At 44.2% G+C, this 55,734-nt stretch carries 64 protein-coding genes and 1 pseudogene (1 of these 65 cut by a window edge); 41 read left to right on the forward strand and 24 right to left on the reverse strand.

Annotated elements, in window-relative coordinates; translation table 11 throughout:
* Positions 1-557, reverse strand: partial view of a pyruvate, water dikinase regulatory protein gene (locus tag A9236_RS02835; protein ID WP_071467768.1) — the 5' portion only. It extends 271 nt beyond the left edge of the window; 557 of the gene's 828 nt are visible here — the first part of the coding sequence; it begins with the start codon at positions 555-557; its stop codon lies off the left edge, out of view.
* Positions 558-663: 106 nt separating this feature from the next.
* Here A9236_RS02835 and ppsA point away from each other — a divergent pair.
* The 4 genes and pseudogenes from ppsA (at position 664) to A9236_RS02855 (ending at position 5,756) form a co-directional block, all read left to right on the forward strand.
* Positions 664-3,061, forward strand: a pseudogene (gene ppsA / locus A9236_RS02840) (phosphoenolpyruvate synthase).
* A 127-nt stretch (positions 3,062-3,188) separates the two neighbouring features.
* Complete coding sequence (locus A9236_RS02845; RefSeq protein WP_071467769.1) at positions 3,189-4,382, forward strand: CaiB/BaiF CoA-transferase family protein; 1,194 nt, start codon at positions 3,189-3,191, stop codon at positions 4,380-4,382.
* Between the two features lie 26 nt (positions 4,383-4,408).
* A complete protein-coding gene (locus A9236_RS02850; protein WP_071467770.1) occupies positions 4,409-5,335 on the forward strand; it encodes a hydroxymethylglutaryl-CoA lyase in 927 nt (308 codons plus the stop codon).
* Between the two features lie 22 nt (positions 5,336-5,357).
* Complete coding sequence (locus tag A9236_RS02855) at positions 5,358-5,756, forward strand: VOC family protein (RefSeq protein WP_071467771.1); 399 nt, start codon at positions 5,358-5,360, stop codon at positions 5,754-5,756.
* Positions 5,757-5,758: 2 nt separating this feature from the next.
* Here the strand turns inward: A9236_RS02855 and A9236_RS02860 are convergent, their stop codons facing one another.
* From A9236_RS02860 to smpB, 5 genes are all read right to left on the reverse strand, one after another.
* On the reverse strand, positions 5,759-6,664 hold the full coding sequence (locus A9236_RS02860; RefSeq protein ID WP_071467772.1) for a proteasome-type protease: 906 nt from the start codon (positions 6,662-6,664) through the stop codon (positions 5,759-5,761).
* 47 nt (positions 6,665-6,711) lie between these two features.
* Complete coding sequence (locus tag A9236_RS02865) at positions 6,712-7,509, reverse strand: transglutaminase family protein (RefSeq protein WP_071467773.1); 798 nt, start codon at positions 7,507-7,509, stop codon at positions 6,712-6,714.
* A gap of 17 nt (positions 7,510-7,526) precedes the next feature.
* Positions 7,527-8,504 carry an alpha-E domain-containing protein gene (locus A9236_RS02870; RefSeq protein WP_071467774.1) on the reverse strand — a complete coding sequence of 326 codons (978 nt, stop codon included), beginning with the start codon at positions 8,502-8,504 and terminating at the stop codon, positions 7,527-7,529.
* Positions 8,505-8,522: 18 nt separating this feature from the next.
* Positions 8,523-9,935, reverse strand: coding sequence for a circularly permuted type 2 ATP-grasp protein (locus A9236_RS02875; RefSeq protein ID WP_071465906.1), 1,413 nt, complete (start codon positions 9,933-9,935; stop codon positions 8,523-8,525).
* Between the two features lie 132 nt (positions 9,936-10,067).
* A complete protein-coding gene (gene smpB / locus A9236_RS02880; protein ID WP_071465370.1) occupies positions 10,068-10,520 on the reverse strand; it encodes an SsrA-binding protein SmpB in 453 nt (150 codons plus the stop codon).
* Between the two features lie 25 nt (positions 10,521-10,545).
* Here smpB and A9236_RS02885 point away from each other — a divergent pair, with 25 nt between their 5' ends.
* The 5 genes from A9236_RS02885 (at position 10,546) to A9236_RS02905 (ending at position 15,867) form a co-directional block, all read left to right on the forward strand.
* Complete coding sequence (locus tag A9236_RS02885) at positions 10,546-10,977, forward strand: type II toxin-antitoxin system RatA family toxin (RefSeq protein ID WP_071465371.1); 432 nt, start codon at positions 10,546-10,548, stop codon at positions 10,975-10,977.
* A complete protein-coding gene (locus tag A9236_RS02890) occupies positions 10,970-11,320 on the forward strand; it encodes an RnfH family protein (protein ID WP_071465372.1) in 351 nt (116 codons plus the stop codon). The genes A9236_RS02885 and A9236_RS02890 overlap by 8 nt, the downstream gene beginning before the upstream one ends.
* A gap of 26 nt (positions 11,321-11,346) precedes the next feature.
* Positions 11,347-12,810: an IMP dehydrogenase gene (gene guaB, locus A9236_RS02895; RefSeq protein ID WP_071465373.1), complete on the forward strand. Its 1,464-nt coding sequence runs from the start codon at positions 11,347-11,349 to the stop codon at positions 12,808-12,810.
* 13 nt (positions 12,811-12,823) lie between these two features.
* On the forward strand, positions 12,824-14,431 hold the full coding sequence (guaA, locus tag A9236_RS02900) for a glutamine-hydrolyzing GMP synthase (protein WP_071465907.1): 1,608 nt from the start codon (positions 12,824-12,826) through the stop codon (positions 14,429-14,431).
* Between the two features lie 161 nt (positions 14,432-14,592).
* A complete protein-coding gene (locus A9236_RS02905) occupies positions 14,593-15,867 on the forward strand; it encodes a tyrosine-type recombinase/integrase (protein WP_071467775.1) in 1,275 nt (424 codons plus the stop codon).
* A 174-nt stretch (positions 15,868-16,041) separates the two neighbouring features.
* Here the strand turns inward: A9236_RS02905 and A9236_RS02910 are convergent, their stop codons facing one another.
* The 3 genes from A9236_RS02910 to A9236_RS02915 all read right to left on the reverse strand — a co-directional run bounded on the left by A9236_RS02910 (position 16,042) and on the right by A9236_RS02915 (position 17,133).
* On the reverse strand, positions 16,042-16,389 hold the full coding sequence (locus A9236_RS02910; protein ID WP_071467776.1) for a hypothetical protein: 348 nt from the start codon (positions 16,387-16,389) through the stop codon (positions 16,042-16,044).
* A 52-nt stretch (positions 16,390-16,441) separates the two neighbouring features.
* Positions 16,442-16,591, reverse strand: coding sequence for a hypothetical protein (locus tag A9236_RS11045; protein WP_161485599.1), 150 nt, complete (start codon positions 16,589-16,591; stop codon positions 16,442-16,444).
* A gap of 65 nt (positions 16,592-16,656) precedes the next feature.
* Positions 16,657-17,133, reverse strand: coding sequence for a DUF6641 family protein (locus A9236_RS02915; protein ID WP_369821195.1), 477 nt, complete (start codon positions 17,131-17,133; stop codon positions 16,657-16,659).
* Positions 17,134-17,890: 757 nt separating this feature from the next.
* Between A9236_RS02915 and A9236_RS02920 the strand changes: the two genes are divergently transcribed.
* Positions 17,891-18,217 (forward strand): hypothetical protein, encoded by a 327-nt coding sequence (locus A9236_RS02920; protein WP_071467778.1) that lies wholly within the window; start codon positions 17,891-17,893, stop codon positions 18,215-18,217.
* A gap of 48 nt (positions 18,218-18,265) precedes the next feature.
* On the opposite strand, the gene A9236_RS02925 is transcribed toward A9236_RS02920, so the two are convergent.
* Together A9236_RS02925 and A9236_RS02930 are read right to left on the reverse strand one after the other, a co-directional pair.
* A complete protein-coding gene (locus A9236_RS02925) occupies positions 18,266-18,784 on the reverse strand; it encodes an outer membrane protein (RefSeq protein ID WP_071467779.1) in 519 nt (172 codons plus the stop codon).
* 8 nt (positions 18,785-18,792) lie between these two features.
* Positions 18,793-19,005 carry a hypothetical protein gene (locus A9236_RS02930; protein WP_071467780.1) on the reverse strand — a complete coding sequence of 71 codons (213 nt, stop codon included), beginning with the start codon at positions 19,003-19,005 and terminating at the stop codon, positions 18,793-18,795.
* A 141-nt stretch (positions 19,006-19,146) separates the two neighbouring features.
* On the opposite strand from A9236_RS02930, the gene A9236_RS10960 reads away from it, so the two are divergent.
* A complete protein-coding gene (locus tag A9236_RS10960; protein ID WP_143070573.1) occupies positions 19,147-19,497 on the forward strand; it encodes a hypothetical protein in 351 nt (116 codons plus the stop codon).
* Positions 19,498-19,678: 181 nt separating this feature from the next.
* Positions 19,679-20,380, forward strand: a complete 702-nt coding sequence (locus A9236_RS02935) for a site-specific integrase (protein WP_236638673.1) — start codon at positions 19,679-19,681, stop codon at positions 20,378-20,380.
* A 30-nt stretch (positions 20,381-20,410) separates the two neighbouring features.
* Here A9236_RS02935 and A9236_RS02940 read toward each other — a convergent pair whose 3' ends face one another.
* The 3 genes from A9236_RS02940 to A9236_RS02950 are packed head-to-tail and all read right to left on the reverse strand — an operon-like array spanning position 20,411 to position 21,458.
* Positions 20,411-20,761, reverse strand: coding sequence for a hypothetical protein (locus tag A9236_RS02940; RefSeq protein WP_071467781.1), 351 nt, complete (start codon positions 20,759-20,761; stop codon positions 20,411-20,413).
* Positions 20,762-20,803: 42 nt separating this feature from the next.
* Positions 20,804-21,172 carry a hypothetical protein gene (locus tag A9236_RS02945; protein WP_071467782.1) on the reverse strand — a complete coding sequence of 123 codons (369 nt, stop codon included), beginning with the start codon at positions 21,170-21,172 and terminating at the stop codon, positions 20,804-20,806.
* A gap of 1 nt (position 21,173) precedes the next feature.
* The gene (locus A9236_RS02950) at positions 21,174-21,458 is read right to left on the reverse strand and encodes a hypothetical protein (protein WP_071467783.1); all 285 of its coding nucleotides are present in this window, start codon (positions 21,456-21,458) and stop codon (positions 21,174-21,176) included.
* Positions 21,459-21,587: 129 nt separating this feature from the next.
* On the opposite strand from A9236_RS02950, the gene A9236_RS02955 reads away from it, so the two are divergent.
* From A9236_RS02955 to A9236_RS03010, 12 genes are all read left to right on the forward strand, one after another.
* Positions 21,588-24,398: a DNA methyltransferase gene (locus A9236_RS02955; RefSeq protein ID WP_071467784.1), complete on the forward strand. Its 2,811-nt coding sequence runs from the start codon at positions 21,588-21,590 to the stop codon at positions 24,396-24,398.
* 8 nt (positions 24,399-24,406) lie between these two features.
* On the forward strand, positions 24,407-24,724 hold the full coding sequence (locus A9236_RS02960; protein ID WP_071467785.1) for a hypothetical protein: 318 nt from the start codon (positions 24,407-24,409) through the stop codon (positions 24,722-24,724).
* Positions 24,725-24,732: 8 nt separating this feature from the next.
* The gene (locus tag A9236_RS02965; RefSeq protein WP_071467786.1) at positions 24,733-25,080 is read left to right on the forward strand and encodes a DUF4236 domain-containing protein; all 348 of its coding nucleotides are present in this window, start codon (positions 24,733-24,735) and stop codon (positions 25,078-25,080) included.
* Between the two features lie 40 nt (positions 25,081-25,120).
* Positions 25,121-25,300: a hypothetical protein gene (locus tag A9236_RS02970; protein ID WP_071467787.1), complete on the forward strand. Its 180-nt coding sequence runs from the start codon at positions 25,121-25,123 to the stop codon at positions 25,298-25,300.
* Positions 25,301-25,519: 219 nt separating this feature from the next.
* Entirely contained in the window at positions 25,520-26,317 is a 798-nt protein-coding gene (locus tag A9236_RS02975) for a ferritin-like domain-containing protein (RefSeq protein WP_071465374.1), read from the forward strand.
* 26 nt (positions 26,318-26,343) lie between these two features.
* Positions 26,344-27,042 carry a hypothetical protein gene (locus tag A9236_RS02980; RefSeq protein ID WP_071465375.1) on the forward strand — a complete coding sequence of 233 codons (699 nt, stop codon included), beginning with the start codon at positions 26,344-26,346 and terminating at the stop codon, positions 27,040-27,042.
* A complete protein-coding gene (locus A9236_RS02985) occupies positions 27,018-27,746 on the forward strand; it encodes a hypothetical protein (RefSeq protein ID WP_071465376.1) in 729 nt (242 codons plus the stop codon). Before A9236_RS02980 ends, A9236_RS02985 begins: the two co-directional genes overlap by 25 nt.
* A 28-nt stretch (positions 27,747-27,774) precedes the next feature.
* Positions 27,775-28,428 (forward strand): 7-carboxy-7-deazaguanine synthase, encoded by a 654-nt coding sequence (gene queE / locus A9236_RS02990; protein WP_071465377.1) that lies wholly within the window; start codon positions 27,775-27,777, stop codon positions 28,426-28,428.
* 38 nt (positions 28,429-28,466) lie between these two features.
* Positions 28,467-28,931: a 6-carboxytetrahydropterin synthase QueD gene (queD, locus tag A9236_RS02995; RefSeq protein ID WP_071465378.1), complete on the forward strand. Its 465-nt coding sequence runs from the start codon at positions 28,467-28,469 to the stop codon at positions 28,929-28,931.
* Positions 28,932-29,390, forward strand: coding sequence for a tRNA adenosine(34) deaminase TadA (gene tadA / locus A9236_RS03000; protein WP_071465379.1), 459 nt, complete (start codon positions 28,932-28,934; stop codon positions 29,388-29,390). It abuts the gene before it with no gap.
* The gene (locus A9236_RS03005) at positions 29,387-30,331 is read left to right on the forward strand and encodes an LD-carboxypeptidase (RefSeq protein WP_071465380.1); all 945 of its coding nucleotides are present in this window, start codon (positions 29,387-29,389) and stop codon (positions 30,329-30,331) included. Before tadA ends, A9236_RS03005 begins: the two co-directional genes overlap by 4 nt.
* Entirely contained in the window at positions 30,328-30,966 is a 639-nt protein-coding gene (locus tag A9236_RS03010) for a heme-binding protein (RefSeq protein ID WP_236638674.1), read from the forward strand. The genes A9236_RS03005 and A9236_RS03010 overlap by 4 nt, the downstream gene beginning before the upstream one ends.
* A 13-nt stretch (positions 30,967-30,979) precedes the next feature.
* Here the strand turns inward: A9236_RS03010 and A9236_RS03015 are convergent, their stop codons facing one another.
* The 6 genes from A9236_RS03015 to A9236_RS03035 are packed head-to-tail and all read right to left on the reverse strand — an operon-like array spanning position 30,980 to position 36,527.
* The gene (locus A9236_RS03015) at positions 30,980-31,855 is read right to left on the reverse strand and encodes a 23S rRNA (adenine(2030)-N(6))-methyltransferase RlmJ (RefSeq protein ID WP_071465382.1); all 876 of its coding nucleotides are present in this window, start codon (positions 31,853-31,855) and stop codon (positions 30,980-30,982) included.
* A gap of 6 nt (positions 31,856-31,861) precedes the next feature.
* A complete protein-coding gene (locus A9236_RS03020; protein WP_071465383.1) occupies positions 31,862-32,653 on the reverse strand; it encodes a phosphatase PAP2 family protein in 792 nt (263 codons plus the stop codon).
* Positions 32,654-32,658: 5 nt separating this feature from the next.
* Positions 32,659-33,564, reverse strand: a complete 906-nt coding sequence (locus A9236_RS03025) for a glycosyltransferase family 9 protein (protein ID WP_236638675.1) — start codon at positions 33,562-33,564, stop codon at positions 32,659-32,661.
* On the reverse strand, positions 33,542-33,919 hold the full coding sequence (locus tag A9236_RS11250; protein WP_236638676.1) for a hypothetical protein: 378 nt from the start codon (positions 33,917-33,919) through the stop codon (positions 33,542-33,544). The genes A9236_RS03025 and A9236_RS11250 overlap by 23 nt, the downstream gene beginning before the upstream one ends.
* A gap of 18 nt (positions 33,920-33,937) precedes the next feature.
* Positions 33,938-34,981 (reverse strand): lysylphosphatidylglycerol synthase transmembrane domain-containing protein, encoded by a 1,044-nt coding sequence (locus A9236_RS03030; protein ID WP_071465384.1) that lies wholly within the window; start codon positions 34,979-34,981, stop codon positions 33,938-33,940.
* A gap of 49 nt (positions 34,982-35,030) precedes the next feature.
* Complete coding sequence (locus A9236_RS03035; protein ID WP_071465385.1) at positions 35,031-36,527, reverse strand: glycosyltransferase family 39 protein; 1,497 nt, start codon at positions 36,525-36,527, stop codon at positions 35,031-35,033.
* Positions 36,528-36,583: 56 nt separating this feature from the next.
* On the opposite strand from A9236_RS03035, the gene A9236_RS03040 reads away from it, so the two are divergent.
* Entirely contained in the window at positions 36,584-37,384 is an 801-nt protein-coding gene (locus A9236_RS03040) for a DUF3047 domain-containing protein (RefSeq protein ID WP_236638677.1), read from the forward strand.
* 26 nt (positions 37,385-37,410) lie between these two features.
* Here A9236_RS03040 and A9236_RS03045 read toward each other — a convergent pair whose 3' ends face one another.
* Complete coding sequence (locus tag A9236_RS03045) at positions 37,411-39,687, reverse strand: cation-translocating P-type ATPase (RefSeq protein ID WP_071465386.1); 2,277 nt, start codon at positions 39,685-39,687, stop codon at positions 37,411-37,413.
* On the opposite strand from A9236_RS03045, the gene A9236_RS03050 reads away from it, so the two are divergent.
* From A9236_RS03050 to A9236_RS03105, 12 genes are all read left to right on the forward strand, one after another.
* The gene (locus A9236_RS03050) at positions 39,688-39,933 is read left to right on the forward strand and encodes a heavy-metal-associated domain-containing protein (protein WP_236638678.1); all 246 of its coding nucleotides are present in this window, start codon (positions 39,688-39,690) and stop codon (positions 39,931-39,933) included. It begins immediately after the preceding gene.
* Between the two features lie 121 nt (positions 39,934-40,054).
* Positions 40,055-41,143: an iron-sulfur cluster carrier protein ApbC gene (apbC, locus tag A9236_RS03055; RefSeq protein ID WP_071465387.1), complete on the forward strand. Its 1,089-nt coding sequence runs from the start codon at positions 40,055-40,057 to the stop codon at positions 41,141-41,143.
* Positions 41,144-41,175: 32 nt separating this feature from the next.
* The gene (locus tag A9236_RS03060; RefSeq protein WP_236638679.1) at positions 41,176-41,691 is read left to right on the forward strand and encodes a DUF3305 domain-containing protein; all 516 of its coding nucleotides are present in this window, start codon (positions 41,176-41,178) and stop codon (positions 41,689-41,691) included.
* Positions 41,691-42,218: a DUF3306 domain-containing protein gene (locus tag A9236_RS03065; protein ID WP_236638680.1), complete on the forward strand. Its 528-nt coding sequence runs from the start codon at positions 41,691-41,693 to the stop codon at positions 42,216-42,218. Before A9236_RS03060 ends, A9236_RS03065 begins: the two co-directional genes overlap by 1 nt.
* A gap of 10 nt (positions 42,219-42,228) precedes the next feature.
* Complete coding sequence (locus A9236_RS03070; RefSeq protein WP_071465390.1) at positions 42,229-44,319, forward strand: 4Fe-4S binding protein; 2,091 nt, start codon at positions 42,229-42,231, stop codon at positions 44,317-44,319.
* A complete protein-coding gene (locus A9236_RS03075; RefSeq protein ID WP_071465391.1) occupies positions 44,316-44,948 on the forward strand; it encodes a molecular chaperone in 633 nt (210 codons plus the stop codon). Before A9236_RS03070 ends, A9236_RS03075 begins: the two co-directional genes overlap by 4 nt.
* Positions 44,949-45,063: 115 nt before the next feature.
* Complete coding sequence (locus A9236_RS03080) at positions 45,064-45,285, forward strand: hypothetical protein (RefSeq protein ID WP_071465392.1); 222 nt, start codon at positions 45,064-45,066, stop codon at positions 45,283-45,285.
* A 67-nt stretch (positions 45,286-45,352) separates the two neighbouring features.
* The gene (locus tag A9236_RS03085) at positions 45,353-48,331 is read left to right on the forward strand and encodes a formate dehydrogenase subunit alpha (RefSeq protein ID WP_071465393.1); all 2,979 of its coding nucleotides are present in this window, start codon (positions 45,353-45,355) and stop codon (positions 48,329-48,331) included.
* Positions 48,332-48,358: 27 nt separating this feature from the next.
* Positions 48,359-49,015, forward strand: a complete 657-nt coding sequence (gene fdh3B, locus A9236_RS03090) for a formate dehydrogenase FDH3 subunit beta (RefSeq protein ID WP_071465394.1) — start codon at positions 48,359-48,361, stop codon at positions 49,013-49,015.
* Entirely contained in the window at positions 49,015-49,251 is a 237-nt protein-coding gene (locus A9236_RS03095; RefSeq protein WP_071465395.1) for a hypothetical protein, read from the forward strand. The genes fdh3B and A9236_RS03095 overlap by 1 nt, the downstream gene beginning before the upstream one ends.
* A 47-nt stretch (positions 49,252-49,298) precedes the next feature.
* Positions 49,299-50,354 (forward strand): formate dehydrogenase subunit gamma, encoded by a 1,056-nt coding sequence (locus A9236_RS03100; RefSeq protein WP_071465396.1) that lies wholly within the window; start codon positions 49,299-49,301, stop codon positions 50,352-50,354.
* 10 nt (positions 50,355-50,364) lie between these two features.
* Positions 50,365-50,628, forward strand: a complete 264-nt coding sequence (locus A9236_RS03105) for a hypothetical protein (RefSeq protein ID WP_071465911.1) — start codon at positions 50,365-50,367, stop codon at positions 50,626-50,628.
* Between the two features lie 7 nt (positions 50,629-50,635).
* On the opposite strand, the gene A9236_RS03110 is transcribed toward A9236_RS03105, so the two are convergent.
* Together A9236_RS03110 and A9236_RS03115 are read right to left on the reverse strand one after the other, a co-directional pair.
* Positions 50,636-51,355 (reverse strand): ATP-binding cassette domain-containing protein, encoded by a 720-nt coding sequence (locus A9236_RS03110; RefSeq protein ID WP_071465397.1) that lies wholly within the window; start codon positions 51,353-51,355, stop codon positions 50,636-50,638.
* A complete protein-coding gene (locus tag A9236_RS03115; protein WP_071465398.1) occupies positions 51,348-52,043 on the reverse strand; it encodes an ABC transporter permease in 696 nt (231 codons plus the stop codon). Before A9236_RS03115 ends, A9236_RS03110 begins: the two co-directional genes overlap by 8 nt.
* A gap of 67 nt (positions 52,044-52,110) precedes the next feature.
* Between A9236_RS03115 and A9236_RS10965 the strand changes: the two genes are divergently transcribed.
* From A9236_RS10965 to cls, 4 genes are read left to right on the forward strand one after another with little or no spacing between them, the layout of a single operon-like run.
* Positions 52,111-52,311, forward strand: a complete 201-nt coding sequence (locus tag A9236_RS10965) for a hypothetical protein (protein ID WP_071465399.1) — start codon at positions 52,111-52,113, stop codon at positions 52,309-52,311.
* Entirely contained in the window at positions 52,311-53,063 is a 753-nt protein-coding gene (locus A9236_RS03120) for an endonuclease/exonuclease/phosphatase family protein (protein ID WP_083393476.1), read from the forward strand. The genes A9236_RS10965 and A9236_RS03120 overlap by 1 nt, the downstream gene beginning before the upstream one ends.
* Positions 53,060-53,491, forward strand: a complete 432-nt coding sequence (locus A9236_RS11255) for a hypothetical protein (protein ID WP_236638681.1) — start codon at positions 53,060-53,062, stop codon at positions 53,489-53,491. The genes A9236_RS03120 and A9236_RS11255 overlap by 4 nt, the downstream gene beginning before the upstream one ends.
* 25 nt (positions 53,492-53,516) lie before the next feature.
* Complete coding sequence (cls, locus tag A9236_RS03125; protein WP_236638682.1) at positions 53,517-54,539, forward strand: cardiolipin synthase; 1,023 nt, start codon at positions 53,517-53,519, stop codon at positions 54,537-54,539.
* Here cls and A9236_RS03130 read toward each other — a convergent pair.
* Entirely contained in the window at positions 54,536-55,720 is a 1,185-nt protein-coding gene (locus A9236_RS03130) for a CaiB/BaiF CoA-transferase family protein (protein WP_071465401.1), read from the reverse strand. The two genes, cls and A9236_RS03130, sit on opposite strands and share 4 nt — an antisense overlap.
* Positions 55,721-55,734: the final 14 nt, after the last annotated feature.

Genomic DNA, 55,734 nt, shown 5'->3' on the forward strand with positions numbered 1-55,734 from the left:
TCAAAATCTTCGGGAATGAGTGGATAGTTAGCTGCCTTCAAGCCATATTGCATTGCCAAGTAAAGGCTAGTCGGCGTTTTACCAACCCGAGATATGCCCACCAAGATGACATCTGCCTCAGCTAAGTTTTGATTCGACTGCCCATCATCGTGGGCTAGCGAGTAGTTAATGGCCTCAATTCGGTTTTTGTAGGCCTCGGTATCTGCATTGTGGTGAAGGCGGTTCATGGCATGGGTGGATTTCATGCCCAGGGCAGCCTCTAAGGGGGCCACGAAAGTCTGAAACATATCCAAAATTAAACCATTGGCTTTGGCCACAATGGCATTCAGCTCTGAATTGACCAAAGTAGTGAAAACAATGGGCTGAACACCATATTTGCTGGCTGCCTGATTGATGCTGCTGACCGCATCATGAGCCTTGTCTACGCTATCTACAAAAGGAACGCGGATGTGCTTAAAAGTGGCCTCAAATTGGGCCAAAATTGACTGGCTAAAGTTCTCGGCAGTGATGCCGGTGCCGTCAGAGACGATGAAAACAATGCGGGATTCGTTAGACATCAATTTGGCCTAAAAGTGGGGGTCAGCACTACAATAGAATGATATTAAAGTATGCCCCATTTTAGGTGGCCGCTAGACCAGTTTCCTTATCTTTTGAGAGTATTTTATGTCCAACCAACAGCACCAAAATAGTAGTGTGGCAGATGCCTATGTTTTGCCTTTTGAGCAACTCCGAATGACTGACGTTGAGTCAGTCGGTGGTAAGAATGCTTCCTTAGGTGAGATGATTTCTCAGTTAGCCTCAACCGGTGTTCGTGTACCTACTGGTTTTGCAACAACTGCACTCGCCTTCCGTGACTTTCTAAAACATAACAATCTGACTGAGCGCATTCAGCAGCGTTTAGAAGGTCTCAATATTGACGATGTACGTGCTTTAGCTCAGGCAGGCGCAGAGATTCGTCAATGGATTGAAACTGCTCCTTTTCAACCTAAGCTTGACGAAGAGATTCGTAAGGCATTTGCAACACTTGATGATTCTGGTAACGGATCTTTTGCTGTACGTTCTTCTGCTACTGCGGAAGACTTGCCAGACGCCTCTTTTGCTGGCCAGCAAGAAACTTTCTTGAATGTGGAGGGTATCGAGGATGTTCTCAAGAAGATTCGCGAAGTATTTGCCTCCTTATATAACGACCGCGCCATCTCCTACCGTGTTCACAAGGGCTTTGCTCATGCTGAAGTAGCCTTATCTGCCGGTATTCAGCGTATGGTGCGCTCAGACCTTGGTGCAGCTGGTGTGATGTTTACTTTGGACACCGAGTCTGGTTTTGAAGATGTCGTATTTATTACCTCCAGCTATGGCCTTGGCGAAACAGTAGTCCAGGGCGCAGTGAATCCAGACGAGTTTTATGTATTTAAGACTACTTTGGCTCAAGGTAAAAAAGCAATCATTCGTCGTGCACTGGGATCCAAACTCATTCAGATGCAATTTGCACCAAAGGGCTCTGCTGAAAAAGTGCAAACAGTCGATGTCACGCCAGAAAAACGCAATCGTTTTTCTTTAGAGGATGCTGATATTTCAGAATTAGCCAAGTATGCTGTCATTATTGAAAAGCACTACGGTCGTCCAATGGACATTGAGTGGGGTAAAGATGGTCAAGATGGCCGTATCTACATTCTGCAAGCCCGCCCTGAGACTGTGAAGAGTCAGGCAGCCGGTCAAGTTGAGATGCGTTACAAACTCAAGGGTAGCTCTAAGGTGCTGGCTAAGGGTCGTGCAATTGGTCAAAAAATTGGCGCTGGTCCTGTCCGTATTATTCGTGATCCGAGCGAAATGGACCGTGTTCAACCTGGGGATGTATTAGTTGCTGATATGACTGATCCAAACTGGGAGCCAGTGATGAAGCGTGCTTCTGCGATTGTGACCAATCGCGGTGGGCGGACTTGCCATGCAGCCATTATTGCCCGTGAATTAGGTGTTCCTGCGGTAGTGGGTTGCGGAGATGCCACTGAGCATCTGCAAGATGGCATGGTAGTTACTGTGTCGTGTGCAGAGGGTGATGAAGGTCATATCTACGATGGCCTGATCGAAACTGAGGTAACTGAAGTTTCTCGTGGTGTATTGCCAGAGATTCCAGTGAAGATCACCATGAATATTGGCAATCCTCAGCTGGCATTTGATTTCTGTCAAATTCCAAATGCAGGTGTTGGTTTAGCTCGCCTCGAGTTCATTATCAATAACTATATTGGTGTGCACCCACGCGCAGTATTAGAGTATCCAAATATTGATCCCGATCTTAAGCGCGCAGTAGAGAGTGTTGCTCGTGGTTATGCAAGCCCACGTCAATTCTATGAAGATAAGCTGGTTGAAGGTGTTGCAACTATCGCGGCAGCTTTCTATCCAAAACCAGTCATTGTTCGCCTCTCTGACTTTAAGTCCAATGAGTACAAGAAGTTAATTGGTGGTTCACGTTACGAGCCTGATGAAGAAAATCCAATGCTTGGTTTCCGTGGCGCATCACGCTATGTATCTGAAGACTTTGGTGAGGCCTTTGCTCTTGAGTGCGCAGCAATGAAGCGTGTACGTGAAGATATGGGCTTGGACAATGTGGAGATCATGGTTCCATTTGTTCGCACCATTAAACAAGCTGAACGCGTTATTAATATGATGGAGAAATTAGGTCTCAAGCGGGGCGTTAATGGTTTGCGTCTCATCATGATGTGCGAGATTCCATCAAATGCAATTCTTGCCGATCAATTCCTAGAGTACTTTGACGGTTTCTCAATCGGTTCAAATGATATGACCCAGCTTACTTTGGGTCTAGATCGCGATTCTGGTATGGAGTTGTTAGCGATTGATTTCGATGAACGCGACCCAGCGGTGGAGTTCATGATTGCGCGTTCAATCGAGGCTTGCCGTAAGCAAAATAAATACGTCGGTATTTGTGGTCAAGGCCCTTCAGATCATCCTGATTTTGTCCCGTTGGTTGGTGGAGAAGGGCATTACCTCTATCTCACTCAATCCAGATAGCGTAGTTGCTACTTGGGAGATGCTAGGCAAGAAGTAATCACTAGAGGTTTGAAATCCCAAATAGGGCGCATTAATATGTGCCCTATTTTTTTGTCGGCGCTATGTGAGATGATTGCAAAAAAGCGTAAATTAACAATATTTCGTAAGTGTTTGAAGGAATCTTTATGGAGCCATTGTCTGGGTTAAAAGTCATTGAAATGGGGCAGTTAATTGCTGGTCCATTTGCTGCCAAAACATTGGCTGATTTTGGAGCGGATGTTGTCAAGATTGAGCCCCCTAAAGTTGGTGACGCTCTTCGTAAATGGCGTTTGCTAAAAGACGGCACTTCCATTTGGTGGCAAGTCCAATCTCGTAATAAGCGATCTCTTTCTTTGGACCTGCGACAAGTCGAAGCTCAAGAAATTGTGAGAACTCTGGCTAGTGAAGCCGACATCCTAATTGAAAATTTTCGCCCAGGTACTTTAGAGGGTTGGGGACTTGATCCTAATGATCTATTAAAAATCAATCCACGTTTAATTGTTTTAAGAATTAGCGGGTATGGACAAACTGGTCCGTATCGAGATAAGCCAGGTTTTGGTGTGGTTGCTGAAGCGATGGGAGGTTTGCGTCACCTTACAGCTGAGCCAGGGAGAGTTCCAGTGCGCGTAGGCATCAGCATTGGAGATACCCTTGCGTCTTTGCATGGCGTCATTGGAATTTTGCTGGCATTACAAGAGCGTCATCAGAGCGGCAAGGGTCAAGTCATTGATGTTGCTTTGTATGAGGCAGTCTTTAACTGCATGGAAAGTCTGCTGCCAGAGTACAGTGCATTTGGAGAGATAAGGCAGGCAGCTGGAAGTGCCTTGCCAGGGATTGCGCCAACAAATGCCTATCTTTGCGCAGATGGTGGCTATGTATTAGTAGCTGGTAATGGCGATAGCATCTTCAAACGCCTGATGAAATTAATTGGTAGAGATGATTTGGGTGCTGATCCAGAGTTAGAAAATAATGATGGAAGAGTCAAGCGTGTAGTTGAGCTTGATCAAGCAATCGGTCAGTGGGCCAATCGTCTAAGCACGGATGAGGCCTTAGAGGCATTAGATTCTGCGGCTGTTCCTGCTGGCAGAATATATACCGTGGCCGATATCGCCAAAGATCCTCATTACAAAGCCCGAGGAAATATCGAAACTATTCAAATGGCGGACGGTAGTAAGGTAGATGTTCCTGGTGTATTTCCAAAACTATCCCGAACACCTGGCTCCATCAAGACATTGGCTCCCGATATTGGTCAGAATACCGATGAGATATTACGTAGCATTGGGTTAAATGATGCGCAGGTTGCCTCCCTCAAAGAGCGCGGCATTGCTTTTACTAAATAAACAAATCAGTTAACAAAGATCCAATAATGACCAGAATTTACTTCAATGATGTAGTGACTAGAGATGGCTTTCAGATCGAGCCGAATTTTATTCCCACCGAAGATAAGATTCGTCTTATCAACGAACTGAGCCTATGTGGTTTTGCCAAGATTGAAGTGACATCATTCACATCTCCTAAAGCGATTCCGATGCTGAGGGATGCAGAAGAGGTAATGGGTAAGATCAAGCGACTGCCAGGAGTTGAATACACCGTTTTGGTTCCGAATTTAAGAGGTGCTGAACGCGCCCTAGAGTCACGCGCCGATGAGTTTAATTTAGTGATGTCTACTTCTGAAACGCATAACCTGGCCAACCTTCGCATGACGCGAGAAAAAAGTTTCGCTGGATTGGCTGAGGTCATTCAATATGTTGACGGCAGAACACCTATCAATGTTTCTTTATCCACTGCTTTTGGCTGCCCTATGGAGGGTGAGGTACCTCAAGAGGTGGTTGAAGGGTTTGTTAAGCGATTTTCGGATTTGGGTGTGCGTGGCTTAACCATTTGCGATACCACTGGCATGGCAAATCCTGCTCAAGTGACCAAAATGTCTGAGTCCCTGCAACGCTTATTTCCTAAGCTTCAGCTAACAATGCATTTTCACAATACAAGAGGTATGGGGTTGGCTAATGTGCTGGCCGCAGTTCAAGCTGGGATCATTCGATTTGATGGTTCACTTGGAGGATTAGGGGGCTGCCCATATGCGCCAGGAGCAAGCGGGAATATTTCTAGTGAAGATGCCATTCATATGCTTGATGCAATGGGTTATGACACGGGCATCGATATTTCAAGGCTGCTGGTTTTAGCGCGCGAGTTGCCGGCTATTGTTGGACATGCAGTGCCAGGTCAGGTTGCCAAAGCAGGTCGCACTTGCGATTTGCATCCAGCGCCCGATTTTATTTCTGATTTGCGTTAATAAGCATATTGGGGAGGGGTAAATGATTCATCGCTTAGACCATTTGGTGCTGACAACTGCAAATGAAGCTGCTTGTGTTGACTTCTATACCCGAGTCTTAGGCATGTCCTTGGATTCTTTTATAGGTGGGACACCGCCAGTTGAGCGCAAGGCATTCAAGTTTGGTAATCAGAAAATCAATTTGCATATTCAGGATAAAGAATTTGAGCCCAAAGCAAATATCCCCACTCCAGGAGCATTGGATCTCTGCTTTATTGCAGATTGCCCCTTAACTGAAGTCATCAGCAGGCTAGAGGGGGCGGATTGGCCCATTATTGAGGGGCCAGTGATTCGAACTGGCGCTACTGCAAAAATAAACTCTGTATATGTACGAGATCCTGATCTCAATTTAATTGAGATCAGTGAGATTTATAAGGCGTAAGACTAAACCTTCTTTGCAGTCTTTTTACTAGCGCTAGGTCTTGCTTTCGTGCTTCCAGTTGATTTGACTTTAGAGGCAGTTTTAGCAGATGGCTTGGCGACTCTTGACCTTGGAGGTTGGTGATGAATGGCTACTGGCCCCATCTTCTTGGCTGGCGCAGAGATTGCGCTGGATTTGTGCGCGCCACTCCAACTAGGTTCAGCAATCGAATTAAAGGCTGAGCGTAATTTTTCACCCCACAGTTGATGAATCATTTGAAAGTATGGATTGGATTCATCTAGCGTTACTAGCTTATCCGCCTTGAGAGAATTCTTCTCATAAACCAATAAATCGAGCGGCAAGCCTACGGAGATATTGCTGTTTAGTGTAGAGTCCATAGAGATCAATGCGCACTTAGTGGCCAGATTGAGTGGAGTAGCAAAGTTCAGAACGCGATCTAAGATCGGTTTTCCATACTTAGATTCACCAATTTGGAAATAGCAGGTCTCTGGAGTCGCCTCAATAAAATTACCGGCAGAGTAGATATTGAAGAGACGAGGTCTCTCACCTTTGATCTGTCCGCCAAAAATCAGATTACAGTTGAAATCAATTCCGGCCTTTTCAAGGGCTTCATGGTCACGTTCATAGACTTGTTTGATTGCATCCCCAACAACAACTGCGGCATCGTGAGCATTAGCAACCGTCCATAGATTGCTACCATTGAGAAGCTGGCCTTGCAGAAGAATTTCTTTGACGGCTTGGGTAATGGCGAGATTACCAGCACTCATCAAAGTAAAGAAACGATCTCCGTTCTTTTGGAACAAAGTCATTTTTCGGAAGGTGCCGATTTGGTCTACGCCTGCATTAGTACGGGTATCCGATAGAAAAACAAGACCATCCTTTAGGCACAGCCCTACGCAATACGTCATACCCTACCTCTTTAAATAATTTTTTAGAATTATCGCTGAATTCAGGTTCAGGGTAAGCGTTGGATGGAGATTGTGGCGCTAAGCTCTTCGCCACCACCTCCAGACTGGACCCCTTTAACTGGGGCGGCGGAATAATAATCTCTTCCAATGGCTAAACGAATGTGACGTGAATCGGTCAAGCAGGCATGGGTGATATCAACGCTCGTCCAGATTCCTTTATCTATATCGCTACAAAAGTCGATCCAAGCATGGCTGGCAAGATTTGGAGACTCTTCTGCAAAGAAATAGCCGCTGACATAACGGGCGGGGATGCTAGAGGCCCGACAGAGTCCCAGCATGATGTGCGCATGATCTTGGCAAACGCCTAATTTCATGGCAAAACATTGGGCAGCAGTTGTAGCAAAGTTGGTCTCGCCTGGAGAGTATTGAATCAGACCCTGAATAGCCTCTGCGAGTTTAAGTATTTGATCAACCGAGTTTTTATTGGGAAGAGCGTATGAGAAATATTCCAGCATTTCTTCAGTAGGCTCAGTCAGATTAGTTTGCTGCAAAAGGTAATACGGTGAAACTGACTTGGCATCATCAATGAACTCGAAGGCATCTTGAGTATGAATCTCACCCTCAGCCTCAATCATCATGGATGTGTATGGGCTTTCTTGTACGAAGACGCTACAGGCATTACCAAACGTATCAATTGAGTTGGATGCTTTAATGGGTGTGCTAATTTTCCATTTATCCACTCGCTGTCCAGCGACTGAGGGTGGCGTAAGACGTAACTCCTGAATGGAGTAACGTACTGGCGTTTCATACCGGTATTCAGTACGGTGACGTATCTTTAAGTGCATATAGTCTTTATGAGGTCTTAGGCGACCGCTAACGGGATCAAGTAGGCACTACTGAATTCATCTGCAATATGGTTGATGCGCTCCAAGAATGCCTCAATAAATTCTTCCAGTCCTTGTGAAAACACCTCGTCAATATCGGAATAATCCAAACTTGCTTTGAGTTTTCCGAGCAGGCGTTCAATTTCTTTGGACTGCTGGTTTTTCACTTCAGAAATCAAGGGAATGAGTTCATTAACGCAGCACACTAATGAGCGTGGCATTTGCTTATTGAAAATGAGTAATTGAGCTACTTGTTTTGGGCTAACTTGATCGGAATAGATCTGGCGATAAATTTCAAATGCTGAGACTGAGCGGAGTAGGGCTGCCCAGTGATAAAAATCAAAGAATTCACCGTGAGTTCCATCTTCAGAGGAATTATCGGAGCGCAGAACCTTGAGTGCTGCTTGATCCCCATACTTGGTTTCCAAAATGCGAGCTGTATTATCGGCGCGCTCTAACAGCGTCCCTACGTTAATAAAGTAGAAGGCCTCATTCTTGAGCATGGTGCCATGCATCACACCCCTAAAGAGGTGGCAGCGATGCTTTACCCATTCTAATAGTCTGCTTGGATCCGCCTGATGTCTTGCCTCGAGAATGCGCTGCAATTCAAGCCAGGTAGTGTTTTGCGTTTCCCATACCTCAGAAGTTATCTTGCCACGAATTACACGTGCATTTTCACGGGCGGCATAGAGGCAGGAAACAATACTAGATGGATTACTGGTTTCATAAATCATGAAATCAAGAACATTCTCACGATTCACAACATCATATTTGCTTAAGAAAGCATCTTCTAATTTGGAAATCGTGAGTAGCTTCTTCCAGCTTTGCTCTAAAAACTCAGCAGGCTGTGGGAGCAATGAGGTCTGATGATTTACATCCAGCATACGGGCAGTATTTTCTGCGCGCTCGGTGTAACGGGCCATCCAGTAAAGACAATCAGCTGTACGACTTAACATGTTATTTTCTTGTTCCTCTTACTCTTCCAATACCCAAGTATCTTTAGTGCCACCACCCTGGGAGGAATTCACCACCAAGGAACCTTCTTTAAGGGCAACCCTGGTTAAGCCGCCAGGCACCATCTTGATAGTTTTTCCAGAGAGGACAAAGGGGCGCAAATCAATGTGTCGAGGAGCAACACCTGACTCTACAAATGTAGGGCAAGTTGATAGCGCCAAGGTGGGTTGGGCAATATATTTATCGGGGTTAGCTACTAAATAGGTTCTAAATTCTTCAATCTCGGCTTTGGTAGATGCGGGGCCCACTAACATTCCATAACCACCAGCGCCATGCGTCAACTTCACAACTAACTTTTCTAGATTGGCTAAGGTATAGGCCAAATCATCAGGCTTACGACATTGGAAGGTTGGTACATTATTCAGAATTGGTTTCTCACCCAAATAAAACTCAATCATCTCTGGAACATAAGGGTAAATAGACTTGTCGTCAGCAATGCCAGTGCCGATTGCATTGGCTAAGGTTACATTGCCAGCGCGATGAGCTGACAATAAGCCTGCCACGCCTAGTGTTGAGTCTGAACGAAATGCAAGTGGATCCAAGAAATCATCATCGACGCGGCGATAGATCACATCTACTCGCTCAGGTCCTTGAGTTGTCCGCATGAAGACCTGTTCATTTTTCACAAATAAGTCTTTTCCTTCCACTAACTCAACACCCATTTGTTGTGCAAGATAGCTATGCTCAAAATAAGCGGAGTTATACATACCGGGCGTCAATACCACTACATTTGGCTTCTTGACATCATCTGGCTTAACGGACTTTAAACATTCCAACAAGAGATCTGGGTAGTGCTCAACGGGAGCAATGCGATATTTTTGAAAGAGGTCTGGGAACAGACGCATCATCATCTTGCGGTCTTCTACCATGTAAGACACGCCGGAAGGAACGCGTAAGTTATCCTCTAAAACATAAAATTCGCCTTCGCCCGCACGCACAATATCGATACCTGCGATTTGCGCATAGATGTCTCGTGGCACGCTAACGTTACGCATCTCTGGACGATATTGCGCATTGTTATAGATTTGTTCAGCAGGAACAATGCCAGCCTTAATAATTTCTTCATCGTGATACACGTCATAAATAAAGCGATTTAGTGCTTTAACGCGTTGACGCAAACCTGCTTCCAGTTGCTCCCATTCTTTTGCCGTGAAGATCCGAGGGACCTGATCAAACGGAATAGTTCGCTCTGAGCCTAAGTCATCACCATAGACGGCAAAGGTAATACCCACTCGTCTGAAGATGAGGTCAGCTTCAGCGCGCTTCAAACCCATCAGGGTATCGCTCTGTTGCTTTAACCAATTGTGAAAAATTTGGTAGTGGGGACGCGCTTTGCCTGCGGCGTCAAGCATTTCATCAAAAGGCAATTTCATAGTTACAAAACTAATGCCTTTATAAAAGCTTGAATGAATTATGTGAAGCAGCTTGGTGCTATTATGCACCATAATAGTGCATAAATCCTCAGATGCTTTAGCTCAGGGCAGTCTACCTGAGTTTTTAGCAGATTAAGCGTTTAAATCGCCTCTGGCAATGCGCCCCTTTTGGACTTCCCATTCACGCTCTTTAGTGGCTGCGCGCTTGTCATGCTGTTTTTTACCCCTAGCAAGACCAATCTCACATTTCACATTGCCTTTGGAAAAATGCAAATTGAGTGGCACAAGCGTGTAGCCCTTTTGCTCTACCTTGCCAATCAGTTTGCGAATTTCGATGGCATTGAGAAGGAGTTTTCTGGTGCGAGTGCTATCGGGGACGATATGGGTAGAGGCTGATAACAAGGGGGTGATATGGCAACCAATCAGGAAAAGCTCCGCCTTGCGAATGACGACATACGCTTCTTTGACGTGCACGCGACCAGCGCGGATAGCCTTCACTTCCCAGCCTTCCAGCACTAGCCCTGCCTCAAAGCGCTCCTCGATAAAATAATCAAAGAAGGCTTTTTTGTTATCGACGATACTCATATTTATTTAGCTTCCAAGATCGATTATGGCAGACGTCTATAAGACCGTTTTAATTGGCCAATCAGCCGACCGCATGTATGGCCTAGTCACTGATGTAGCGCGTTATCCCGAGTTTTTACCTTGGTGTGGTGGTGTGGAAATTTTTGAGCAGACTGAGACGGTTCTAGATGCCAAAATCAACATCAGCTTTAAGGGTGTTAATCAGTTTTTTCATACCCGAAATATCAACCATCGCCCTGAGACCATTGATATGGTTTTTGTAGATGGCCCATTTAAGCATTTTTCGGGCCAATGGAACTTCATTCCCTTGCGTGAAGACGCTTGTAAGGTGGAGTTCAAGTTGCATTGGGAGTTTAAAAGCATCATTCTCGATAAGATTATTGGCCCCGTCTTTGGCCATATTGCCGGGACCTTTGTGGACTGCTTTGTCAAACGTGCAGAAGCGCTATATGGATAAGCAAATTCTTGATATCTGGATTTGCGATGCTAGGGAGGGTGACCCAATACCGACCCCATTTCAGTTGTTGGTTGATCACAATGAGTCCCCGACAGTAGGTTTGGCCCTTGCTAAGGCAGGAATAGCAAATAGCCCGACAGATCCTGCTTTGGCTAGAAAGGGGTGCTTTGGTGTCTTTGGTAAACGCAAGGATTGGGATGGCCCGATCTATGCCGGAGATCGTTTAGAGCTCTATTCTCCGCTGTTGATCGACCCTAAAGCCGTCAGACGTAAAAAGGCAAACCAGAACCAGGACGCCAAATTCCAGGCTGCCGCAGCCAAAAGGAAGGCTAGGAGGCTATAATCTGTTTTTGCGACTAGGGGTTTTGCATGCGACTCATTCAAAAAGCACTCACTTTTGACGATGTGCTCCTCGTACCGGCCTATTCTTCGGTACTCCCTCGAGATGCCAGCTTGGCAAGTAAGTTAACTCGAGATATTTCACTCAATACACCATTGGTGTCTGCTGCGATGGATACCGTCACAGAAGGTCGATTGGCGATTGCCATGGCTAGTGAGGGCGGTATTGGCATCATTCATAAAAACCTAAAGCCTGCTGAACAAGCTCGTGAAGTGGCCAAGGTAAAGCGTTATGAATCTGGTGTGTTGCGCGATCCCATCACTATTAGTCCTGATGTCACATTGCGACAAGTGATTCAGCTTTCTCGTGAGCATGGCTTCTCTGGATTTCCAGTTCTGACTGGTAAAGAAGTGGTTGGCATTATTACTAACCGCGACTTACGTTTTGAAGAGGACTTAGATGCACCTGTCAAAACAAAAATGACCCCACGTGAGCGCTTGATCACTGTGAAAGAGGGCTGCTCCTTGGAAGAAGCTAAACGCTTGATGAGTCAGCATCGTCTTGAGCGCGTGTTAGTAGTCAATGACAAATTTGAATTGCGCGGTTTAATTACCGTCAAAGATATCCTAAAGGCCACAGAGCATCCCAATGCTTGTAAAGATGGTGAAGGTAAGTTGCGCGTTGGCGCAGCAGTCGGCGTAGGCCCAGATAATGATGAGCGCATTGAACTTTTGGTGCGCGCAGGTGTTGATGTGATTGTGGTAGATACAGCCCATGGCCATAGCCAGGGTGTATTAGATCGTGTTAAATGGGTTAAGAAAAACTATCCGCACGTACAAGTTATTGGCGGCAATATTGCTACTGGTGATGCAGCTAAAGCGTTGGCTGATCACGGTGCTGATGGGGTCAAAGTAGGTATTGGTCCAGGCTCTATTTGTACGACTCGTATTGTTGCTGGCGTTGGCGTTCCACAAATCACTGCGATCGTGAATGTGGCTACCGCACTAAAAGGTACTGGCATTCCATTGATTGCTGATGGTGGTGTACGTTACTCTGGTGATGTTGCCAAAGCATTAGCGGCTGGCGCAAGTTCAGTCATGATGGGTGGGATGTTTGCAGGAACTGAAGAGGCTCCTGGTGAAGTGTTCTTGTATCAAGGGCGTTCATACAAGAGTTATCGCGGTATGGGATCTTTGGGCGCGATGGCTGATGGTTCAGCTGATCGTTATTTCCAGAGCGATATTGTTGCCAATGCTGAAAAGCTTGTTCCAGAGGGCATTGAAGGACAAGTCCCTTATAAGGGTAGTGTGCTTGCAATCCTCCATCAACTCACCGGTGGCATTCGTTCCTCCATGGGTTATCTTGGCTGCAAGACAATTGCTGAGTTGCATGAAAAAGCCAATTTTGTGGAAATCACTTCTGCGGGCGTGCGCGAGTCACACGTTCATGATGTGAAGATCACCAAGGAAGCACCGAATTACCATATTGATTAAGACTGTTTCTGACGTGCACGACAAAATACTGATTCTCGACTTTGGTTCACAAGTAACTCAACTAATTGCTAGGCGTGTGCGTGATGCTCGAGTCTACTCAGAGATCCATCCCTACGATTGCGATCCTGAGTTCATCCGTAAATTTATTCAAGAACAGGGCGGTAAAGGAATCATTCTTTCTGGAGGCCCAAGTTCAGTAACGGAAGAGGGCAGTCCGCGTGCGCCACAAATCGTATTTGAACTAGGTGTTCCCGTTTTAGGTATCTGTTATGGCATGCAAACCATGGCAACTCAATTGGGTGGTGCGGTAGCTTCGGCGGAAGCCTTGGGTAAGGCTCGCGAGTTTGGCTACTCTGAAGTGCGCGCTCATGGCCACACTAATCTGCTTAAAGGGATCCAAGACTTCTCGACCAGCGAAGGTCATGGCATTCTGAAGGTGTGGATGAGTCATGGTGATTCTGTGACTACAATGCCGCCGTCTTTTAAATTGATGGCATCCACTGAATCTTGCCCAATCGCAGGCATGGCTGATGAAGATCGTCGCTTCTACGCCTTCCAATTTCATCCTGAAGTAACCCATACTATTCAAGGAACTGCAATCCTTGAGCGTTTTGTGCATGAAATTTGCAAGTGCAAACCGGATTGGGTAATGGGCGACTATATTGCTGAGGCTGTCGACAATATTCGCAAGCAAGTTGGTGATGAAGAAGTTATTTTGGGCTTATCGGGTGGTGTTGACTCAAGTGTTGCCGCAGCCTTAATTCATCGCGCTATTGGTGATCAGCTTACTTGTGTATTTGTTGATCATGGCCTACTTCGCTTGAATGAAGGCGATATGGTTATGGAGATGTTTGCACGTAACCTTGGTGTTAAGGTCATTCGGGTTGATGCCAAAGAAACCTTTATGGGTGAGTTGGCTGGTGTAGCTGATCCAGAAGCCAAGCGCAAAATTATTGGCAAAGAGTTCGTTGAAATATTCCAAACCGAGTCTGGCAAGATTCAGAATGCAAAGTGGCTTGCTCAGGGAACTATCTATCCGGATGTTATTGAGTCTGCAGGTAAAGGTAAAAAGGGTGCACATACCATTAAGAGTCACCATAATGTTGGTGGCCTGCCAGAGGATATGCACCTCAAGTTACTCGAGCCGCTACGTGAATTATTCAAAGATGAAGTGCGTGAGCTTGGTGTTGCATTAGGCTTGCCGCGCGAGATGGTGTATCGCCATCCATTCCCAGGTCCAGGATTGGGTGTTCGCATCTTGGGTGAAGTAAAGGCAGAATTTGCCAGCCTATTACAACGAGCAGATGCTATCTTCATTGAAGAATTACGTAATACGATTGACGAGGCTAGCCAAAAATCTTGGTATGACCTCACCAGCCAAGCATTCGCTGTGTTCTTGCCAGTGAAATCAGTTGGCGTGATGGGTGATGGTAGAACGTATGAGTATGTTGTTGCTCTGAGAGCAGTGCAGACACAAGATTTTATGACAGCACATTGGGCGCATTTGCCACATGAGTTGCTTGGTAAGGTTTCGAATCGCATCATCAATGAAGTGCGCGGGATTAACCGTGTGGTCTACGATATCAGTGGCAAACCGCCAGCAACAATTGAGTGGGAGTAGGATTTAAAACCTAAGTTATTGTTCTATATAGGTTTTTTACTTACACAAAAGTTTCACAAAAATCATTAAGCCATTGTTTATCTTAGCTTATTAATTTACAGTTACACATAAAGCTACACAAAAATATAGCTATTCAAAACTGTAGTTACTCAAAGCTAGCAATGCCAACTAAAAAAATTAAATTTAATGAAAACGAAATAGCGATATTTGAAGACGCTGTTATCTATAAGCGTGGTGAATATTGGCAGTTTCGTATTTGGCTTACTAAAGAACGCAAGTACGCACGCTTTTCACTTAAAACAACTAGCAAGAGTACGGCATTAGACTTAGCTAAGAGGCATTATCACGAGCTAATGGCAAATCAATTAGCTGGGAAAAGTTATTACTCAATTACAGCTAAAGCAGGTGTTGAGTTGTATTTAGAGTGGAAGAAAAAGCAAATTGGTAACAAGATAAAAGAGGGTAGGTTTGGCACAATTAACACGCATTTAGAGCATTGGCTTAACTATATTGGTAGAAATACTAAGCTAAAAGAGTATGCAATTACAGATGGTGACGAATACTATTACGAGCGTACAAAATCACGAGAAAAAGGTGCTAGCCAAACTACTATTGAGAATGAGCAAAGCACTATTAATGCTATGGTTAAGTGGCTACATAGCAGAGATTTAACTAATATTCGTAGCATTGAATTTCCTAAACTTAGAGGGATAGATAAGGGTAAGGAAAGTAATAGAAGAAGTCTATTTGAAGATAAAGAAATATTAGCTATTGATAAGGTATTAATTGAATATATTAAAGAAGCAGAGGAAAACTTAAGCCAGCCAGCAAACTTAACTAAAGCATTGTGTGGTTACTTTTTAGGCATAGCAATGATTACGGGTTTAAGACGCGGTGAACAGCTACAGTTAACTTGGAATGATGTTTATGAAATGGAAGTTAAGGAAAGCAGAGAGAGAAGAATAGACTTAGTAAAGATAACTGTGCGTGGCGAAACTAGTAAGGTAGGCAATACTAGGAAGTTTGTAGTTAAAGATTATGGTTATTTCAATGCGTTATTAGCATTACAAGCTAGAAAATTAGAGGGTAAAGTAAAAGAGAGTGAGAGGCGAGATTTATTGTTAAATGAATTGCTGTTTACTGCTAATGGCAAAACAGCAATAACTCCGCGAGCAATACTATTTCACTTTGAGAAAGTATTGTTAAGGGCTGGCATTAAAAATGTTAAATCAAGAAACATTGTTCCTTACAGCTTTAGGCATACATTCATTACCAAGCGTGTAAATAGTGGCTTGCCAATAGCTAGCGTAGCGGAAATGTGCGGTACAAGTATTACGCAGATTGAAAAGACTTATTACCATACAACTGAAGCTAAAATGATAAGCAATGCGCTAGCTGACTATGAATATAAAGATGGCATATTAGTTCCAAAGTAATCATTAAAGCTATGTCTGTCAGTCATTTAATCCGTACTTTTGTATATCTATTAATAAGTTGTTAAACCTAGCTATTGATTCAAAATCGCGTTTTGCTAACTTTGGTGGGGTATAGAGTAAAAATCACCAGCCCAAAACGATAAGTACTTCACCAAAATAATTGGTAACAGAAAATTATTGGGCTGTAACACCAATTTGGGCGGGAGTGCGTTTAGCTAATTCTTCACGTTCTGTTGGTGTTAATTGTGAATTAGCTGGCTTAATTGGACTTGCTTGTATGGGCTTAGCTTGAATAGGTTTGGCTTGTGTTAGTGGCTTATTTGCTGGATTTGGATTGGGTTTAGCTACTGCTTGTAGTTTAGGCGCTGGAATGCGTATAGCTTTTGGCTTTGGTATCTTACTAACTACTTTTTTCTTAGCCTCTGCCTCTGCTTCTTGCCTAATAGCCGTCCAAGTGTTGTCCATAATTAAGCGTAATAAATCTAGCTTATCTTGTGCGTTAGTAACTTCAAAAATATTCATAACTATCTCCTATTCTTATATTTATTAAGGAGATAGTTAGAGATACGTAGTTTTAAACTTCGCTAGGTAAGTGAACTAAGTTATCAGCACCATATTGCCCCTGTAGCAAGAATATAGCTTGTTGAATACCATCGGCTAATACTTGAGTTTTAACTACTACATTTGCTGGCATTACACGTACATATGCTTGGTAAGTTTTCATTTAATCCTCCGTAATTTCAATTAACATTAGGACTAACGCTATAGCAAGTATTAGTCCTATATTGCTCATTTATTAAAGCTAGCGCGAGTAGCGGTGCTTACTTCTGTAATGGCATCATCAAGTTCGCCATTAGCAATTAATTGCTTTAATGACTTAAGTGTTGCTATTAGCTCATCTCCATTAACTAATTCAATAGCGTTAGCACCTTTTTTATTAAGAGGAAGAGTTTTAGCTCCATACTTAACTGCTAAATTAATCCTGCCGTTATCACTTATCCAAAACCATTCCTTAACTCGCTTTACTACTTCAGTAGTCATACGCTCACCAGTTTGCTTGTTTACGTAGGTTTTTAAGCGTTTTGGCGCATAGATATTTCCAGCTTGTTGTGCTTCGCATAACTCAAGTTGTTGGTGAACTTTAGCAATTAGTTTATTTCTACGATGAACAATAGGGCTTACAGTTTGGTGCTTTTTACTTGTTACTAGTTTTAGGCTTGTTAATCCAGTCATTTTCAACTCCTTATTTGTTAGTGGAAATAACAAGTTAAATTCAGTTTGTCTAAATTCCTACCAAAATCAGTTAATTTAGGTGGTGTAACCATATGTAATATATGGATAAATTATTAATTAATTGGTTTTATTTGGTTTAGCTAAATATCTTTACAAATGAGACTTAAAAGTTGGCACGCTGAAGGTAATAGTGCTGTGAAACCCGTTCTGACGTGTGACGGTACACAATTGAATTGCTCATTATTCGCTTTGTCGCACTAGCCAACTATATGTTGGAAGCTATAAATGTCACACCTTTTGTGTAGAACCATTTGCGACAACGTACTAGTTGGTAACGCAGTAATGCGTGAATATAGGCAAATACATATGTATAGGCTGAAAGTGAATGGGAAGCCGCGAATTTCCCCATAAGCACTCCATAAAGCTACTGATATAAGCTGTGGAAGTGTTGCGTTAGGCAAGCACATAAAAGGCGATAGCAAAACCTACCTTATCTTGTAAATTCAAGTTGTGTGTATATCAGTTGTTAATCCTCAGTAAAAGGTGATTAGCTATAGCTACGCCCTTTAACAGGGCGTGGCTTGTGCTTCCTAGTAAAAAGGATTAACAACAAAATTCAGTAAATCAATAAGAAAGAAAAATGCGGAGAGCGTAAGCGGTACGCAGGCGAAACTTAGTTTCGCCATTAATGACTGTTAATCGCATTGAATTTATTGACATAAGAAATTGAAATATAAATTAGATGGGTATACGGTACGAAAATTACAAAAAATAGGATTAATAGAGACAAATGGACAAATACTTTAGGTATTTGGCTGTATTAGATAAAAGTAATAAGAAATTTAATTTAAGTAATGACGAAAGATTGATACTGGATGTAGTTGCTACAGCAATACATAATGGCAAAGTCATATATGTAAAAGACATAATTAAGCTGAATCACATAGCATCTCAAGCTACATTACATAAAGCCCTATCAAATCTAATTGATAAGAATTTACTTGCTTACAAAGCCGATAAAGCGGATGGCAGACTTAAGGAAGTACATTTAACTAAGTTGGCTGAAAAGCGTTACGAAGAATTGAGCGAAGCTATTGAAAACGCTGTAAAAAAGTAATAAAAAAGCCACCCATTAAGAGTGGCTTTGAAAGAAGACTTAAAACTATTAGAACTTGTAACCAACACCAACCAATGCCTGATATGAGCTTAAGCTAGGGTTAGTTGAGAATGTATAGTCACTGCCAGCTTTTTGGTTAACTGAGTTAAATGATGTCTTGCTGTAGCTCATATAGTTAGCTTCTGCAAAGCCATAAAAGCCACCTGTAATGATTTGCTTGTAACCCAAACCAAGTACGTAACCGCTTAATGTATTGCTTGGGTTAGAGAAATTTATGCCACCAGTGCAATTTGAGCTAGGGTTACAGCCTGTAATGCCTGTAGTTTTTAAGCTAACAGAGCTATAGCCAGCTTTTAAATATACCAGCTTATCTTTATCAATTGCGTAGCCTGGAGTTACAAAAATATTAAATCTGTTTGATGTTTGGAGTTGATTGCCAGTAACTGAGCCACCCGCATTTACACCTGTGCCAACCATATTATAAGTAGAGCTTTTAAGGCTAAGTGCAGAATAATCAGCGCCAATACCAACTAACCATTGTGGGGCTACTGAAAAGTTATAACCCAAGCCTAAAACTAATGGTGCATTGCCAAAACTTTGATTGGATGTATTCCAGTTCTCATTAGGGGGTTGCCCTGAGAAATACCTGTTGCGTTCAAGCTAGACACTTGATTATTTTCATAGCCAGTAGCAATTTGTCCATAAAAGCCTTCAAAGGCGCTCTGGGCGTAGGTGTGGGGCGCTACAAATGCAGTTGCAACTGCCGCAGCCATCAAAACTTTTTTCATTATTTAATTCCTAAACGTTATAAGAATTAATATTTTTTAGGTTTTGAGTTAATTGCACAATCTAAAGCTACTACGAACTTCGTAGCTTGTTTTCATAGTAATTTTCAAATTGTGAAAGTACAGTGCAAAGACATTACGTATATGTCACTGCATAGCAATAATCAACCTTCTACTACAAAAATGTTTGTTGAATTTCGAAAACAAACAAGCGCACACCTACCTATTGGACATTCCTTTATCCCATTTGATATATTGCTGACTGTTGTAAATTCACACGAGATAGACAGTCAATTAACGGTTAAGGGACTATTTACAGAGTTGCCGTATAGCGATATGGGACTTAGATACCACTTTACGAAATTGATTGATTCTGGCTGGATTGAATTGGAAGCAGTTTCAACAGATGCGAGATTAAAGAAAGTAAAGCCGACTACCAAACTCCTCAAGCAATTTGGATTAGTTGCAAGCTCTTTAGCTTGCTATTTAAAGTAGCTATTCAAATCCGCCTTATAAACGCATAACGCACTCAGTTGAATAGCAGTAAAGCAGAGACGTGCTCAAACAGCTTGTAGGGCTTGTACGCAAGTCAGTATATTCCGTAGTCAATAAGCAACAGCTTCAATAAATACAAGAATGTAGGAATTTACATAATTTCTTACATTTTCGGTAGCGAATGACGCAACCAACTGTATCAATTGAGGATTTTGAATTAATGACAAAACAGCAAGCTGGGCTAGGAATTACAAACAAAAGAAAACAAACTAATGACATAGAAAAACTTACTTTAAGGAATGAAACTATGTCAAAGCAAGCTAAAACACTTAACGCTACAGAATTACGCAGAGTGCTGGACTACACAGCTACACGCAAGCACAGCGCACGAAATAGGGCTCTTGTAGCGTTTTCGTTTTCCACGGGATGTAGGGTTGGGGAAATAGCCAGCCTACGCTACTGCGACGTAATTGATGCTGAGGGTAGAGTAGTTAACGAAATTAGACTTAAAGCTGAAAACACTAAGACTAAGGAATCTAGGACTGTATTTGTTAGCGATAAGCTACAAAAGGAGTTAGTGCAGTACGCTAACGTCTATAAGCCAGCAAGCACTAATGCTAAGTTCTTTTATAGCCAAAAAAATGCGAGTGACGGCTTTAGTGCTAATACGCTTACACAATTCTTCCATTACTTGTACAAGCGTGCTGGTTTACAAAATTGTTCCAGTCACTCAGGCAGGAGAACTTTTGCAACCCAAATTAGTAGTTGTGGTGTCAGCATTCGGGTATTACAAAAACTTTTGGGACACAAGCAAATTCAAACTACAGCCATCTATATAGACGCTAGCGATGATATGCTACGTAAGGCTGTTAATTTGGTTTAAGTTAACAACGTGAATCTTTCCCCCGCCCATTTATTGCTCTTCCTCATCTTCCATAGTCATAGATACAAAATTGTCATAAACTAACTTGATATCTTCTTTGCTTTTAATTGGGTATTCAATAGTTTGATAAGAGCTAAAGACGTTATCTCTGTCACACCTTAATTCAATTTTTCCATCAAAAATAAACAAGTAGCAATCGTTATCATAAATGTAGTGAAACTTATCATTTCTATCAAAGCGTAGACTGTGATTTTGAGAAATTGAAAATGGAACTTGAGTAGTAAGTATCTTTAGCTCATCTTCAATCTTTTTGCTATTCCAGTTATGCCCGTTCTTAATTACATTAAATAAGTCTTCTTTCTTGATATTTTTATCACTCATATCGCTACTTTAGTTGCCTTATGTTAGTTATCAAATTCCAATTTAAACTTGTTTAGGCTTTTTCTTAGCTACAAGTTTTCTTAATTTGCGTGTTTCATACTCAATCCATAAATCTTCGTACTTACCAATTTCTTTATTAACGCTTACTACTACAGCATTAGTTTTAGCTCCCCCGTGTCCTGGAAGTCTTAAGCCCATATGCTTAATTACAGCACGTAGCCAAGCGTCAATAGATTGATTCTTAGCAGGAATAGAGCGATTTGAACTATCGAAGCAATACTTATATAAGGGGTCATATTCTGGCATTGTTTCAAAATATAACTGTGTCTTATATTGCTCATCTAATTCAACTAACTTTAATTTAGCTTCAAATATTTGCTCATCTACTGACTTGCTTGGCTTACGTGGCATATTATTTTGCTCTTGGTTTACGTTTGACGGGTTCACTTTGAGTTACAACTAAACGCTTAATTCCAACAATTTCACCAATAGTCTCAAGTATTGCTATATCGCTAACACCCTTAGCGCCCTCTTTAATTTTTTGAAACTCTGCTGGAATGCTAGATTTTTTAATTGCTTCCGTAATTTCACTAGCAAATGCCTTACGTTCTAGTGCTTTAATAGCCTCTTTAGCTTCAGCCAATTTCTTTTTTAAATCTTCTGCTGTTAGTGATTTGCGTGGTGCTCTTGTAGCCATTTTCAATTCTCCAAGTAGTTATGTTTAACAGAATAGTAATATAACCTATTGTTAAACACTTTATAAAGCTATATTCTTAACCTTGTCAATACTTTTATTCCAAATCTAATAGCGGTTAATATGTAATTTATGGCAGATATAACAATTAACGAAGTTCGCAGACGCTTACAGCTATTTGCGAAAGAGCACGAGAGCGACAGGGAAGAGAAACAGTACGCACAGCAATTTATGCGTGATTTCTATGCTTGCTTTGGATTAAGCAAGAGTTCTGCGTCAATGTTCGAAAAGAAGGTTATCAAGTTTGGCAATGCACGGGGTTATATAGATAGCTTTATACCTGGGGTGTTATTGGTTGAGCAAAAGACAACTGGCGAGGATTTGTATAAGGCATACGAACAGGCAACTGATTATGCAATGGCGATTACAAATGAGTTTGAAAAGCCTCAGTACATATTAATTTGTGATTTCCAAACATTTCACCTATATAACCTACACAGCTTAGATAAAGAGCCACTTATATGTAGCTTAAGTGAGATTAGTAAGAAGGCTGATTGGTTTATGTTTTTGGTTGATAAGCGAGTTATTGCTTACAGCGAGGAATTACCAGTTAATCGTAAAGCAGTAGAGCAAATTGCCAAGCTACACGATGCATTGCTTAGAGCTAACTACACAGGTAGGGATTTAGAGAGCTTCTTAACTAGATTGCTGTTTTGCTTGTTTGCGGACGATACAGGGATATTTGGTGAGGATGGACAGTTTAAGAAGCTGGTAGCTAAGACTAAGGAGGATGGCAGCGACTTAGGAATGGCTATTGCTATGCTATTTCAAGTGCTTAATACAGCACACGATAAACGGCAAACTAACTTAGATGAAGCACTTAAGGCTTTTGAGTACGTTAATGGTGGGTTATTTGCAGAGCAAATTGCAATCCCTAGCTTTGACTTTGACTTAAGAACAATACTAGTTAAGTGTTCGGAGTTGGATTGGAGTGGTATTAGTCCAGCTATTTTCGGTGCAATGTTCCAAAGCGTATTAGAGTCAGGTGCTACTGATACAGCACATCGCAAAGAGAGTCGAAGAGAGTTAGGCGCACACTACACAAGCGAACGCAACATACTTAAAGTAATACAGCCATTATTTTTAGATGAATTGCATCAGGAATTTGAGCAAGCAATTACTAAACCTAAATTACAAGCACTTTACGATAAGTTACATACACTTAAGTTCTTTGACCCAGCTTCCGGTTGCGGTAACTTCCTAGTTATTGCTTACAGGGAGTTAAGACGCATTGAGAATGATGTTATTGCTAAGCTGTATTTTAAAGGCGAACAAGGTGGCTTGTTAGACGTTAAAGAGTATTGCAAAGTAAGCATTGAACAGTTTTATGGAATTGAGATTGATGAGGCGGCTGTACATATTGCTCGTGTAGCAATGTACATAACAGATCATCAACTTAACTTAGAAAGTGGAAATAGGTTTGGTGAAACTCGTGCAACTGTTCCGTTAGTTGCTACACCACATATACATTGCGGTAACGCATTACGTATGGATTGGAACGGTGTAGTTAAGTCAGAAGATTGTAATTACGTCTTCGGAAATCCGCCGTTTATTGGGCATCAGTGGCGTACAGCCGAACAAGTTGAGGATATGAATTTTGTTTGGGGTACTGATGGTAAATTTGGAAGGCTTGATTACGTAACATGTTGGTATAAGCGAATTGCTGACTATATTGAAGGCAATAGCAATATCTTATCTGCACTTGTATCTACTAATAGTATTGCACAAGGAGAGCAGGTTGCAATACTTTGGGCTAGTTTATTGCAACATAACATTGTTATTAATTTCGCACACCAAAGTTTTAAGTGGAGTAATGAAGGTAGAGGCGTTGCCGCTGTTCATTGTGTAATTATTGGATTTTCTAAAGCAGAGAATAAGAATAAGAAATTGTTTAGTTATCCAGACGGTATAGCTAAGAATTATCTATTAAATCTTGTAAATCAAATCAATCCCTATCTTGTTAGTGCACCTACAATTTTATTGCCATCCAGATCAACGCCACAAGATAACCGTCCAATATTAACTAAAGGTAGTCAGCCAACTGACGGTAGTTTTTTAGTTTTAACTGAAGAGGAAAAATTACAGTTTCTCGCTAAGTATCCAGAAATGGTAGATGTAGTTAGATTATATATTGGTGGTGATGAGCTTATTAACAATAAGAAACGTTATTGTTTATGGCTTAAAAATGTTAGTCCCGAATTGCTTAATCAAAATGCATTTATTAAAGAACGTTTGATTGGAGTAAGAAATGCAAGACTTCAAAGCTCTACTCCAAGTGTGCAGGCTTGTGCAAATACACCTTATCTTTTTACGCAAGATAGACAGCCTAGTACAAGCTATATTGCAATTCCAGAAGTCTCCAGCGAGCGACGTAGCTATATTCCAATTGCATACTTAAGTAAAGATGTAATTGCTAGCAATAAAATTTATATGTTGCTTGATGATGATTTGCTATATTTTGCTATTCTTTGTAGTTCGCTTCATAACTCGTGGATGCGTACTACTGGTGGAAGGCTTAAGAGTGACTATAGTTATGCGCCAGCAATTTTTTATAATCTGCCGCTAATTAAAGATATGAATGCTGATATTGCTAATGAGCTTAGAAAGAGTGCGCAAGCCATATTAGATGCACGTAGCTTATATCCTAATGCATCATTAGCAGATTTATATGATCCCTTAACAATGCCTGTCGAGCTCGTTAAAGCACATCAAGCTAACAATAAAGCAGTAGATGAAGCCTACGGCTACAAAGGTGGCGATGATGATGCAAGCAGGGTAGCTTTCTTGTTTAAGCGTTATGAAGAGTTAACCAGCTTGTTACCTGCTACTGTAGTTAAGAAGAAGCGTGCTAATAAGCAAGATGATGGTGGTTTACTAATTTAAGGATTGATATGCTTGGCTGGGAAATACACATAATTAACAATAATACTAAAGTTGAGTATGGTGACTGGTTAGGTGGACTTGGAGCAACTAAGTGGATTGATAGACTGGTTGATGTTGGCAAAGCTGAGAAAATCTATCAAGTAGCTTCTTCCTATTACTTAATTAAAGCTAAAGATTTAATACCTGAAATTGCCTTAGTTGAAGCCAATGCTAAGAATGGAGTAACAAAGGATGGCTGGATTAGTGACTTTTTTATGGATACAAAGGCTTTAAATGAATGTGCTTTAGATGATGTAATCGTAGTTCAAACATATGACGCAAGTTAAGGTTAACTATGGGCTTACGCTTGCAAAAACGCATTTCATTGTTTAAAGGCTTAACACTTAACTTAAGCAAGACTGGTGCAAGCGTAAGCATTGGTACACGTGGGGCAAGACTTAATATACGTGGCGATAAAGTTACTGGTAGCGTAGGTTTGCCAGGCACAGGCTTAAGTTATAGGCAACGCTTGGATAACTTAAGCAATACAGAACAAGCACAACAAATAGAGCAAATACAGGATTTACACACCCCAAGCGATAGCGTTAGCGAGCAACAAGATAAAGAATTAACTTGGAAGCTACTTGCATTGCTGTTTTTTATTGGTTTTGCTGTTGTAACGGCACTTTACCTAGCTAAGTAAATGATCGTATTTGGGAGCATAAAGACTTTAAAATACAGTTATGACACAAGAAATGCTAACTGTAGGCTTTAACGATAGCGAAGATAAGTTGGTGTTTAAGTTTGATATGAACTACATAAATACGGATGACGCTGTTAGGTTGAAGGTAATGACTAGGCTTAAGGCAATGGTTGACGCTGAGTTAGATTACTTAACAAGTGAGCGAGTGATACTGAAATAACGCTACAAAATGTTAAAATAGCATTGCACAGCGTGTAACCGCAATCTTGTTAAGTTACTGAAATTGCGTAAATTTTTAGATGCACGTAGCTATTGGGTTTGCTGTTCGTAGTTACACAAAAGTTACACACCACTAATTTTGGAGACGTAAGTGATTGATTATAAAGCGGTATTTACTTACGTAGTTATTGAGTGGGAATAACCCCCCACTCTTTTTTCAATGACCGAGTTACGCCAATCCGCCCTTGCTATATTGGCTATTGCAGATGCGCAAATAAAAGTAAGTCGAGTATTTGAACTATTCGATGACTATCAACAGCAACGCATCACCCTCAAAACTGCAGACATATTGAATGATCAGGATCTCCAACTACCGGGGCGCCCGCCAAAGCCTGAGTTAATTCCACCTTTGGAAGTTCCCAAAAGAAGAATGGATACCGTAGAAGGTAGGGCATCGCTACTGCACTCACTTGCACACATTGAATATAACGCCATCAACTTGGCTTTAGATGCTATCTGGCGTTTTCCTAATATGCCTCAGAAATATTATGAAGATTGGCTGAAGGTTGCTAAAGAAGAGGCATACCATTTCACACTAGTGAATCGCTATATCCAATCATTTGGATTTACTTACGGGGATTTTCCTGCTCACAATAGTTTGTGGGAGATGGTCGAGCGCACCAAAGATGCAGTCATTGCCAGAATGGCCTTAGTGCCCAGAACAATGGAGGCCAGAGGCTTGGATGCTGTTCCGATGATTCGAGATCGTTTTAAGCAAATTAAAGAATTGGGCGCCGTAGAAATATTAGAAATTATTCTTCGAGATGAGATTGGGCATGTCGGTATTGGTAATCACTGGTTCAATTTCTTGTGCGCTAAAGAAAATCTCTCGCCAATTTCAGCCTATAGAGATTTGGCTAAAAAATACTGTGCACCAAAATTAAGGGGGCCTTTCAATATGGAGGCTCGTAAACAAGCAGGTTTTAGTGATGAAGAGCTTGGCTTGCTTGGCGTATAGTTAATCCATCACCATTAGGAGGGCGCATGAATTTATCTCGTCGAACTTTTATTGCATCAGCAGCATTAGCGCCGGTAGCTTGTGGCGTTCCACTGGCATATGAGCGCGGTACTCCCATCTCCCAGCCAAATCCATTGCCAACAGTTCGTCCCCCTCAAGTTGGGCAGGAGTGGAACTATGTCAAGAAGGATGTTTTCAATGGGAAGACTCTTGGCATTATTACTGAGAGAGTTGCTAGTCTGGGCTCAAGCATAACGATTGAGCGCTCAGAAGATGGGAATATGCTTCCCAATGAAATTCAGGGGCCGTGGGGGATGGTACGAACTGACCCACAATGGCCAAAACTCGTCAGTTTTAATCCTGCCATTCCTTTGTGGCCAGAAGAGTTAAGCGCTACTTGGAATAAGCAAATCATCACTAAGTACAGCATTGGGGGCTACCCAGAGGGGAGACTTAGTTGGCAGGAATATATGAGTGCTCATGGTTGGGAAAATATTACCGTTCCTGCGGGTACATTCTTGACCTTGCGCTACCAAAGTTTAATTAATTATGAAAGTGATGACGATAATAAAGTGAATTGCATTCACAAGGAAACAGCTTGGTTTGCACCGAGTATTGGTCGTTGGGTTGCTCGGGAGTCTTCTGGCTCTTATATGATTCAGGGTCAATTGGGCATGCCAAATCGTGAGGAAAGCCTTCAATGGCAACTGACCTCATACAAGTAATGTATTTACGTAGGCTATTGCTAATAGCTCTACCAGTTTTACTGGCGGGTTGTATTTCTTCGCAGCCATTTCCTCAGGGTATGGTTGTTGCTCAGCCCGTACCAACACCAATAGTTCGCGCTCCTAAGGTGGGGCAGGAGTGGGTTTATCAAATCCGCAATGTTTTTAACCAGGAAATTGTTGATACCGTAACCGAACAGGTTGTTTCGGTTGGCAGGGAGATTCGGATTGCTAGATCTGGGTTGAAAGCAGGCCCTCTTCCCGATGAAATTCAGTCACCATGGGGATTTGTTGTGCAAGACCCCCATTGGAGCACTCCGCAAATATTTCAACCGGCGATTCCGCTTTGGCCGATACAACTACAGCCTGGCATCAATCAGTTTTATAAAACCCAATATCAAGTACTCGGATATCCAGATGGAAGTTATTACTGGGGTCTGAGTATGAATTCACTCGCTTGGGAGCAAATTCAGAGTCCTGCAGGTAATTTTCTTGCTCTTCACTTTCATAATGAAGCCCCTTATTTCCAAAGTAATGACCTCTTTCGGGTTCAAAATATCCGAGATGAAGATGTCTGGTTTTCCCCGGAAGTGGGGCGTTGGGTAATCCGCAGGGGGAGTGGCCGCTACATTACGCTTGGAGTTTCTTGGTTTAACCCATACTGGGAAGACTATTTGCAATGGGAGTTAGTCTCCTGGAAGTGAGCAAAGCGCTTAAAATAGGCGGATTGCTATGTATACCGTTAAAGAACTATTTCCAACCTTACAAGGTGAAGGCGCTCACGCCGGACGTGCGGCAGTATTTTGCCGTTTTACTGGCTGCAATCTATGGAGTGGTCGAGAAGAGGATCGCGCAACTGCTGTATGCCAATTTTGCGACACAGATTTTGTTGGTAGCGACGGTATCGGTGGCGGAAAGTTTGAGACTGCTAAAGACTTAGCGGATGCTATTGAATTCGCATGGATAAGTACCTTGGCAGGGCCTCAACAAAGATATGTTGTCTTTACTGGTGGAGAACCCCTTTTGCAGTTGGATGAAGAACTGATTGCAGCGCTTCATCAAAAAGGATTTGAGGTGGCTATTGAAACGAATGGCACTATCAAGGTTCCAAAGGGGGTTGATTGGATTTGTGTGAGCCCAAAGGTAGGCTCTGATTTGATCGTACTGCAAGCGAATGAGTTGAAATTGGTAATCCCTCAAGTGGGCCATGATTCTCTAGAAAATTTAATGGCCCGCTTTGAGAAGATGGATTACCGGAATCGATTCTTGCAGCCCATGGATGGACCAAACCTCAAAAGCAATACCGAATTAGCCGTAGGCTTATGTCAAAAAAGACCATTGTGGAGATTGAGTATTCAATCGCATAAACTGATTGGTATCCGATAAATAAGCATCAGCAAATACTCATTACTTTAAAGAATTGAATGACTAGTAAACAACCTGCTATCTCTATAACCCGCCGCCTTGAATTTGACTCGGGTCATCGCATCCCTAATCATGATGGGCAATGTAGGCACTTGCATGGCCATCGCTATGCTATTGAAGTTACCTTAACTGGTGAGGTTGCCAATCACCCCGGTAAAGCGGATGATGGCATGGTCTTGGATTTTGGTGATATTAAGCGCCTCACAAATCAATATGTAGTTGAGCAATGGGATCATGCCTTTTTGGTGGCCAAAGAAGATGAAGGTCTCGTTGCTTTCTTGGCCAGTTTGCCGAATCACAAGACGGTGATCATGGAGCATGTACCTACGGTTGAAAATTTAGCGAATGCTGCATTCGCAATACTGCAGCCAGTTTTTAGCAAAGCATTCGGTGGCCGTCTTGAGTTATCTGCGGTTCGATTGTATGAAACCCCAAATTGTTGGGCTGATGTTCATCATTCTTAAATGAATCAAGCTGAACTTGATCATCAGTTCATGCAGCATGCTTTCGAGCAAGCTCAACTTGCTGCTGCTGCGGGTGAAGTTCCAGTGGGGGCTGTGTTAGTCCGCGATGGACAGATCATCTCCAAAGCATTCAATAAGCCCATCTCAAATCATGACCCAAGTGCGCATGCAGAAATGCTGGCACTGAGACAGGCTGCCAAGGCTGAGCAAAACTACCGTCTTCCAGGAAGCACTTTGTATGTCACTCTAGAGCCCTGTACGATGTGCTCCGGTGCCATTCTTCATGCCAGAGTTGATCGAGTGGTATTTGGTGCTCCGGATCCTAAAACGGGTGCTGCTGGAAGTGTTTTGGATGTATTCTCATCAAAACTAATCAATCATCAAACCAGCATTGAGGGTGGCGTTATGGGTGAAGAGTGTGGCCAGCTATTAAGAAGCTTCTTTAAGGAGCGGCGTTGAAGTCTATTCATCTTATTGCACCTTCTGGCGCTAGCTTGGATGAGAAAAGTCCCTTAGCCGGCATAGAGACCCTCAAATCCCTGGGAATTGCTATTCACAATCCTGACTGTATACATCGTGTGCATGAGCGATTTGCTGGCAGCGATACAGAGCGATTAAACGAGCTGAATCAAATTGCAACATTGGATCCTCAGCATCTTGTCATGGCGATGCGTGGGGGCTATGGTCTTCATCGCCTACTTTCGAATATCGAGTGGAATGCCATTGCAAAGGCCGTCAAGAATGGCCTGCAGATTTGTGGGCATAGCGATTTCACAACATTCGAGTTGGGTTTATTGGCAAAGACGGGTGCCATTAGTCTTTCTGGCCCGATGTTGAATTACGACTTTGGCAGAATCGATGAAAGCGGCAAGGTAGCTCCCTTGGATAAATTTACGTGGAAGCATTTCTTATCTGCGGTTCAAGACCGAAAACTTGATTGTGCTATCACTGCTCCTCAGGCTTTCTTAGGGCAGTCTGTATCGGGTGCTATTTCTGGAATGCTTTGGGGTGGTAACCTCACTGTACTAGCAAGCCTTATCGGTACACCATACATGCCATCGAGCTCTCAAACCCAGGGCGGTATTTTGTTCTTAGAGGATGTCAATGAGCATCCTTATCGACTAGAGAGGACCTTGATGCAGCTCCTGGACGCCGGCGTCCTTAATAATCAGGCTGCATTATTGTTAGGTGGTTTTTCTGCTTATCGTTTGTATGACAACGACAAGGGTTACAACCTTGAACGTGCCATCAATTTCATTCGTGAACGCTTACCAAAATCAATCCCGATCATGACGGATCTACCATTTGGTCATCAGGCGAGCAAGCTCACATTGCCTGTTGGTGCAAATGCAACCGTCGATTACAACACCTCAGGTTTTACGCTTAAGGCTCAGTGGTGAATATTTCTTTGAGAGTATTGGTTTCTCAAAGTCTCTTTTTTATAGCGCTTACATTCACGGGAGCAGCAATGGCAACCGAAGAGCCAAAATACTCTGTTCTTGAAAAATCAGCTCCATTTGAGCTTCGATCTTATGCGCCAATGATCTTGGCTGAGGTTCAAGTTGAGGGTGATTTAGATGAGGCATCAAGCCAAGGTTTTCGACTGATTGCAGCCTATATTTTTGGTCAAAACCAAGTTAGTGAAAAAATAGCGATGACCTCACCGGTTGCGGTTGAGGAGCAGCCTCCTAAAAGCGCCAAGATCGCGATGACTGCCCCAGTCAATATTGAAGGTAATGCTGGTCAGTGGACTGTCTCTTTTGTTATGCCCTCTGAATATTCCATGGAAACTCTACCGAAGCCTTTGAATGCAAAAGTGCAGCTAAGGCAAATCCCTGCAGTCAGAAGAGCGGTCATTACTTTTTCTGGTTTCTATAACAGCCAAAAAGTTGCTGAGAAAACAGTGGAGCTGGAAGGGTGGATGAAGACTAAAAATTTACAGGCAGCCGGTACGCCTAAGTTTGCTCGTTATAACCCACCTTGGACGCTACCATTCCTGCGCCGTAACGAGATCATGATTGATGTGCGCGACTAAATCAGTTTAAGACTTAGTTTTTAGCTTCAAAACTCTTTAATAAGTATTGTGCCCCTCCGCCAATACCCAATGCTTTGCTTAGGGTAGGCAGCGCATCAGCAAGGTGCTTTTCTAGTGTCCATGGGGGATTAATCACAAACATCCCACTGGCTTGTAGACGCCTCTCGCCTGGCGCATTCTCAACGCGTAATTCTGTATGAAGCCATGAGCGCTTATGCGCAGCGCAAATCTTCTTCATGCGATCAGGCAGCGCTGCTGATTCCCTTCTGGGGAGAACGGGATACCAGATTGCATAGCATCCGGTAGCGAAGCGCAGCAGGGCCTCCTCGATTGCAGTCTCAAGATAGCGATAGTCTTGCTTGTCCTCATAAGAAGGATCAATCAACACTAAACCGCGCCTACTTGGAGGGGGCAGTAGGCCTTTAAGCCTACTAAAACTATCTTCAGCATAGACGTCGATTTGCTTAGACTGCTTCAATTGACCAATATTGTGACGAAGAATATCAATTTCCTTGGGGTGCAGCTCAAATAACTTTAGTCGGTCTTGTGACCTTAAGAGTTGCGCCAGAATAAAAGGAGAGCCTGGGTAAGTATTGAGCTCGCCTTCAGCGTTGACGGATTCAACACACTCTATGTATTTTTGAATGCTCTCAGGAATGGCATTTCCTGCCTCTTTAAACTTGAGCAAGCGAAATATTCCGCTCTCAGCTTCTTTGCTAACCACTGCAAACCCATCTTCCAGACTGTAAATACCAGCGCCAGCATGGGTATCAACCATTGTGAGGGCACCAGGCTTTTCCTGTAAATACTCAAGCAGATGAATCAGTGTGAGATGTTTGAGGATGTCAGCATGGCTGCCAGCATGAAAGGCGTGTCGATAGCTAAACATAGAGCTTTAGCCTAAGTTTCCGGATGATGGAGTAAATTGCGCCCTGATAAAAAATACCAGAGTGATTGCAATAACTGCAATGGATGCGTACTGCAGTGGAAGGTTTAATTCCAGATCCATGATTTGAGTGATGTGCACGTAAATGGCAACAATACCGCCGAGGGCAATTAAGCGAGACCAAATGGCACGAGGGATGAGTTGTGATTGGGGAACGCGCAGCGCTAAAAGGGCTCCAAGCATGCCACACCACATGCCAACTCCAGAACCAGCGAGAACATCAGTTGGCCAATGCGCTCCAACTGCAATCCGGGATAGTCCTACAAGCGAGGCAATGCCAAATAGGATTAGCAAATGGCTGCGCTTATCTCTGGGGGTGGCAAAGTACAACGCGCTCGCAATTGCAAAGGCCGTTAAGGTATGACCTGAAGGAAATGCCTTGAAAAGCAGGGGCTCACCAATGCGATGAAAGCTCCCATCCGATAAAAGCCCAGCTGGTCTTGGTAAATCAAATATATTTTTGAGGATCGAACTGCTTAAGCCGGAAATTACCCCGCCGAAGATGCCTGCAGTCAACAAACGTGGCGCTAAGAGAAGTAATGGAGATGCGAGAGCAAATATGCCCCAACCATTTCCGAGGAAGGTAAGCCATGCCCAAAGGGTATCTGGCAATAATTGCGTGAAGCCGTTGATAAATTGAAAGCTAGAGATCTGGAGTTCACTAAAGTAAATGGCAAAAGCCAGCGCACAAGGAAGTAACGGTAAAAACCAGATGTAATTTGGAATCGCTTGCTTACTCATCCAGCTTAACGACCTTTTGCCTTGTCAGTTTCTTGCAATTGGACTGTGACTTTGTCCAGCACCTGGGTAACGCTAATCGCTTGCATGCAAACGTTGTCGTGGCATGGTGTTTTGCGATGATTGGCCGCACTCACGCAAGGAGAGCAAGCAAGATTAGCGGTGATAGCAATTGAGTTGCCTACAGAGCCATAGAGTGCAGGTGTTTCAGGTCCGAAAAGAACCACAGTTCGTAGTGGTGTCACGGCAGAGAAGTGTCCAGGACCAGAATCATTGGTCACCATGACATCAGACAGGGTATAGAGCGGGGGCAACTCAGCAAAACTTACCTGTCCAGCAAAGTTCAACGCATTCTTCACGTTAGCAACGGAGCGCACCTTGTCGACATAGACAAATTCTGCAGGTGAGCCGGTGATCAAAATTAAATCATTGGGGTAGCGTTGATTTACCGCTTGAATGAGTTCAGAAAATCGTTGCTGAGCCCAGCGACGTTGGGGTAAAAGATCGCTCGCATTTGGATTAATCAGAATCAGACGATCTTTTCCATAAGTGAATGGGATGCCAGCTTCAGATGCTTTCTTTTCGATGCGGGCCAATACTTTTTTCAAGACATCAGGGTTGATGATCGCTTGCTCTAGCTTGACTTCAGAATCTGAGATATGAATTTTGCTAAATGGTACTTCAATCTCTTTTGCAAATGCGGCATGAATCAAGGAGAGAAAGTTTTTGGTAATGTGAATATGCGGGTTGTAATGTACCTTGCGAGTGAGCATGAAGCCACGCCACAAGCCTTCACCATGAAAGATGTGATAGCCAACGCGACGACGAGCACCACAAAGACCAGTCAATAGGGCAGTAAACCGCGAGAAGAGCTCTAAATCAATGACGGTATCAATGCGATGAGTGCGGGCCAAAAATTAAAAAACGGAGAGTGTCTTTAATTAAGCCACCCAAGCTAGACGAGTCAATTGTGAAAATATTTTCCGGTTTGACGGTGTTGAGAAGGGTGAGGCTAGCGCGATTGCTTTTAAAGATTAAAAAGAATAATTCAGCGCCGCGAGCTTGAGCATTGCGCATTGCTGGGTCAACCAAGATAGCGCTACCCATTTCTGATAGTTCGATAAAGAGGAGTTTCTTGGGCTGCTCTGGGCCGCGACTAAAAATATTTTTAATACCATCAATTAGAGCAACTATTGGACTAGCAATTGCACACAAGGGCACTCCAACCCAATGATCAATGGCACGCATGGTATTGACACTAATAGTCATAGTTGTACTCTGAAAGAATTATTTTCGTTTTAATAAAAAGTATGCGCCAGGTAATACAGAGATGACCGTAATTGCACCATAGCTAATAGAAGCCAATACAGTTAATGAAGGGTTGACCCCCCACAGCGCCAACACAGAAGATAAAGTGGCTTCACGCAGACCCCAACCAGAAATACTGATTGGCAACATTAATAGAAGGCTCAAGGCAGGTAGACCAATCATCAGGCTAGATATTGGGGCTTCAGTCCCGTAGGCCTTGAGACAAAAGCCGAATGCCAAAATAATAAAGCCATGAATAGCAATAGCAAAGATAGCCTGGGCTATATTCATGGGCCACGAAAAGGCCAAATGAATACCAGGCATCGCATTGCTCATGCGTAGGCGATTCAATAGTTTCTGTAAGAGCTCACGACTAGGTGTCCAGGCCAGGGCTAGCGCAACAGCTAAGCCTGCAAAGATCATGATGGCTACCACTGCATAGCCTAAGTCTTGACCCCATGCGGCGAGTGTGGCGCCGCCCAAAATAAGACCGAGACCACCCAGCAAGTTATTGCCAGCTAGACCTAAGAGTCGGTCTACCAATACCATTGCGAAACTGAGCCGCAGTTTTGGATTGGCATGCTCTAGATCTACTGAGTGGTGTAGCTCATCATCTAGCTTTTTCGTTTCACTTAGATTGTCGCCACTAGTTAAGTGAGTTGCTGTAATTGCGCGATAGCTGTCACCACCCAGAGTGCTTGGCAGGCCCTGATTAATGAGTCCGCCTGCAAAGTAGAGGGCAATATAACTTTTCAGACTGCCATGAAGTCCTACGCTGCGCATTAAAAATCCCCAGCGAAGTCCACCACAAATAAAGGCGCAGCAAATCGCTAATGCAGCAGCGATCAACCAAGCTGGCTCCATTTTGATTTCAGAATGGAATAAGGTGTACCAGTCAATTCCGCTGGTTGCCTTCCAGAGCAGGGCAATCGACAACAGAATACGGATAGTTGGCCACGCACGCTTGAGAATTGATTTCCACCCGGATGGGGTTTTTGGGGTGGATTGGGGTTGTGAACTCATAGGCGTAAGGATAATGCTTTGGGCGCCTAAGGTCTTGAATTTGGGCGAATTACTCCGCTAAACCCGAGCCCTGCCAGTTGCTACAAAGACTGAAGTCAAATTTGGACAAGACTTGGCCAAAACGCTTGATTTCCAGGGTCTCGATCGGATCGCAGCGTTCAAAAGCCGACTTATTACCAACTGGTGCCTCAAATGACAAGCCGGACCAGCTAATCAGAAGAATATTAGCGCCACGGGGAAGTTGCCCAAACCAGAGGTCAAACTGATCTTGTCGCTCATCCAGCACAAAGACTGGGGTAGGTTTTGCATACCAAGTTGCACGGCTTCCGAGAGTCCAGTTTTGTACAGCAATGCCATTGGCTTTTGTTGTCTGCGTCAACTCAGCAGCTTTTTGCCCTGCAGCTTTCCAGCCATAGAGATCTGCAATCGGATTGGATTTGACTGTTGCGGAACTGATTCCTCCGGAAAGAACGTATGCAAATCCAATACAGCAAACTAGAACTTGAGTAATAAAAAGAGTGCGGATGAGTCGGTGATGTTGTGTTGACCATGCTTTAGCTAAACCGATGCCGGCGAATGGCGCAAGACAGAACCATGCCGGTGATGTCCAGTGAGGTAAGCCACCGCCTCCAGATAGCCCGGTAAAAATGAAAAAAGGAATAACAAAAAATCCCAATAAGGCGAATAAAGAAAGTTTGCTACCGTGAATGCAGTGCTTAATAAATAAATAAGCACCTAAGATAAGTAGAGGCCCGTAGACTAAGGCTTGGATTCCTAAGTAGGCGCCCAATCGACGCCAGAGCCAGGCGCCACCGGCACCATGAGCAATTTGGTATTTAAAGGATATCCAGTCGTTTACCCAATTCCAATAGAGCACTGGTGTGATTAAAAGCAGAGCAAACCCAACTGCCAGCCAAAAACCTGCAGTATTAATCCATCGTTTTTTAGGATTGCTCAAAAAAATGAATAGTACAGCGAGTGCAGTAAATGCCGCAGTGTATTTGCTCAGACCTGCCAATCCTAATAAGCCCCCAGTAATGAGCCAGTCACTAATGCTGAAATGATCCTTGCTTAGCCAGCGCAGCGACATCATCATCAGGCCAAGACTTAAGGGTACGAGTAGGGTATCGGGCAACAAACCAATTGCTAAAACATGAGGCATGGGTGCAGCGATGATTGCGAGCACCGCCATCAGGCCACAGCTATTTGCTGAGGGTAATGCGCTAGTTAAGTAGGCTGCATTGGGACCTTGGATGAATCGATGCACTTCCAGTGTCACTTGATATACCAAATAGCAAGATAAGATCCAAAGTAATTCTGGGATGAGTCGAATGACTCCTTCGGAAGAGGTCAGAGTTACCAGTGGCCATTGAATCCACCCTACTAATGGCGGGTGATCAAAATAACTCCAAGCTAAGTGCTGTGCATATAGGGCGTAGTGGGCTTCATCAACTGAGAACTCAATTGCAAAGCCTAGGGCAAAGTGCACCAATGCTACGAGGCATACGCTGATTACAGCCCAGCTTGAAGGAGATTGATGGCGCATGCCTTGATTTTAGACTCAGTTTTTTATCGTCTTCAGTAATTATTTGGGACAATGGAATGATGCTTAAGACTATCTCCTTTTCCTTCATTGTCTGCATGGCGCTTAGCTTGGTTGGCTGTGCTGGTTTTGGAGGGGGTACGGTTGAAAATGAATCAGGGCAGGCTTTGAATGTAGACCAAATCCCTGCTCAGGAAGAGCTTCCAAAATTTTCAGCAGAGACCGCGCGCGAGGGAATGCCAAATGGTTGGAATTTTTATCGCATAGCACCCTATAAAAAGAATACGGTTTACCGCCTTGAAAATTATCAAGGGCGTACGGTCCTCAGCGCCAACTCCAAAACCTCAGCTTCTGGACTGGCTGTGAAATTGCGTCCACGCCAGGCAAATAATTTATGGTTGCAATGGGAATGGAAAGCAACTGGCGCATTACCTGAGGCCGATAACACAGAAGGGTATCGTGATGATGCGCCCTTAAGAATCTTGGTGGCCTTTGACGGCAATAAATCCAAACTTCCCTTAAAAGAAAAAATGAATTTCGAGATGGCCAATCTCATTAGCGGCCAAGAGATGCCCTATGCAACCTTAATGTATATCTGGTCTGGTAAAGCTCCAGTCGATACGATCATTACCAACGCGCATACTGCAAGAGTCAAAATGATTGTGGTGGATTCGGGTTGGGAGAGTTTGGGTGAGTGGCGCAAGCATCAGCGTGATCTTGCTGCTGACTATCAGCGTGCCTATGGAGAAGCTGCCGGACAAGTGATTGGCGTCGCATTGCTTACTGATACCGACAATACTAAATCCGAAACCCGAGCCTTCTATGGTGACATTGAATTGATTCGGAAAAGCCCAAAATAACAAATCAGAATCCCAAGTGGGTTAGGCTAAATGTGAGAAGGGCTCCAACGTTTTAATAAAAGCGCGTTACTGAGAACGCAAAAGCTCGAGAGGGCCATCGCGCTCCCAGCTAGCATAGGCGATAGGTATCCTAGCGCCGCGAGAGGGATGCCAATGGAATTGAATCCAAATGCCCAAAACAAGTTTTGTTGAATCTTCTTCCAGGTTCTCTTCGAAATATCAATTGCATCGGCTACTAGGCTGGGATCGCCACGCATCAAAGTAATTCCAGCGGCTTGCATCGCTACATCAGTGCCCGTAGACATGGCCATACCCACATCAGCAGAGGCTAATGCAGGTGCGTCGTTCACGCCATCACCCACCATGGCGACATATTGACGAGCGTTATTTATCTCAGAAGATTGGAGTTGGCGAATAATGTCTGCCTTATCGCTAGGCATGATCTGTCCATACACTTTGTCAATAGAAAGAGACTGCCCTACGCGTTGGGCTGCAGCATTGTTATCGCCTGAAAGCATGACGGTCCGAATACGCATCTGATGTAATGCAGCGATTGCTACCTTGGCATTGGGTTTCAGTTCATCACCAAATGCAATGATGGCAAGAGGGCTTGGTGGATTTGTTTGATTCATTAATACTGAAATAGTTTGACCAGCATCCAAGGCACTCTGCGCCCTATTGAGAATATCTGCATAGTGTGGATTATTTTCTAAAGATGCAATGCTTTGCAAAGCAAGACTTTGGCCTATCCATGGGCCTGCACTAGGTTGGCCCATAATGCCTACGCCTGGTAATGCCTTACTTTCTGACGGGGTGACAGGAGTGAGACCGGCTTTTTTTGCGGCATCTAGTAATGCCTTTGCCAAAGGATGTTCGCTGCCCATTTGTAAGCCAGCAGCACTAGCCAGCATCTCATCACTATCAAGCGCATTCGTAAACGGAATAAAGGCCAATACTTTAGGCTTGCCGATAGTAAGCGTACCTGTTTTATCAAAGGCAACCACGTTTAAGCGATGCGCCAGTTCCAATACTTGAGGGTCTTTAATCAAAATGCCAAAGCGCGCTGCAACTCCTGTGCCGGCCATGATAGCTGCCGGTGTTGCTAGGCCAAGAGCGCAAGGGCATGCAATTACTAAGACGGAAACTGCCCGCAATATCCCGATGGAAGTGGAGTCTAAATAAAGCCAATTTGCCAAGCCGGTAAGTAGAGCAATCCCAATCACGCTTGGAACAAAAATAGCGCTGACACGATCTACTAATTTTTGGATCGGGGCCTTTTGAGTTTGCGCATCTTCAACTAAAGAGATGATTTGAGATAAGACACTCTCAACCCCCACGGCCTTAGTGTTAACGACCAATACACCTTCTCCATTCAGCGATCCACCGATGACCTTTGCACCTTGTAATTTTTTAAGGGGGGCACTTTCTCCCGTGAGGAGCGATTCATCGACATGACTAATGCCAAACACGATAACGCCATCAACGGGAATGCGTTCGCCGGGCATCACCAAAATATGATCCCCCGGAAAGACTTGCTCTAAAGGTAATTCGCGGTATTGCTCTAAAAACGAACCTTCGCCAACAACGGCATTTGAATTAAGAACCTTTGCATTTTCCGGCCACAGTTTTTGGAGTGCACGAATCGCTTCACTTGTTTGTTGTTTTGCTCTTGCCTCTAGCCATTTGCCTAGCAAGACCATGCAAATAATGACAGTTGAGCCCTCAAAATAAAGTTCATGACTTTCATCTGGCAATGGCATCATTAAATACACGCTTAAGCCATAAGCGGCACTAGTACCAAGAGCAACTAGCAAATCCATATTGCCTGCGCCAGCAAGCAATGATTTAAAACCTGCCTTATAAAAACGCCAGCCCAAAATAAATTGCACGGGAGTGGCCAAAATAACTTGCCACTTTGGTGAGAGCGCCCAATGTATTCCAAATAGCATTAGAAACATTGGAAGAAATAGCGGGGCGGAGAGGGTAAAGCTGAGTAGTACTCGACCCAGGCCATCCGATCCCCAAAAAGTGTGTGAGTAGTTTGCTTTGGAATTACCATGAGGGGTGCTTACTATTGCCGAGTAACCCGTTTTTTCAACTAAGGCAATCACGCCATCGATATTGATCTCAGATCTGGGCTTGAGCCGCACCTTAGCCTGTTCAGTGGCCAAGTTAACGCTAGCGGCCTCAACCCCAGGAATCCGAAGGAGTGCCTTCTCAACCCTAGCGACACAGGAAGCACAGGTCATTCCACCAATATCTAGGGTAAAAAGCGCTGAATTTGTCTCATTTGGGTTGCTCATATGGAAGATAATCTACTGAATGCAGGGCAAATTCAATGCAAAGGAGCCGATATGTTGAATCTGAAAGTATCTGGAATGACCTGTGGAGGCTGTATTAATGCTGTTACTAGGGCTGTTCAGGCTCAGGACCCGACAGCGAAAGTCCAGGCAGATCTCGCTAGCCAGATGGTCAATCTAGAAACGACGCTGAGTTTTAGCCAGGCCGCGCAATTAATAACTGAGGCAGGATTCCCTGTCTCCCAGTAAGTTACTTGGGTCGCACCAGCAAATTTTTGCCGGTGCGGTTAATCTACCCGCTATTTAACAAGAAGCACATTTAGCAATTTTGGGTTCCAAGCCCCAGAATTTCGCATCATAGGAGAAGGTAGTGTCATTGACTGTAGAGACCGTTCAAGGAGCGCTAAAAAGCTTAATTGATCCAAATACGAAGATTGATTTTGTAACGGCAAAAAATGTAAAGAACCTCAAGGTTGAGGGAGGCGATATCGCTTTGGATATTGTTTTAGGTTATCCAGCTAAGAGTCAGTTTGATGCTGTTCGTAAATCCGTTATCAATGCTTTGCGTGAGTTACCTGGCGTCAAAAATGTGAGCGTCAATGTCTCTAGTCAGATTGTTGCGCATGCGGTACAGCGGGGGGTGAAGTTATTGCCCGGTGTGAAAAATATTATTGCGGTAGCCAGTGGTAAAGGCGGCGTAGGTAAATCAACTACTGCTGTGAACCTAGCATTGGCACTTGCAGCAGAGGGTGCGCAAGTTGGTATTTTAGATGCGGATATTTATGGCCCAAGTCAGCCGATGATGCTCGGCATTACTGGCAGACCTAACTCAATAGAAGAAAACACTATTGAGCCGATGGAAGGACATGGTTTGCAAGCGAGCTCTATTGGCTTCTTAATTGATGATGATGCACCGATGGTTTGGCGTGGCCCGATGGTGACATCTGCATTAGAGCAATTACTGCGCCAAACCCGTTGGCGTGACTTAGATTACTTGGTCGTAGATATGCCACCAGGTACTGGTGATATTCAATTAACCTTATCGCAAAAAGTTCCCGTCACTGGTTCGGTGATTGTCACCACTCCGCAAGACATTGCTTTGCTCGATGCTCGTAAAGGTTTAAAGATGTTTGAGAAGGTTGGCGTTCCGATCATTGGCATTATTGAGAACATGAGCACTTATATCTGCCCAAGTTGTGGCCATGAAGAGCATGTCTTTGGTGCTGGCGGTGGCGAGAAGATGTGCAAGGAGTATGGCGTGGAATTTTTAGGCGCTTTACCCCTCAATTTATCCATCCGAGAGCAGGCGGATGCTGGTCGCCCAACCGTCGTTGCTGATCCTGATGGCGCTATCAGTGGAATCTACAAAAACATTGCTAGACAGGTTGCTATCAGAGTCGCTACTCTATCTAAAGATATGAGCAGTAAATTTCCGAACATCGTTGTTCAAAACACTTAAGGCCCTGAGCATCTATGCGCTTTGCGGTATTAATGCGTAAACAAAATATGGATAACCCATGGGTTTCATACCGGTGGGTGCCCCAGGAAGTATTGCCTGATTTTGGGCAATTCACTGGCAATTCAAGTCATTCACTCTCTGGTCAATTTTTGGAGCGTGATGCGGATGGAGAATCTTGGTTATTTACTGGTTATGAACTAGACCTCTTTCCAGATGAGGCTGAAGGTTACTATCTCAACGTATCTGCAACTACACCATGTTGGTTTGTGATGTGGAGATTAGAAGAAGACATTGAGCGCTATATTGATGAGCAATCATTGCCTTTGGCAAGAGTCGAGTCCACTATCGCAGTCCCACATCGAATTTGTGTGAGCTATAACGAAGCTGCACGTTTGCTTGATGGTGGAGAGTCAGTCGATACCATTCCCCTGAACGATGAACATGCTTCTTGGTTGCAGGAGTATGTCAATGAGCACTATCGACCTGAACCTAAGAAGCGCCATAAGCCCGCATCATTCAAGGGTGCGGACCGTTCTGCGGGGGAATGATGGCGGATGGTTTTTTAAGTCGCTGGTCGCGCCGCAAGGCTGGTAAAGAAGATGAGCTCATTGAGCAGCCCAAATCTAATGTTGAGCCAGTTAAGTCATTAGAGCTCCAAGAGAGCGAGGCGCCACCCCCAGCTACGCTAGAGGACGTCGATAAGATCGACCGTTTTGCCCCAGATTTTTCTGCTTTCATGAAGTCTGATGTAGATCCGGCAGTTCAGCAGGCAGCGCTCAAGAAGATGTTTACTGACCCTCATTTCAATATCATGGATGGCTTGGATATTTATATTGATGATTACTCCAAGGCGGACCCATTGCCACCTGGCATGCTAGAGAGAATGGTTCAAAGCGATATGCTCAATTTGTTCCGCAAGAAGGACGAAGCAATTGCTCAGCAAGATTTAGCCCCAATCGAGCCGCCTTCTGCGGAGTCTGCAAAATCTGATTTAACATCCACACAATCTATTTCTCAGGATAAACCTGCAAACTTGGATGAAATGCCGATAAAGTCGGATCAGAACAAAACCTAAAAGGTTGTCAATGAGTCAAAAATTAGTCTGTAACTGTAATGGCACGATGCCTTTGGATGCGAAGGCCTTGGGTGTCCCAGTTCACAACTCCCTATGTAGGCAAGAAGTGGGCTCTTTCTTGAAGGCCTTAGACGGTTCAGATTCACTAGTGGTTGCCTGTACGCAAGAGGGTGCTTTATTTAATGAATTGGCAGAGCAAGCCGAAAAACCTTTAATTGCACCATTGCGCTTTGTAAACATTCGCGAAGTTGCGGGTTGGACCCAAGAGGCAAAATCATCAGGACCAAAGATTGCTGCTTTATTGGCCTTGGCTGATATGCCCGAGGCTGAGCCTGTCCCCGTCGTGAATTACGAAAGCCAGGGAAGACTCTTGATTGTTGGCCCTGGATCACAAGTAATCCCATGGGCTGAAAAACTCAGCACATCCCTAGATGTTTCTGTTCTCTGTACTGAACCTGGTGATCTTCCGCTCGCTCGTAATTACCCCATTTATAGTGGAGTAGTAAGTAAGTTAGATGGCTATCTTGGTAATTTCTCAGTCGAATGGGATTTGCAAAATCCAATTGATCCAGAAATGTGTACACGCTGCGGCGCTTGTGTGGACGCTTGTCCAGAAGCTGCGATCGATCTCTCTTTCCAGATTGATTTGGATAAATGCAAGTCACACCGATCCTGTGTTACTGCCTGCGCTAGCATTGGTGCCATTGCATTTGATCGCGTAGATCGTAGCCGTAACGCCCAATTTGATTTGATTTTGGATCTCCGCATGGATCCAAAAATGCGTATGAGTCAAACCCCACAGGGTTACTTTGCTCCTGGTAAGAATCCCTTGGATCAAGCTCTAGTAGTAAATCAATTGCTAGAGATGGTGGGTGAGTTTGAAAAACCAAAATACTTTGCCTATAACGAAAAAGTTTGCGCACACGGTCGCAACGGTAAAGTGGGCTGTAGTGCTTGTATAGATGTTTGCTCTACTGGCGCAATCAGTTCATTATTTAAAGGTGGTCAAGGTAGTGTTGAGGTAAATCCCAATCTATGCATGGGTTGCGGAGCCTGTTCCACGGTATGCCCATCTGGGGCAATGCGCTATAACTATCCGAGCGTGACGCATCAGGGCAAAGAATTAAAAGCGCTCGCTACAGTCTTCTGTGCTGAAGCCAAAAAAATCAATCTTGCCGGTGCACCAAGTTTGCTGCTGCATAGCTTGAAGACTGGTACACAGCTGGTCGATGGCTTAGGCCGTTCTGCGCATGTGTTGCCGAAGCAGTTTGAAGCATTGCCATCGTTCGTGATTCCTTATGGCATAGAGCATATTGCTTCTACTGGGCTAGATTTATGGCTAGGCGCCTTGGCCTATGGTTTTGCAGAGGTAGTCCTATTATTAAGTGGTGAAGAGGATCCCGCATATCACGCAGCCCTAGAAGATCAAGCCAATCTAGCTAATGCCATCTTAAAAGCTTATGGGTTTGATGAGCGTATCCAACTGGTGATGGCTGATTCTGCACAAGACCTGCAGCGTGTCTCCAAGGCGATGGGCGCACTCCGCCAGCGTGGCGCTCTTCCTGCGCTGTGTACTCCAGCTAGCTTTGGTTTGTCGATTCAGAAGCGCGAAACAGTGGAAGCGGTACTTGAACATTTGCAAAAGCAAGCAAAGACTCCATTGCCAGAGGCTGGAGTGCCGCTTCCGGCAAATTCTTTACTCGGTGGTCTTGCCATGAACAAAGAGGCTTGTACATTGTGCATGTCTTGTGTGGGTAGCTGTCCGGAGGGTGCATTACTGGATAACGCAGATGAACCCATTTTGTCTTTTATTGAGAAGCAGTGTGTGCAATGTGGCATTTGCGTTCAAACCTGTCCTGAACATGCTTTGACTCTTCAACCCCGCTTGCAAACAGTTGAGCAACGTAAGCAAAGATCAACCCTGAATGAAACTCAAGCCTTTCATTGCATTAGCTGTGGAAAGCCATTCGGAACCACAAAGATGGTGGATCTGATGCTAGCTAAGCTTGGAGCACATGGCGCATTTGCTGGTGCGGCCATGAATCGACTAAAGATGTGTGGTGATTGCCGAGTTGTGGATATGGTGAAAAAAGAACTATGAGTACAAAAGAAAATGTATCAACCGAAGTAGGTGATGTAGGTTTACCTGAGGATTTAGCTAGAGCAGACCTCTATGGTTTAATCGCCCGATTTTTTCATCTACCACCAGACCAAGAATTATTGGACCAAATTGCCGCTACCGCTGATCAACAAGATACGGCAGATGAGGCACCGTTGGCTAAAGTCTGGATGGATGTTGTAGAAGTTGCTAAAAATAATCCAGCAAAAGCTTGGCACGAAGAATTCGATCTCAATTTCATTAGTGTTGGTAAGCCCAATGTGGTTTTGAATGGATCGTTTTATATGGCAGGACACCTGAATGAAAGGCCGTTGGTCAATATTCGCAAGGCCTTAGAAGAGTTTGAGCTTGAGTCAGCTGATGAAGTGACCGAGACTGAGGATCATATTTCAGCTCTTTGTGAAGTCATGCGCTATCTGATTGCTGGAGATGATGTAGGGGTATCAAACCTTACAAACCAAAGGGTTTTTTTCAATGAGCACATTCGTCCTTGGTATGACGAGTTATGCGATGCCATTGAAGGTATTCCAGAGATGCATCTTTACCGCCCAATTGCAGCACTGACCCGAGAATTTTTGGCAATTGAAGGTCAAGGCTTTGACATGATTTAATGTTGCGCTGCAACAGAAATTAATTAATATCACCACCTTGTTAAGCCAATATGTCAAAAGTGCAATAAAAGATTAAACTTGACCGCAATCAAGAATAACCATGTAGGAGCATGCCATGAACACTAAAACTAAAGCAGCTGCAAGCGAAGAAACTAAGCCTTCACGTCGCAAGTTCTTTATTGGTGCAGGAGTCGCAGTTGGCGCTGTTGCAGCCATCTCTCAAACTCCTGTTGGCAAAGCCGTCATTCAGGAAATTGGCAGTGCGGTTAAAGAGAAGAGTGATAGCAAAACTATGACGGCCCACATGCGCAAGTACTACGAGAGCACCATGCTTTAAATGCTCCGATTACCCAATATTGATTAACTGCTCTACATAAATAAAAAAACTTTCTCAGGGACAACATATGAGTCTGACTCGTAAATCCAATACCCCACAAAGCAGTCGCTCCACATCACATTTGATTGGTAGCTTATCGCGTGGTTTAAAAGCTGCCGTGCCAACAATGGATCGCCGAACATTTTTAAAACGTTCTGGTGTAGGTGTTGGTGCCGGTATCGCTGCCAGTCAATTAAGCTTGGTACAAAAAGCAGTAGCGGAACCAAGCAAAGCAATGCTAGATGGTAAAGGCAAGATCGAGGTTAAAAGATCCATTTGCACTCACTGTTCAGTAGGTTGTGCTGTTGATGCCACTGTTGAGAATGGCGTATGGGTTCGCCAAGATCCAGTGTTTGACTCCCCAATCAATATGGGCGCTCACTGTGCTAAGGGCGCTGCCTTGCGTGAGCACGGCCACGGTGATTACCGTTTGCGTTACCCAATGAAGTTGGTTGATGGAAAGTACCAACGTATTTCTTGGGACCAAGCCTTAACTGAAATTACTGCGCAGATGAAGGGTATTCGAGAGCGTTACTCTCCGGATGCAATGTTCTTTATTGGTTCCTCTAAGCACAACAACGAACAGTCCTACTTGCTCCGTAAGTGGGTCTCTTTCTTTGGTACAAACAATACAGACCATCAGGCTCGTATTTGTCACTCGACCACAGTTGCTGGTGTAGCCAACACCTGGGGTTATGGTGCGATGACCAATAGCTATAACGACATGATGAATGCCAAGGCAGCTTTGTACATTGGATCAAATGCAGCTGAAGCTCATCCAGTATCGATGTTGATGTTGTTGCATGCAAAAGAAAATGGCTGCAAGGTCATCGTAGTTGATCCACGATACACCCGCACTGCCGCTAAGTCTGACCAGTACGTCCGTATTCGTTCGGGTACTGATATTCCTTTCTTGTTTGGTGTCCTGTATCACATCTTTAAAAATGGCTGGGAAGACAAGAAATACATCAATGATCGTGTTTACGGCATGGATGAAATCCGCAAAGAAGTGATGGAAAAGTGGACTCCCGCTGCCGTTGAAGAGGCTTGTGGAGTGCCTGAGGCTCAGGTTTATCAAGTCGCCAAAACAATGGCGATGAATCGTCCAAGTACTGTCGTTTGGTGTATGGGCCAAACCCAGCACACCACCGGTAATGCGATTGTGCGCGCATCATGTATTTTGCAATTGGCCTTAGGTAACATCGGCAAGTCTGGCGGTGGCACCAATATTTTCCGTGGTCACGATAACGTTCAAGGTGCAACGGACGTGGGTCCTAACCCAGACTCATTGCCTGGCTACTATGGCTTGGCTGCTGGCGCTTGGAAGCACTTCGCAGCGATTTGGGGTGTTGATTACGATTGGATCAAGGGTCGCTATGCCCCTGACATGATGGAGAAGTCTGGTACTACGGTTTCTCGTTGGGTTGATGCAGTGCTTGAGAAGAACGACATGATTGATCAGCAGACCAATGTGAAAGGTCTGTTCTTCTGGGGTCATGCACCGAACTCACAAACGCGCGGTCTCGATATGAAGCGCGCCATGAATAAATTGGATCTCTTGGTGGTGGTTGATCCATTTCCAAGCGCAACTGCAGCGATGGCAGCAATGCCTGCTGCAGAGGGTGATGTTGTAAATAAGAATCGCAATGTTTACTTGTTGCCAGCTACAACGCAATTTGAGACCTGTGGATCTGCTACAGCTTCAAACCGCTCATTACAGTGGCGCGAGAAAGTAATTGATCCATTGTTCGAGTCTGTGCCTGACCACGTAATCATGCAAGCTTTTGCAGATCGCCTAGGTTTTGGTGAAGAGCTATCAAAGAATTACAAGATGCTCAATTCAAAATTTGCTGGCAAGCAATGGCGCGAACCACAGATTGAAGATATCTTGCGCGAAATTAATCGCGGTATGTGGACTATCGGCTACACCGGTCAAACACCAGAGCGTCTCAAGGCTCATATGAGAATGGTTGCTACATTCGATCCGAAGACCTTGAAGTCCCGTGGCGGTGTTGATCCAGTAACTGGTTATGACACCACTGGTGACTACTATGGATTGCCTTGGCCTTGTTATGGCACAGCTGCAATCAAGCACCCTGGCTCACCAAATCTCTATGACACCAGCAAGAGTGTGATGGAGGGTGGCGGTAATTTCCGTGCCAACTTTGGTGTTGAACGTGAAGGCGTGAGCTTGCTTGCAGCCGATGGTTCGTATTCCAAAGGTTCTGCGATCACTACTGGTTACCCAGAGTTTGATCACGTCTTGGTAAAGAAGTTGGGTTGGTGGGATCAGTTAACCGACGATGAGAAGAAGCTCGCTGAAGGCAAGAACTGGAAGACAGACTTGTCTGGTGGTATTCAACGTGTAGTTATGAAAAACGGTTGCCATCCATTTGGTAACGCTAAAGCACGTGCAATTGTCTGGAACTTCCCGGATCCAATTCCAATTCACCGTGAAGCGCTCTACAGTACAAACGCACCAATGATGCGTAAGTACCCAACGATTGCTGACAAGAAGAATTTCTGGCGCTTACCAACGCTCTATAAGACTGTTCAAGATCAAAACTTGAATAACAAGCTTTATGAGAAGTTCCCGATCATCTTGACCTCTGGTCGTTTGGTTGAGTACGAGGGTGGTGGTGATGAGACTCGTTCTAACCCATGGTTGGCTGAGCTACAACAAGAGAACTTTGTAGAGATCAACCCCAAGGCGGCTGCTGATCGTGGCATCGCTCACTGGGATTATGTTTGGGTCAAGTCACCAACTGGAGCCAAGATTAAAGTGCGCGCGTTGGTAACAGAGCGCGTTGATCAAGGAACCGCTTTTGTGCCATTCCACTTCGCTGGTTGGTGGCAAGGTGAAAACATCCGTAAGTATTACCCAGAGGGCGCCGCACCAGTAGTTCAAGGTGAAGCGGTCAATACGGCAACTACTTATGGTTATGACATGGTCACGATGATGCAAGAGACCAAGACCACCATGTGCCAAATCGAAAAATTTGCCTAAGTCAAAAAATAAAGTCAGGAGAACACTATGGCAAGAATGAAATTTATTTGCGACACAGAACGCTGCATTGAGTGCAACGGTTGTGTCACTGCCTGTAAGAATGAAAACGAAGTACCTTGGGGTGTAAATCGCCGCCGTGTTGTTACCGTGAATGACGGCATCATCGGCCAGGAAAAATCAATATCAGTGGCTTGTATGCACTGTACCGATGCACCTTGTATGGCTGTTTGCCCAGTAGATTGCTTCTATCGCACCGATGAAGGTGTTGTTTTGCATGACAAAGATATTTGTATCGGTTGTGGATACTGCTCCTTTGCTTGCCCATTTGGTGCGCCACAGTTTTTGAGCAAAGGTGCTTTTGGTTCACGCAGCAAAATGGACAAATGTACATTCTGTAGCGGTGGTCCTGAGGAGAACGGTAGCGTTGCCGAGTTCGAGAAGTATGGTCGCAATCGCTTGGCAGAAGGTAAGTTACCAATCTGTGCTGAGATGTGCTCAACTAAGGCCTTGATTGGTGGAGATAGCGACATCATCGCCGGCATCTTTAACAACCGTGTAGCTACTCGTGAGAAGAACGGCCATTACCCTGGCTCCAAGGCCTTTGGTTGGACAACTGCTTATGGTGGTCCTGATACCCCAACGCCAACGCCGACACCCGCTGACAAAATTCCAGGAGCTAGATAATGAAAGCCTACTTCAGAGCTCTTGGTTTATGTTTTGCCGCTGCAACTATATTGACCGCTTGTTCGGAGCCACCAGAAATTGCAGCTAAGGCCGCTAAGCGTCCCGATGTTGCTCCTTACATGGGCGCTAATAATGGCTTTATGACCAAAGGATGGGCCCCTGGTAATCAAGTCAGCTGGACTGAGGCAATCAATAAGCGCAATCAGGGTCAGAATGAATACAGTCGCATCAAGTGATCAACTAAACAACAATAAATAAAACGAAAACGTTTAAGGACATGTGTATGAAACGATCATTTTCTAAGGTTCTGCATACTTTGATACTGGCTGCTGGTCTATCGCTGACTTTAGCAAGCGGGATCAGTTATGCGGAGCGCGCACCGATGGCTCCATTGCCTTCTCCTAGCGGAGTAGACATTCCTCCTGCATCAGTGCCAGCCAATCCCAACAGTTTGGCTAATGGAGCTCAGGCTCAATCTCAGCCTGCCAATCCGCCTATCTTCATCATGCCCAATGCTGACCCGCAAAATTACGTCAGTATTCCTGACAAGCAAGCTGGTGTTCTGATTCAGCGATCTGGTCAAGCATGGCGAGTGATTCGCAATGGCGTGATTACTGTTTATGGTGGTTGGTTATTGGCAATTGCTTTCTTTGGCATCATTGCGGTGTACACCCTTAAGGGTTCCGTCAAATTGCATGAGCCATTGTCAGGTGTCATGATTAAACGCTTTAGCGGATTTGACCGCGCGGTCCATTGGATCATGGCATTTAGCTTCATAGCCTTAGCATTTACAGGCCTGATGATTTTGTACGGCAAGTATTTTGCAATGCCTTTAATGGGCGGAATGGCTTACGGCTCATTCTTATTTGTCTGTAAAAATATTCACAATTTCTCTGGGCCATTATTCACGCTGAGCATTGTTATTTTCTTCATTCTCTTTGTTGGAAAGAATATTCCTGAAAAGGGTGATCTCGAGTGGCTCCTGACCTTTGGGGGCATGTTCAGTGGTAAACATGTGCCAGCTGGCTTTTTCAATATGGGTGAAAAATTCTGGTTTTGGTTTGGTATGACTTTCTTGGGCTTGGTGATTTCAGCCTCCGGTTTTGTGCTCGACATGATCGTGCCATTTATGCAGATTGAATATCTGCGCGGGACAATGCAGATTGCTAACATCATTCATAGCACTGCCGCTATTTTGATGACCACCATGGCAATGGGCCATATTTATATCGGTACCATTGGTATGCAGGGCTCAATCGACGGCATGAAAACTGGTTACGTTGATGCTACATGGGCTAAAGAGCACCATGAAATTTGGTACAACAAAGTTAATAAATAAGGATAAAGCCATGAAAAAAATCATTGCTTTTGTATTGTGCGGACTTACTTGTGGAGCTGCTTTTGCAACATTGCCACCATTAAGTCCTGACGCTCAAGTAGCTGCAGATTTAGCTAAGGCTAAAACAGCTTATGGCGATAAAGTCTCTGCCTATCAGCTTTGCCAGGCGCAAAATCGCGTAGCGGATCGATTTAGAGTTGCTGGCACACCAGCACCAGCAGCATGTGTAGCGCCGCCACCTTTTGTGGCACCAGTAGCGGCCGCGGCTAAATAAGACAGTATTAGTCTACTAGCAGCTCTTGTTGTAAGTATCGTTTTGCTGCAGTTGTTTGTGTATTAGAAAAGAAGGGACCTACGGGTCCTTTTTCTTTTATCTCGCCCTGATCAATAAAGAGAATATATTCCGCAAGTCTTTGTACTTGCGCCAGTTGATGGGATGAAAAAATAACATCAGCCCCTTCTTGATTGAACTCACGAATCATTTTTTCAACTTGCTCAGTTGCATTGGGGTCAAGGTTTGCAGTGGGCTCATCTAACAATACTAAATTGGGTTTTTGCAAAAGCGCTCTACCAAAACAGAGCTTCTGCCTCTCTCCAGCTGATAATTTATGTGCTGGACTTGCAGCAAGAGACTGCAATCCAACGCGTTCAATCACTCGATCAATATCACTTACTGTAAGTGAAGGATCCACATCTTTTACTAAACTCAGATTAGCTCTAGCTGAGGCCTTGAGCATGGGAGTGTGATGCAAAACTAGGGCGGTCTTTGCTGTAAAAGAATAAGAGATGCTTCCTGTGTCTGGTGTAATTAAGCCATTGAGAAGTTTGAGTAGGGTGGTCTTGCCAGCACCATTGGGGCCTATGCAAGCCGTAATGCGGTCTGCTGGAATGATGGCGTGGGGAATATTAAGGATTGTTTTGCCATGACTTTGAACGGTAATATTTTTGAGTTCAATGAACTTGCTAAATTGCTCTTGTACGTTGTTGCTAGAGTTAACCATAGCGGTACTCCGCAATCTGCCGAACGACAAAAGTGATGATGTTAGCGATTAACACGATTGCTAGCAAAACAATACCGAGAGCAAGTGCTAGGGGTAAATCACCCTTACTGGTTTCTAATGCAATAGCTGTTGTCATTGTTCTGGTGGAATGATCAATATTTCCACCCACAATCATTACTGCGCCCACCTCTGAAATAGCCCTGGCAAGACCGGCAAGTATGGCGATAGTGAGGGAAAAGCGACAGTCCCAAATAAGCCATTTATAACGAGAAATTGCAGGGAGACGCAGACTCAAAAAGGAATCCCTATGAATTTTCCAGGAGTCTTCCAGAATCTGACGGCTCAGGGCGGCAATTAAGGGGGTGGTAAGCAAGATTTGGGCAAGGATCATACCCTTGACAGTAAATAGCCAGCCCCAGGCTCCTAGAGGGCCTGTACGAGACAGTAGTAGATATATAAGTACACCCACAATCACCGTCGGCACCCCCATTAAGGTATTGAGGGTCACAATAATCGTCTTTTTCCCCTTAAATTGCTCTGTAGCTAGGAGTGCCCCAATAGGCAATCCCAGAAGGGTTCCAAAGAACAAAGCCGTCAGACTGACTTGGAGCGAGACAAGAACGATCCCAATTACACCCTCATTTAAATGGGCAAGCAGGTTAATGGCGTCTTGAAAAGCGTTCAACATGTATTCGATTCTATCAAGGCGATGGCAAAATGGTCTTAATGAGACCAACCCCTTTAATTGTTGACCTATGGCTGAAGTAGTTTGCCTCTGTAACGAGGTCCTTGATCTTGACCTGCGTGAGTATTTGGATAGTCATTCCATCAATTCTATTGATGAGTTGAGGGAGCAAGCCTCAATCTGTAATAAATGTATGCAGTGCCAAGAATTGGTGGAGAGCGAAATTTATATGGCGCGCATTCGACGCCAGAGTGCAGCAGGGCAGCCTTAATGTCAACGGGTAAGGGTATGCGCTTCACCGTCATGAGCATGAATGTACATAAAGGAATGTCGCCTTTGCATCGCTATTCCACAATTCATCAACTACGCCAAAGGATGAGAAGCCATCATCCCGATCTATTATTTCTGCAAGAGCTACAGCAAGAACATCGAGGTAGGGCTAGACGATTTAGCTCATGGCCACTTACTGAGTTAACCCACTTTTTTTCTGAAGATTTTTGGCATGACTGGCATTACGGAAAAAACGTAGAGTATCCAGATGGCCATCATGGCAATGCCATTCTTTCTAAGCATCCTCTGCACAAGGGTCAGAATTACGATATTTCTGCATATCGCTTTGAAAAGCGAGGGCTATTACATAGCATGATTCAACTCGACGAACTCAGACCAGCCATTCATTGTTTCTGTGTGCATCTTGCTCTATTTGAGCGAGGAAGGGAGCGTCAATTGGATGAGATCATTCATCATATTGATGTATTAACTAATGGCGCTCCGACCATTGTTGCTGGCGACTTTAATGATTGGCGCAATCGCGTTAGTGCCCCCATGCAAGAAGCAGGCTTTAAAGAGGTTTTTGAGGTATTAACTGGTGCACCCGCAAGAACATTTCCTAGTGTTAAGCCTCTGCTACCCATGGATCGTATTTATGTGCGAGGTATCAAAATCCATTCTGCTGAAATTTTGTATGAATGGCTTAAATTATCGGATCACCTAGGTATTACTGCTGAATTGGAGTTGCTATGAATGATTTATTAAGCTTTTTTACCAACACGCACTCTGAGCTCGATTTGAGATTGATTTTATTGGCTCACTTCTTGTTGGTTACGTATTTTATTTTCGTAATTATCTCTGTAAGAAGGCCGGTTGGCGTAGCTTTTGCATGGATATTCATTGTGATGACATTTCCTCTGCTGGGGATTGGTTTATATGTTTTGATTGGTGAGCGTCCGGTTGGAAGGGCTTTGACTCGAAAAATTATTCGTATGAACCGTGAATACGAGAGTATTACGAAGCTCATGAGGCAGCAATTTATTGGCGATAGAGAAAAGTTGCCGCTTGAAGGAAGGGCCTTAAGTCTCCTAGCAGAATCTAAGAATGGATCTCCTGTAATTGCCGGAAATAAGATTGAATTGCATACGGATTCATTAAAAAATCTTACAAAATTTTGTTGATGAAATTAACCAAGCTAAAAAAAGTTTGCACTTAGAGTTTTATATCTGGGCTATAGGCGGTGATGCGGATCGGGTATGCGAGGCCTTGATAGCGGCGGCTCAGCGTGGTGTAGCATGCCGCGTTTTATTGGATTCACTGGGAAGTAAAGATTGGTTTAAGTCTTCTTGGCCTGCACGTTTCAGAAATGCAGGCATACAAGTAACTGAAGCCCTGCCAATCCAGATAGGTCGCTTCCAGTTCAGGCGCGCTGATTTGCGCTTGCATCGAAAGATATTCGTGATTGATGGCGCTGTTGTGTGGACTGGAAGCATGAACTTGGTTGATCCGCGAACCTTTAAGCAGGACTCTGGGGTAGGTGAGTGGGTAGATGCCATGGTGCGCATTGAAGGCCCTGTTGCATCCCAGTTTGAACTCACTTTTTCTTTTGACTGGAGTGTTGATAATCCTAAGATTACCCACTTCAACGATCGCGAGCCGCCAGTCTCACCACATGAAGGCGGCGTTTTAGCGCAAGAGTTTTCATCTGGCCCGGTGTATCGAGACGATATTCTTTATCAAGTGCTGTTGTCAGCCATGATGGATGCGCGCGATGAGTTAACCATTACTACCCCTTACTTTGGTCCTGATGATGGCTTGCTCCAGGCCTTGATGGCGGCGGCTGCCCGCGGTGTAAAAGTGACCTTGATTGTTCCCAAGTTGAATGATTCAAAATTAGTTGCCTGGAGTAGTAGAAGCTTCTATAGCGACCTATTGAATGCGGGCGTGAGGATTGCCGAGTTTCATGGAGGCTTGCTGCACACCAAGAGCCTGTTAATTGATAAGAGAATTACTATATTTGGCTCAGTTAATTTTGATCAACGCAGTCTGCGCCTGAACTTTGAGATAAGCCTGATTGTTTACAGCGATGATTTTTGCGCTAAGCTAGAAAAATTGATTGAATCTTATTTGGCGCAATCTGATTTTGTAGATTTGAAAGTTTGGGAAAAACGACCCCGTTGGCATCACTATTTAGAGAATGCTGCCCATCTCACCTCGCCACTACTTTAGACCGCACCACTCGAACGCATACTGATGATCTCTGCATCAGTTATTCCCAGCTCCCGAAGAATGGAATCAGTATGCTGACCTACTGCTGGAATAGGATCCATGCGATAAGCGTAGCTATCATTCAAGCCCGGTGGTAGCAGTGCCGAAATTCTGCCATTTGGTGTGTCTACTTCAGTCCAGCGATTGCGGGCCTTCAGTTGCTCGTGCTTCCAAAGCCCCGCCATATCATTAAGGTGGGCGTTTGCAATTTGCGCCTTCTCTAATCTTGCAATCAGTTGCTCAGATGTCAACTTGCTAAAGCAGGCATTAATAATTTCAAGTAGTTCAGAGCGTTTTTCATTGCGCTTGAAATTTTTATCAAAGCGTTCATCTTTGGCAAGGTCTGGATTTTCTAGAGCGATTTCGCAGAACTGTATCCATTCACGTTCGTTTTGAAGACCTAGCATGACGGTTTTGCCATCACCTGCTTTGAAGGGGCCGTAAGGATATATCGTTGCATGAGAAGCGCCATTTCTAGAGGGCGCATCAGCACCATCGTAGGCGTAATACAAGGGAAAGCTCATCCACTCGCCTAATGATTCAAGCATAGAAACATCAATCACTGAGCCTTTGCCTGTTTTGCCGCGCTGCAATAGGGCCGCCAGGATATTGGTATACGCATACATTCCTGCTGCAATATCAGCAATGGAGTTACCCGCCTTGCTAGGAGTCTCTGGTGTACCGGTTACCGAAAGAAATCCTGCCTCACTCTGGATGAGTAAATCGTAGGCTTTCTTATCGCGATAGGGGCCATTGTTGCCATATCCAGAGATATCGCACAAGATCAATTGCGGATTTTCTTGATGAAGTAATTCGGCAGTCAGACCCATGCGTGCTGCAGCACCAGGCGCTAAATTTTGTACCAACACATCCGCTGTTTTAAGAAGTGTTTTTAGGGCCGTAAGGGCTGCTGGCTGCTTTAAATCTAGCGTCAAGCTTTCTTTGGAGCGATTGACCCAAACGAAATGCGAGGAAAGATCTTTGACTTGCTTGTCGTAGGCTCTTGCAAAATCACCACTACCTGGACGTTCAACTTTAATAACCCGAGCGCCCAGATCGGCTAGTTGACGGGTGCAAAAAGGGGCGGCAATGGCATGCTCAAGAGAAACTACGGTAATGCCATCTAGCGGGCGAATACTCATATTCAATATCTATC

Source organism: Polynucleobacter sp. QLW-P1DATA-2, assembly GCF_001870365.1.
Lineage (GTDB): Bacteria > Pseudomonadota > Gammaproteobacteria > Burkholderiales > Burkholderiaceae > Polynucleobacter.

What these genes read in the sequence shown, in the direction of transcription:
- A9236_RS02845 (WP_071467769.1), top strand. Translation starts at nt 3,189, where the DNA reads ATGGAGCCATTGTCTGGGTTAAAAGTCATTGAAATGGGGCAGTTAATT.
- A9236_RS02850 (WP_071467770.1), top strand. Translation starts at nt 4,409, where the DNA reads ATGACCAGAATTTACTTCAATGATGTAGTGACTAGAGATGGCTTTCAG.
- A9236_RS02855 (WP_071467771.1), top strand. Translation starts at nt 5,358, where the DNA reads ATGATTCATCGCTTAGACCATTTGGTGCTGACAACTGCAAATGAAGCT.
- A9236_RS02860 (WP_071467772.1), bottom strand. Translation starts at nt 6,664, where the DNA reads ATGACGTATTGCGTAGGGCTGTGCCTAAAGGATGGTCTTGTTTTTCTA.
- A9236_RS02865 (WP_071467773.1), bottom strand. Translation starts at nt 7,509, where the DNA reads ATGCACTTAAAGATACGTCACCGTACTGAATACCGGTATGAAACGCCA.
- A9236_RS02870 (WP_071467774.1), bottom strand. Translation starts at nt 8,504, where the DNA reads ATGTTAAGTCGTACAGCTGATTGTCTTTACTGGATGGCCCGTTACACC.
- A9236_RS02875 (WP_071465906.1), bottom strand. Translation starts at nt 9,935, where the DNA reads ATGAAATTGCCTTTTGATGAAATGCTTGACGCCGCAGGCAAAGCGCGT.
- smpB (WP_071465370.1), bottom strand. Translation starts at nt 10,520, where the DNA reads ATGAGTATCGTCGATAACAAAAAAGCCTTCTTTGATTATTTTATCGAG.
- A9236_RS02885 (WP_071465371.1), top strand. Translation starts at nt 10,546, where the DNA reads ATGGCAGACGTCTATAAGACCGTTTTAATTGGCCAATCAGCCGACCGC.
- A9236_RS02890 (WP_071465372.1), top strand. Translation starts at nt 10,970, where the DNA reads ATGGATAAGCAAATTCTTGATATCTGGATTTGCGATGCTAGGGAGGGT.
- guaB (WP_071465373.1), top strand. Translation starts at nt 11,347, where the DNA reads ATGCGACTCATTCAAAAAGCACTCACTTTTGACGATGTGCTCCTCGTA.
- A9236_RS02905 (WP_071467775.1), top strand. Translation starts at nt 14,593, where the DNA reads ATGCCAACTAAAAAAATTAAATTTAATGAAAACGAAATAGCGATATTT.
- A9236_RS02910 (WP_071467776.1), bottom strand. Translation starts at nt 16,389, where the DNA reads ATGAATATTTTTGAAGTTACTAACGCACAAGATAAGCTAGATTTATTA.
- A9236_RS11045 (WP_161485599.1), bottom strand. Translation starts at nt 16,591, where the DNA reads ATGAAAACTTACCAAGCATATGTACGTGTAATGCCAGCAAATGTAGTA.
- A9236_RS02920 (WP_071467778.1), top strand. Translation starts at nt 17,891, where the DNA reads ATGGACAAATACTTTAGGTATTTGGCTGTATTAGATAAAAGTAATAAG.
- A9236_RS02930 (WP_071467780.1), bottom strand. Translation starts at nt 19,005, where the DNA reads ATGAAAAAAGTTTTGATGGCTGCGGCAGTTGCAACTGCATTTGTAGCG.
- A9236_RS10960 (WP_143070573.1), top strand. Translation starts at nt 19,147, where the DNA reads ATGTCACTGCATAGCAATAATCAACCTTCTACTACAAAAATGTTTGTT.
- A9236_RS02935 (WP_236638673.1), top strand. Translation starts at nt 19,679, where the DNA reads ATGACGCAACCAACTGTATCAATTGAGGATTTTGAATTAATGACAAAA.
- A9236_RS02940 (WP_071467781.1), bottom strand. Translation starts at nt 20,761, where the DNA reads ATGAGTGATAAAAATATCAAGAAAGAAGACTTATTTAATGTAATTAAG.
- A9236_RS02945 (WP_071467782.1), bottom strand. Translation starts at nt 21,172, where the DNA reads ATGCCACGTAAGCCAAGCAAGTCAGTAGATGAGCAAATATTTGAAGCT.
- A9236_RS02950 (WP_071467783.1), bottom strand. Translation starts at nt 21,458, where the DNA reads ATGGCTACAAGAGCACCACGCAAATCACTAACAGCAGAAGATTTAAAA.
- A9236_RS02955 (WP_071467784.1), top strand. Translation starts at nt 21,588, where the DNA reads ATGGCAGATATAACAATTAACGAAGTTCGCAGACGCTTACAGCTATTT.
- A9236_RS02960 (WP_071467785.1), top strand. Translation starts at nt 24,407, where the DNA reads ATGCTTGGCTGGGAAATACACATAATTAACAATAATACTAAAGTTGAG.
- A9236_RS02965 (WP_071467786.1), top strand. Translation starts at nt 24,733, where the DNA reads ATGGGCTTACGCTTGCAAAAACGCATTTCATTGTTTAAAGGCTTAACA.
- A9236_RS02970 (WP_071467787.1), top strand. Translation starts at nt 25,121, where the DNA reads ATGACACAAGAAATGCTAACTGTAGGCTTTAACGATAGCGAAGATAAG.
- A9236_RS02975 (WP_071465374.1), top strand. Translation starts at nt 25,520, where the DNA reads ATGACCGAGTTACGCCAATCCGCCCTTGCTATATTGGCTATTGCAGAT.
- A9236_RS02980 (WP_071465375.1), top strand. Translation starts at nt 26,344, where the DNA reads ATGAATTTATCTCGTCGAACTTTTATTGCATCAGCAGCATTAGCGCCG.
- A9236_RS02985 (WP_071465376.1), top strand. Translation starts at nt 27,018, where the DNA reads ATGGCAACTGACCTCATACAAGTAATGTATTTACGTAGGCTATTGCTA.
- queE (WP_071465377.1), top strand. Translation starts at nt 27,775, where the DNA reads ATGTATACCGTTAAAGAACTATTTCCAACCTTACAAGGTGAAGGCGCT.
- queD (WP_071465378.1), top strand. Translation starts at nt 28,467, where the DNA reads ATGACTAGTAAACAACCTGCTATCTCTATAACCCGCCGCCTTGAATTT.
- tadA (WP_071465379.1), top strand. Translation starts at nt 28,932, where the DNA reads ATGAATCAAGCTGAACTTGATCATCAGTTCATGCAGCATGCTTTCGAG.
- A9236_RS03015 (WP_071465382.1), bottom strand. Translation starts at nt 31,855, where the DNA reads ATGTTTAGCTATCGACACGCCTTTCATGCTGGCAGCCATGCTGACATC.
- A9236_RS03020 (WP_071465383.1), bottom strand. Translation starts at nt 32,653, where the DNA reads ATGAGTAAGCAAGCGATTCCAAATTACATCTGGTTTTTACCGTTACTT.
- A9236_RS11250 (WP_236638676.1), bottom strand. Translation starts at nt 33,919, where the DNA reads ATGACTATTAGTGTCAATACCATGCGTGCCATTGATCATTGGGTTGGA.
- A9236_RS03030 (WP_071465384.1), bottom strand. Translation starts at nt 34,981, where the DNA reads ATGAGTTCACAACCCCAATCCACCCCAAAAACCCCATCCGGGTGGAAA.
- A9236_RS03035 (WP_071465385.1), bottom strand. Translation starts at nt 36,527, where the DNA reads ATGCGCCATCAATCTCCTTCAAGCTGGGCTGTAATCAGCGTATGCCTC.
- A9236_RS03040 (WP_236638677.1), top strand. Translation starts at nt 36,584, where the DNA reads ATGATGCTTAAGACTATCTCCTTTTCCTTCATTGTCTGCATGGCGCTT.
- A9236_RS03045 (WP_071465386.1), bottom strand. Translation starts at nt 39,687, where the DNA reads ATGAGCAACCCAAATGAGACAAATTCAGCGCTTTTTACCCTAGATATT.
- A9236_RS03050 (WP_236638678.1), top strand. Translation starts at nt 39,688, where the DNA reads ATGGAAGATAATCTACTGAATGCAGGGCAAATTCAATGCAAAGGAGCC.
- A9236_RS03060 (WP_236638679.1), top strand. Translation starts at nt 41,176, where the DNA reads ATGCGTAAACAAAATATGGATAACCCATGGGTTTCATACCGGTGGGTG.
- A9236_RS03065 (WP_236638680.1), top strand. Translation starts at nt 41,691, where the DNA reads ATGGCGGATGGTTTTTTAAGTCGCTGGTCGCGCCGCAAGGCTGGTAAA.
- A9236_RS03070 (WP_071465390.1), top strand. Translation starts at nt 42,229, where the DNA reads ATGAGTCAAAAATTAGTCTGTAACTGTAATGGCACGATGCCTTTGGAT.
- A9236_RS03075 (WP_071465391.1), top strand. Translation starts at nt 44,316, where the DNA reads ATGAGTACAAAAGAAAATGTATCAACCGAAGTAGGTGATGTAGGTTTA.
- A9236_RS03080 (WP_071465392.1), top strand. Translation starts at nt 45,064, where the DNA reads ATGAACACTAAAACTAAAGCAGCTGCAAGCGAAGAAACTAAGCCTTCA.
- A9236_RS03085 (WP_071465393.1), top strand. Translation starts at nt 45,353, where the DNA reads ATGAGTCTGACTCGTAAATCCAATACCCCACAAAGCAGTCGCTCCACA.
- fdh3B (WP_071465394.1), top strand. Translation starts at nt 48,359, where the DNA reads ATGGCAAGAATGAAATTTATTTGCGACACAGAACGCTGCATTGAGTGC.
- A9236_RS03095 (WP_071465395.1), top strand. Translation starts at nt 49,015, where the DNA reads ATGAAAGCCTACTTCAGAGCTCTTGGTTTATGTTTTGCCGCTGCAACT.
- A9236_RS03100 (WP_071465396.1), top strand. Translation starts at nt 49,299, where the DNA reads ATGAAACGATCATTTTCTAAGGTTCTGCATACTTTGATACTGGCTGCT.
- A9236_RS03105 (WP_071465911.1), top strand. Translation starts at nt 50,365, where the DNA reads ATGAAAAAAATCATTGCTTTTGTATTGTGCGGACTTACTTGTGGAGCT.
- A9236_RS03110 (WP_071465397.1), bottom strand. Translation starts at nt 51,355, where the DNA reads ATGGTTAACTCTAGCAACAACGTACAAGAGCAATTTAGCAAGTTCATT.
- A9236_RS03115 (WP_071465398.1), bottom strand. Translation starts at nt 52,043, where the DNA reads ATGTTGAACGCTTTTCAAGACGCCATTAACCTGCTTGCCCATTTAAAT.
- A9236_RS10965 (WP_071465399.1), top strand. Translation starts at nt 52,111, where the DNA reads ATGGCTGAAGTAGTTTGCCTCTGTAACGAGGTCCTTGATCTTGACCTG.
- A9236_RS03120 (WP_083393476.1), top strand. Translation starts at nt 52,311, where the DNA reads ATGTCAACGGGTAAGGGTATGCGCTTCACCGTCATGAGCATGAATGTA.
- A9236_RS11255 (WP_236638681.1), top strand. Translation starts at nt 53,060, where the DNA reads ATGAATGATTTATTAAGCTTTTTTACCAACACGCACTCTGAGCTCGAT.
- A9236_RS03130 (WP_071465401.1), bottom strand. Translation starts at nt 55,720, where the DNA reads ATGAGTATTCGCCCGCTAGATGGCATTACCGTAGTTTCTCTTGAGCAT.